Raw genomic sequence first — 57,671 nt, 5'->3', positions numbered from 1 at the left:
AGACCCGACTTCGGGAAACCAACCTACAGTTGATGGAAGCACAGAGCCGTTTAGAATCAGCACAGGGGCAACTTTCTAAGGAAGATGTATCGGGGCAGTCACTATCGGAAAACATTCTTGATAATGATGCGATATCAACGACCTATGATGAACGCATCCAAGGATTAAAAACTAATCTGGATACCGCTCTGATCAGTTACACCGAAAAACATCCGGATGTCATAGAAATTCGCCGTCGTCTGGATGAGCTTAGCCGTCTGCGTAAAGAAGAAATTGAAGCTTACTATCTGGCTCTTACTGCTGAAAGCGAGGGTGGGGAAAGTGTCAATCTCAGCGCTGCAAACGCTAGCCCTGTCTATCAGGAAATGCGTATTCTGGTGAACCAGATCGAAAATGAAATCGCATCTTTACAGGTTCGCGCAAACAATTATCAATCTCAGGTCGATGATTTAACCGAAAAGATCCGCACATTACCGGATATCGAAGCTGAAATGGTCGCACTGAATCGTGGTTATGAGATCAACAAGAGCAAATACGAAGAACTGTTATCTCGTAAAGAAACCGCGTTGATGGCCAAACAACATGATGAAACTTCCGATAAAATTCAGTTTCGTGTCATCGATCCACCACAAGTGCCGTCAGAACCGAGTGGTCCCTATCGCATCCTATTCTATCTCGGTGTTCTTTTGTTAGGGTTGGGTTCAGGTATCGGTGCGGCATTTATGATGACTCAAGCAAATCCAGTGGTCGTATCTTCTAGTCAACTTTCACGGGCCCTGAACATGCCAGTTATGGGGGTTGTGACAGCAGCAAGCGCCATTGGTCTAATGGATAAAGAAAAACGCAAAACCCGAATGTTTATTATTTCAAATATTTTGCTCCTGGTATTGCTTGCTGGATTTATCGGTTACTCAACCTCCAGCCAAGCTCCGCAAACTCAACAAACCAAGGTGTATTGATATGTCTACGATTGAACAAGCACTAGCAAAAAAGCAAGCCGACTTAGCCAATAAAGCTAAAGAAGAACGTGTAGACACTAAGCAGCCAGCGAGAAAAAAAGCCGTTAAAAAACGAGCAAAAGCGCCAGCAACTTCGGTTAGTGAAAACGCAGCGACTGCCGCAAAATCCAAAGAAACGGATGCGGTATCCGCCAGCAAAGCGCAGGCGCAACCGCTAGAGGTTAATGAAACGGTCGCAGCAACCGCTGCAGACACAGAAGTCAGTGAACCCGTGCTGGTAGATAATGCTGCCGTTGAAATCGATGATGTCGAGCCGATAAGCGCCCCGACTGAAGATCCCGTATTGGACAACGATGTTTTACAGCTTGATCTGGAAATGCTGGATAATCTGGGCTTTTTAACAGCGCAAGACAGCACTCAGAATCATCGTATCCAGGAAGAGTTCCGGGAAATAAAACGTAACCTGTTAGGCAATGCATTAAAATCGAAGGCGAATCACGTTAAACATCGTAACCTGGTTATGGTGTCCAGCGCTCTTGCCGACGAAGGCAAGACATTTATTGCGATCAATCTCGCGCTAAGTATTGCCGCTGAGCAGGATAAAACCGTGTTACTGGTAGATGCCGATATCTACAAACCAAGTGTTTTGCGTCATTGTGGCATTAAGCCCCGAAAAGGACTCATTGAATACTTGCTGGGAAATATTGAAGAGCCAGGCGATATCATATACTCCACCAATGTCGAAAAGCTGAAAATCATGCCGACCGGTACTCCGCATTATCTGGCTAACGAATTACTGGCCAGTGCAAAAATGACATCCCTTATCGAAGAATTAGCAAACCGCTATCCCGATCGCATCGTTATTTTTGATTGCCCACCGATCCTGGGGTTAACTGAAACTGCCGCGTTGTCGCAATTAATGGGACAGGCCATTATTGCAGTAGAAGAAAATAAAACATCAATACAAAAAGTAAATAGAGCCTGTGCCATGTTAAATGAAGATTTAGCTAAAGGACTGGTGTTGAATAAAGTGTTGCAAACGCATAAGGAATTATATGGCAACAATAGTTACGGATACGATAATAAGACTATTCAATAAGTTATCTGTACTCGCTGTATGCACTGTTTTAACCTTTTCATCCTACGCAGAACCTTGGATTATTACCCCCAGGGTTTCTGTTGAAGAGGTCGTTACGGATAACGTTGAACTGTCTCCTGATGATGAGACAATAAGTTTTGTTACGCTAATCTCGCCCGGTATCAATGCCCAATATGTGTCAGGTGGGGCCATTGCCAATGTTGATTACGAGTTTATCCAAGTTTTATATAGCCATGATTTAGGCGCACGGGATAACTTTAATCAAATGGAGGCTTTTGGCCGCATCGAACTATTGCCAGAAGGCTTGGCTGCGTTCGCCTCATATTCCATTGATAATGTTGCAGAAAATAGTGCTAGGAATGCGCTAGCAGATCTGGTCGCCGGTAATACGGTGCAATTCCAGCGCTTTCGTGCAGGCCTCGAGTATAGTGTGACATCTTCGTCCGTGATCACGTCTGCGCAACTGGCCTATCTGTACGATACGGCTCAGGATGCTATCGGCGATCGAGAAGGCTACAGTGGGTTTTTCAACACCCAAAGTGGCAGTGCTGCCCGTAATGTTTTTTGGGATGCCAGTGGCCAAATCCTCGACACCTCAAATAATCGCCGCAGTGGCCAGTATTGGAATGCGGATATCGTTATTGGCTGGATTACGCCATTCAAATTAAACCCCTTTGTACGCTTTTATGATGAAGATACCGATGGCAACTTACTCGATACCCAGATACAGGGGACGTCGTCGATCGGTGTAGGGGTGCGCTGGAAAGTGACAAACAGTCTGGACATCGATGTAGCCTGGAACCAGGTTGATGAAGATTCCGCGGAAATCCCTGAACAGGACTTTTTGGATCCGCCTGAAGATTATGTCAGTGGCTCAATTAACTGGCAACCGTCGGCTCGAACACAATTGAAGGCCAAATATTTTCAACGTTTTTATGGCGATGCCTATCAAGCGTCTTTTCGTCACAGAATGCGTAAATTAAGTACAACGCTGAGCTATAACGAAGCCGTTGAGCTGTTTGATCGATACAATTTTGTTGATCAGGAGTTAGAAGTTTGGTGTTTAGGTTTGACACCGGACGATTTTTCCAGTTGTATCGTCGGCCCGGATGAATCGTTTGACCTGACAGGTTATACCTTTGTGGGCTTTGCATCCGACGTTGGCTTGCGTCAGTCAGAGACCTACAGCCTTAACAAAACATTAAATTTTAGCACCACATTATCCCTTAAAAGAACCAGCTACCGGATAGGGTTAAGAAAAACAAAACGTACCGAGCTGGAATTTGGTGACGACGATAATTACAACTACATCAATATTGGTGCTTCGCGAGAAATCAATCGCAACGTCACGCTCGATGCAAGCTTTACATTCTTCAAAAATGAATTTGATCGCGATTTTGATGAAGCAGAAGAGCAGATTGACCATTACCGCATCTGGTCGGCTGAATGGGTAGAGGATTTAAATTCTTCTCTGACAATGACAATCTACGGTCAACATTTAAACCGAAGTTCTAACCGATTCTTGTTGAACTACAACGAAAATCGCATTGGCATTAAACTGGTTAAAGAGTTCTGATATGTACGAAAATTTTTATGGCTTTAAATCCAAACCATTTCAGTTGAATCCAGATCCTAAATTCTTCTTTGGTTCGGCAAAACACACTCAAGCTCTTTCCTATCTCCAATATGGTTTGGAGCAAGGCGAAGGCTTTATTGTAATCACAGGTCCCATTGGTACCGGTAAAACCATGCTGGCGCAAAGTTTGTTGCATCGCATCAAAGATTCTTCCATAGAAGCAATTCAAATCGTAACCAGCAAATTGTCCCCGGACGATTTGCTTCGGGCCATTGTCCGTAAGTTTAAAATGCCGGTAGAAAATCGCAGCAAGGCAAGCCTGTTACAAGCGATTGAACAACACCTTTTGGCGCTAAATAGCCAGGGAAAACGCGCACTACTGCTGGTAGATGAAGCACAAAACCTGCCGGCGGAAACGGTTGAAGAATTGCGGATGTTGTCTAACTTTCAAAGAAATAATAAACCCTTATTACAAAGCTTTTTGCTTGGTCAGGAAGAGCTAAAGCCAATCATCCAAAGTCAGGGAATGGAGCAGTTTCGACAACGCATAATTGCGTCTTGCCACCTCCAGCCATTAACGACGGAAGAAATATCTCAATACATTAAACATCGTCTGGAGTTGGTCAGTGAAAAGCCACTACAAATATTCCATGATGACTGTTATGAATACATCAAACAAAAAACCCTTGGTATCCCACGAAAGATAAACCTGTTTGTCGATAGAGTGTTACTTTACGGTTTCTTAAATAATAAACGGTTTTTAATTCGCGAAGATTTAGAGGCGGTAAGTGAAGAGTTCGCCGAGGAACTGAGTACCTCTCAGCCAGCGGCGGAAAATAACACGGTACCAACCGAAGCGCCCGACCATTCAAAAAACAATCACAAAACGAAATCTCTTGGCAAAGATGCGCGTTTGACCGACAAACGCATACTTAAGTCGTTGAAAAAAATCGCCGATTATTTGCAAGAAAGCATCGATCATAAAATGAGCATCAGTCGGGATTTGGACAAGTTAATCGAACAAAAAGTGGCGTTAGCGACAGAGCGAGAACCGCAACCTCGGCAGGAAACCATTAAAAAAGCTATCGACCCTGTCACTGAACGCGCCGTGATCGAGTATGCCATTTCACATCCGGACGATGGCCAATATAAAGCCAGTGATGCGTTGCGGGATGAAGGCGTGTTTATATCCGGTTCGGCCGTACGCTCCATCTGGCTGAAACACAATCTGGAAAACTACTCTAAACGCGTAAAAGCTTTAGAAAATAAAGTGAATGAAGAGGAAATTGTGTTGAATGAAGAGCAACTTAGTATTCTTGAAAAGCACATGGACGACAATGGCAAGCGTCTCGGACTGTAGCCGCCTGATTGTCAGGCATTAAGTCCCTGACATTCGATATAGCCTTGCCAACGCTAAGGCTAAAATTCGCGCTTATTCAGCATCAACAACAGCAATAAAAAAACCGGGCCCTGGATGCAGGCCCGGTTTTGTTTTAACCAAAACTCCGATAGTTCTATCAGGCTTCCTGTGATTTTAACTGCATCGAATACTTTTCAACCAACGCATAAAGTGTTGGCCTCGTTACACCTAGTAGTTCCGCCGTCCGGCTCATATTACCATCGGCAAGTGCATAGGCTTTGCTAACGGCACCAGATTCTGCCCGCTCCCTGACAACACGGAGATTTAAATCTAGCGGCGAAGATGTCTCATCAATATCCTCAAACCCTAAATCTGCCGCGGTTACCTGCCCTGAGGTTGCGAGTATCACCGCCGATTTAATCTTGTTCTGCAACTCACGAATATTGCCCGGCCAATGGTAGCTTTTCAACGCATTTACCGCGGAATCTGAAAAGCCCTGCACTTTGACATTGTAGTCTTTGGCATATTGCAATAAAAAGTACTGAGCCAAAATCAACACATCAAACTCTCTGTCTTTAAGAGGCGGTATCGCAAAGACCATTTCACTAACACGGTAATACAGGTCTTCACGAAAGGTTTTATCTGCCACCATCGCCTGCAGATTTTGATTAGTTGCGCAAACTACGCGCACATCCACAGGAATTTCAGCGCGTCCGCCGATCCGTTCAATGACTCGCTCCTGCAAAAAACGTAACAGTTTAGCTTGCAAATTGAAGGGCATATCGCCGATTTCATCAAGAAACAAGGTTCCACCCTGGGCCATTTCTATCTTGCCTTTGGTGGTTCGATGAGCGCCGGTAAAGGCACCTTTTTCAAAACCAAACAATTCACTTTCAAGCAAGGTGTCGGGGATCGATGCACAGTTTATAGCGACGAATGGTTTCTTTTTTCGATTGCTTAATTTGTGGATGGCATTTGCGACAACTTCCTTCCCCGTACCACTCTCACCAAGCAATAATGCGGTAATTTCTGTCGGCGCAATCCGCTTAATGCGCATGCGAAGATTCTCCATCACATCGCTGCTACCAATGATTCCAGAATCAACGCCGGCCAGCTCGCGGATCACGCGATTTTCTTTCTCAATGGTAGATACATTGTTCGCGCGATCAACAATCACATTAATCACATCGGCATCGAGCGGTTTTTGATAAAAATCATACGCACCATTTGCTATGGCTTGGAGCGCCACCTGGTGATCGTCATTGCCAGTGATGACGACAACCTTAGTGAAAGGGGCCAAAGCGATAATTTCTTCCAGGGTTTTTAATCCCTCACTGGCATTGGCGGTATCGGGGGGCAAACCCAAGTCTAAGAGGACGACCTTAGGTTCATGCAACCTTAGTGCATTGATGGCTGCCTGACGGTTAGTGGCAAAAATGGTTTGATAATTTGAAAGGCTCCACTTTAACTGCTTTTGGATGCCTTCATCGTCATCAACAATTAATAATTTTTCCATGGTTGTTATATCCAATTTCCTGATATTCGCTAAGCGACATTTCGATGGTAAAAGTCGTACCCTTGCCCACTTCGCTGTGTACTGACATGAGTCCAGAATTTTCTTCAAAGAATTGACGTGCTTCGTAAACGCCAATTCCCATTCCCGCATTGCCTTTTGTGGTTGAAAAAGGCGTGAAAAGCTTGTCCCGTATAAACGATTGAGTCATCCCACAACCCGTGTCACGTATACTTAGTATTAGTCTATTTTCCTGTTTTATACCAATGAGTTGCACCTGTTCCTCGGGGTTACTTGCCTGCTGTGCATTTTCAATTAGGTGCATCATGACACCGGCAAAGCGTTCTTTGTCAGCATACACATAAAGTCCTGATGGGCAGTCAAGAGTCACTTTAGGTTGGTGCATATTGGCCAACGTAATCGTCGCTTCTAGCAATGATTTGATCTCAACTTGCTGCTTGGGTTCTTTGATTTTCTCCATCGACTTCGTCGCCAATTGCCGCACCACCTTTTGCAATCGCATGCTAGCCGAGTCCACCGTTGCAAACACGTCTTCGATAAATTCCGGATTGTCTTTGTGGTGCTCAGCATTGGCATTAATCAGGCTAAGCTGCGCCTGAATGTTTTTCAGATCATGAAGCACAAAGGCAGACATACGATGAAATACAGCAAATTGCTGGGTCTGGGCGAGCTGCTTCTGGGTTTCCTGCAACGACAGGTAATTGCCAAGTTGCTTGGTCAGTGCAAATAGAAAATCGCGATCTTCCCAGTTTAACAACCCTTTATTGGCCGGTCGGGTCATCGCAAAAACCCCGGTCAACTGCTGCTGAAAAAATACCGGCACCAAGATCTCAATGTTATCATTCAACAGGGCCGCTTCATCAAGCTGCAAATCCTTGTATATATCCGGTGAAGACTGCAATTCAGCCAAATCAATGATCCAATTTTGGCTCTGAAAATAACTGACCAGACCGTCCAACTGCGCCAACGCGCTGGCGTCTGGTTTAAGTTGCCCAAAATTCATAATTTCAAGACGATTTACATTGTTCAGTTGCAGGTAAATACACCCGTCCAACTGCAAAACTTCACTTAATGCATTACAGGCACTTTCATAAATATCCTGACTATTGCTGCGTTCTATGGCGGCAATCAGGTTGAGCCACTCCAACCGATAGTCATAGCGATTGGCAAAAAAATGTTTGGAGATAAATACCCGAATTCGATTACGAAAATTCTGAGTCAATAGAACCGCAAACAACACCAGTATCCCAAGGCACATAAACGCAATGCTTAACAGCTCACTCCACTGCCCTTCCAGAAAGCGAATAACATAACCAGTGAAGGCCAAAAGCAGCAAGTAGATACCACTGAGCACCAAGATCGAACTATAAAAGACTACGTCCCGGGAAATGAATAAATCAGAAGACCAGTTTTTAATGCGTTTTGAGCTTAACAGGATAAACGGCATCATTGCCGCACTCAGAAACCCTCGCAAATACCAGAAATTGAAATCCAGTTGATTAATCAGGGCGCCCTGCGCAAAAATAACAAAGTCGAACACCAGCATACTGCCAAGGCCAAAAACAAAAGGCCACACCGCCCAACGAGCGCGTTTTTGCGCATTGCGAAATACTTGCTCTAGCAGCACCAGCGGCCACAGATTTAGCGCCATAAAGCCTATAAATACCCAGACAAAATTTTGCCTGGTGATAATACTGAACACCGAAATCGTGACCAAAACGATTATCGCCATCAGATATTGGTGGGTTTCCCGGTGGCTTAACAATTCCTTCAATGACGCGGAACGGAGTTTTACCCCAAGAATGAGCAGCGTTACCAGAACGTTTTTTAAGGCTTCAAAATACAAAACGTATAATAAGCTAAAGCCCTGATACAGTTGCCAACAGCTGATAAGCGAAGAAATGCAGAGAACAGCCCCTAACACACGTGTCAGAGTACCACTGAGAGATTGCTGGCGGGATGCCAGTAATAACAAGAAAAAAATAAGATAAGCCAGACAGCTGAGTCCGTAACCTATCAAGCCTAACAATTCCATGTAAACTCGAGCTTATTATTATCGGTATTAAACTAACTTTAATACTAGTCGATAATTACCAATTTGCTCATCAGGCGGACAATTGCTCAATGCTGACTTAAGGTTTATCGGTTGCAAGTCTCACGGTATTATAACTCTTGCAATTCAATCGATTTGAACTGCACCCTACTGTTTTCTGCTTGTATGGCGATATAGCCGGATTTCATTGCGCCGCCGTCGTAAAATTTACTTAGATGTTGTGATTCTTCATCCAGTACCGGCTCATGGTATTCCATCACTAATTCACCATTGATCCAGTGCTTGATCATTTCATGACCTTTAACTTCAATTTCAATGGTTACCCATTGTTCGCCTCGGTACGTTTTTGAGTTAGATTTGATGCAGTGCTTGGTGATTAATGCTCCAGCTATTTTAACATGAGAATTTGGCGTACAGATATTCGCCGTTGGTCGGAATTCGGTATCGGCATCGGCGCCTAGTAACTGAACCTCAATACTTGCAGGAAACCGCTGTTCTAGAGTCATCGATTCTGGCGGTTGCGCATGGATCATAAAACCATTATTTTTCCAGGCATTGCGATAACCCGGTAGCTGTTGAGGTAAAAATCGGTATGTCGCCCGTAAGCGGTAATGAGAGTACGGTTTCTGGTAATACAAATGGCCAAACTCAAAGTTAAAGCTGTCATACTGGTCGTAGTTTGTTGTTAAATAGCCATCTTCGACTCGAAATGTATTTTTATAGTTAGTCCCTAACGCATACCCTGCAAATTTTGGGGTCCAGCCATTTAGAGAATGACCGTCAAAAATAGCCTTCCACGGTTTCGGTGATTGGTTTTCCTGAGCATAGCCAGATACCGCCACGGCCGAGAGCAAGAGGGAAATCGTAAAAAATTTGCCACATATTTTCATTGTTAACGTCCTGGCAGAATACCTCAATTACGCTTTGAGTTGATTAAGGTATGATAAATATATTCACCTGAAACACAGTACGCTCACCGTCGCATCAACACCACGAGTGATGTGAGCGCGAGAGTGAGCCTGCGATCTCCATGCCTATCGTTGCACGAACGATTGCACGTATGATTGTGTAAGTTACTGGGTTAAAATTTCAAATTCATTGATATTCGGCCAGTTACCGATCACCATAAGTTTAATCAATCGTCCCTGCGCAACAAATTCGGTTAATGTCGGTTGAACATCGCTGTGTTTATTTTGATGTTTCGCCACCTTCACAAACTCGAATCCTGGGCCGTCTGATACATAAACCTGATAGTTAATCTGCTCGCCAGCAGTGGTCCATAGTTTCGTCCCAGTGATTAACTTTGACTCGCCTAAGTCGATGATGACTTCCTTGGTACCGTTTTCGGTAGCGCCCCAACTTGATTCATCACTGACATCGCCGTCAAGTAAGTTACTGGCTAAATGAAGTTGCTGTTCCGAATCGACAAACACGACCGATGGCCTGACTAGCATTGTCATTTGTGCCTCGGATGTATTTCCATAGCTATCCGTAGCAAGCGCTTTGATGGTATGGATTCCTGCCGGGAGGCCTAACAACTCAGCCGGATAGCTTTCTCCACCCCAAGTGAATGGCGCATCATAAATATCGCGAATGAGTATGTCATTTAAGTATAAGTCGACATGTTCAATATCCACCCAACTCAACTCAGACAAAGCATTCACAGATAATGATAACGACTCATAACCAACACGTAACTCAATATCGGACTCAACAAAGCTTATGCTTGGTGGTGGCACGGCCTTAACAATCAGCGTCATCGTTGCCTCTCCCTGCAAACCAGCACTATCCGTTGCGATTGCTGTAAACGTATGGGTACCAACCGTAAGTGGAGATGGGTTTGGCTCATGTCGTTCTAACCACCCCATTGCGCCAAATTCATAAGGAGCAAAGGAATGACCAAAGTTCCAGACAGGTCGAGTATCTACGCGCACAAGTTGCTCATTCCGATATAAGGTAACAGATTTAATCGTTCGCCCTTCTACAGAGGTATCGGCTTGCAACGTCATGCCCAGCTTTTCATACCCCTCATATACGGTGACCACATCATTCGGAAACGTAACCGTTGGAGGTTTTGGCTCGCCTTTAACGGTGAGCACCATGCTCGCTTCACCTACGTCCCCTGCACTATCGGTGACAATTGCTGAGAACGTATAGACACCAGGACCCAATGGCGCAGGGTTTTCACCGTGGGTGTCCAACCAACCCATGGCACCTGTTTCGTGAGGCTTTGAGCCATGGCCAAACAGGTACGGAAGCGACGTATCAACGCGCACCAAATGTTCATCAATATATAGCGCAACCGATTCAATCTCACGACCGTCAACGGCAGTTGCTGCGTCTAACATAATAGATAATTTTTCATAGCCTTCATCAACCGTCATTGTCGGAGCCGGAAACGCAACCGTCGGGCCATTTGACTTCACGGTCAGGGTCATTGTTGCAATACCCGTTTCACCTTCACTGTCCGTTGCTATCGCCTTAAATACATGCGTGCCAACCGTTAATGGCGTTGGGTTAAGTGAATGGGTTGCTAACCAGCCCATCGCCCCTGTTTCATGTGGCTTTGAACCATGCCCAAATAAGTATGGAAGTGACGTATCGGTGCGAACTTCTGCATCGTTCAGGTATAAGGTGACAGATTCAATGTTACGACCTGCAACCGGACTTTCAGCATTAATCGTCAAGGTTAATTTTTCAAAGCCCTCTTCAACGGACATCGCCGATGACGGGAACGCTACCCGTGGTGCATTTGCCTCACCCTCTAGGTCCAAATCAATGATTTGCAAATACAGTGGCATCGCATTGCCAGACGCCTGCTCCATTAAGTAGAAGTAGACCTTACCGTCATTGATGTATATGGTTCCATGATCGAACTTAGTACCCTGTGTTTGTTCGTATACACGAACAAAGTCATTGGTCCCACCCTTGGCTTTTTCCACATACGGGTAACCATTATCTAATCCGATAATGTAAATATTATCGCCAGAGGTGTATATCGATGAAGCGCCCGCAAAATCAGACGATACAATAAAGTCTTGAGCGCCAGAGGGTTTGTATGAATGCAGATAGATTTCCTGATAGTCTGGTCGACTCCTATCGGAAGAACGAACTTTACTGATGATATGAATATCTTCGTTTTTCGTTACGGTCCAGTCAAAACTGCCAACGATATACACCGAGTTTGCTTCGGTATGGTCAATATAGTCACCGGGTTCAAACACCTTGATTTCATCTGAATTGACCAATGGCCAGGTCATCGGTTCGCCTTTGTGGTTTTTCCAATCGCCAAAGCCTTCCGGGTGTTCTGAATACGCATAATAAACACCATTTTGGTAGGTATACCTATCGGCATTATCACTACTACGTTGCTGGAAGCCAACTCGAAGCTTGCCATTGACATACTTCATATTGCCATACAAGCCCCAGTTATATTCGTTGTCGTGGCTTGTTTTCTGATTGTTATGGTTAAATTTGGTAAATGTCGACCACTTTTCATTTTCGGCGTCATATCGATTAAATACATAGGCGCCGTTGTTGTTACCGCCTAAGCGCATGTATAGCAACAACGTACCGTCGGTATTGGTGAAAAATTTGGGATAGGTTAAACGCGCAAAATTACCTTTGTCCGCTAAATTTCCTGTCATGGTGAGATGCTTATAATCATCGTCGCCCTGACTAACAGCACTCGTATCTTTGACAAATTTGTCCAGAGTAAACTCTGCATCTGGCAGGTCTGCCGCACCGGCTAAACTGAATGAGTAGCGAAAAAAGTCATTAACAAATTTGCCGCCGTGATTATTATCATCATAGGCGTGCATATCATACACCATATGGATGGTGCCATTGATTGGGCTAACCGCTAAGCCTATGGTGTTATGAGATTCACCGACTAATGGGTCACCTCGAAAACCAGTATGACGATGGGGAAATTCAATGGTTGCCAATGTACCTGTCTGAGAATTATATCGACTCAGCATGACATTGCGCTCATTTTTACCACCTTTATACCAGGTCATAAAAACATAGTGTTTGTAGGTTTTTACGGCATCGCCATGAGCTGAAATGTTACGACCAAAGAAGAAATCATATTTATCACCGGTATCGGGATTATTAACGTTGCCATGATCAAGATCTTTGCCATCAAAATGCAGACCGAAATCGGTAATTTTTACTTGTTCTTCAAGCGTTACCTGAGCATTTACTTGCATCGCTATCCCCAGACATGCAATCGCAAGCAACACAGGTTTAGCCATACAGGCTATTTTATTATTCGTGAGTATCATATTGACCTTATTGTTATCTTGTTTTTATTTTTGTTATCTATTCTTATGTCATGCCTTATGGTTGTTTACACCGGCATTGATTCGCTTTTTGGCTAACAGCGGCAATTATCGCTTCGATCAGCGCACAAAACTTAGACAACTATACTAAAAAACCATAACAGATCAAGATCGCTCATAAAATATCAAATAGAATCAACAAGGCTCAAATTAGAGATTCAAGGTACGGAAACGGTCACGATATCACTTTCCAGAAAACCGATGCGATGGGCGACAACCTCAATCTTCATCCCCGATTGCGCTTTGATGGGCGTTTGGTACATCAACCAGGCACTTTCTCTGGCCGCCTCACCCAGTATTCGATAAGAAATACTCGCACCAGGTGTTTGGCTGCTGATTATAGCTCTGCCCTTTAAAAAGCTCACCTCAGGCGGTGCTGTTTTCGGCTGAACATCAGCCCCCTGCCATAATTTGTCGATTAGTGCCCTCTCAGGTAAATTAGGCGTATCCTTAATGGCGGTTAGCCAACGATCCATTTCCCGCCGTAATCGCAATAATGGTTGTTTATACTCTTCATTTTCAGCGAGATTGTGGAGTTCATGCGGATCGGTTAACGTATCAAATAACTCTTCTTTAGGTTTTCGGCTTCGAAACCATTGCCGCTGAAATTCATCAAGAGCGCCGTCATCCCGAAGCCGGAGTAATTCTTGCATCGTCGGAATTTTTTCACGGTAACTGACCGGCAAATAATAGCCTTGCTCGGGCCGATAGTTACGAATGTATTTAAAGCGCTTATCTTTAACCGCTCGTATGGCATCGGTAAAACCATCAAACCGGTCTGCTGCTGCGTGGATATACTCCCTTGGCATTGAAGCAACGCTGCCATTTCTCTTGCCAATAAAATTCTGACCGTGCATATGACCAGGTATAGGTGCCCCGACAAGCGCCAGAGTGGTAGGGGCAAAATCCACAAAACTAATTAAGCGCTGATCCGAAGTTCCGCCCTGCTGGGCGTTTGGAAACCGGATAATGAGTGGTACTTTCAATCCGCTGTCATAAATTAAACGCTTTTGCCTTGGCAACGGGCCACCATGGTCGGAATAAAAGAGGATAACGGTTTGATCATATAGGTCATCGTCCTTGAGCTGCTGAATAATCGCCGCTATTTGCCTGTCTGTTTCCGCAAGATTGTTATACATCTTCCACATATCTCGTCTGACCAACGGAGTATCTGGAAGGTAAGGAGGAATATCGAATACGGTATTTTTCGGCACATGCATGGCAGTATTCGCTGGTTCCGACTTGGCCGATGGATGCTGAGGTAATCTGGCGATTTTGGCTACATCATCGGAAAAGTAATGCCGCGATTCAATCTTCCTGAAACCATAAGGCTCAAACAATCCGGATTCATGGGTCGTAGTAAAATTAAAAACCGCAAAGAAAGGTTTGTCAGCGGGACGTTTTCGCCAGTGTGCATATGGTCCGCTTTCATTCCAGGCCGACTTCGGGGCTTTAAATTGATAATCGGTTTTCAAATTATTGGCAGTGTAATATCCGTGCTGTTGCAGATATTGGCTCAGCATTCGAGCGTCAGCCGCAGGTATCGCTTCATAAGCGGGAAGTCCGGTTATCTCTGTATCGGAATGGGTGCGCATGTGATTAGCACCAAACGCTGACGGGTACATGCCAGTAGCGAGTGCTGCACGACTTGGGGCACAGACACCGGAAGTGGAATATACATTGGTGTAGGTTACGCCTTCCTTCGCTAACTGGCTTATGGTCGGTGTCGCAATCGTATGATCACCATACGGCGCAATAATCGGGCTCATATCTTCTACCACTAACCAGAGAATATTAGGTTGGGAAACTTCGTCTGCCCCGTATGCAGCGCTTGGTTTTGCTTCTGCGACGACACCTAATTGCAGAAAAGAAACAATCATCACCACAAGGTTGATGTACATTCGTTTAGATAGCTTATGCATGGTTACTCGTTTTGTTGGTCAGTCAGAATAAATGCACAAACCACATTCCAACCTTGATTAACATCTCCCCACAAATTATCATCTTCAATCAAATTCAACAATAATAAATCAGTAATGTTTTTTAGATCTGGAAACCACTCCGTAAATACCAGACGGTTTATCGCGTATCTGGTCATCGCCCTGTGTGCTACAAGCAATTTGGTTTTCGCAGCAGGTTCTCAACAAGCCCCTAGGCCTTATTTCAATCCCGATAAAGACATCTTAATTTCTCAATTTGACGTTAAACCAGATGCTGATGATGTCCATTCCGTAGCTGCGCTGGGCTCCTTATTAGCTGACCCAGATTTCAACAATATCTCTCACCTGGCCGTTACCGGCACGATTGGTAGCCAACAAGGTAAATACATCGATGCTAGTGGCTTGTTTTCCCTAGCCTTTGGGCCCGCAGGCAAAGGCTGGACTGATGCGAACACCCATTGGCAAGGCTCGGTAGAGCTCGTGCAAAAAACCGCTAAAGACATACTGGATAGTGGCGGGCGTGTTTGGGTGCAGGAAGCTGGTCAGTCCGACTTTACCGCACAATGGCTTGCCGGTTTGATCGCACAAGGCGTAAACAAGTCCTCGCTAAAAAGTAACGTAATTGTCGTTCAGCACAGCGCCTGGAACGAACAACAAACGAGTGATGAGGCGCTTGCTTTCGTTAAACAATCCACACACTACATCGCCATCGGTGATGGTAATAAACCAAAACGTTTGTACATTCGCAAAAATCGTCGCGGCCCGGCCACTCCTATCTATGTAGAAAATGGCGATAAATGGCTCAAGGCTGCCATCGACAAACGCAACACCAACCAACATGCAAGAACCCTTTGGCAGCTAGCTGATGCGATTATTGCAGACAGCAATTTTACTGCCGACTATTCCGTGATCCCCAATGGCGGCGTGGACTTTTCAGATACCGTTGCTGTTTGGTGGATACTAAATCTTGGTCAGGATGCCGTATCTGTAAACGCGTTCTGGCAGCGCTATGTTACTGATGTGCCATTAGACCATGTCAATCCTCCAGAAGGTCGCCTGGCCATTGTGATCGACGGCAATTCTCCAGATCCTGATGATATTGGTGCAACGCCGGTAATCTTTGGACTATTACACCACTCAGGGCTTGAGCAGAGGTTGGTGCACGTTTCTCATTCTTGTGATCTCGATCCATTCACCAACAAAGCCAGATACCAAATTGATAAAGACAATGAACAAAGACGCCAACGCATACTCAATGAGCTGACGGATAAAAGTATTGCTCTATTTGGGCCATTTGAACATTTACATGACCATTATAACTGTCGCGAAAAACAAGCCGCTGCCAGCCAGGATCTAGTGAATGCGATCAATGATTCCACGGCTGAGAGTCCGCTTTGGATAATTGAGGCTGGTGAACCGGATCTGATTGGTTTCGCACTTGCGGCGGCAAACCCGCAAGCCCTTAAATTTGTGCATATTGTTTCTCATCATCCGGCAAACGATAACAGCGGTGACTTTTTTACCTGGCAGCAGATTTTAGACTTTGGCATTACCGAACATCAAATAGGCGACCAAAATGTTGGCTTGCAAACTTCCATTCATCAATGGGACTGGGCTAAACATCACGATAATCCTGGCTATAAGTTTATCTGGGAAATGCTTGCCTATGCCGAACAGGACGGAATCGTCCCGTTTCAAACCAATAAATTTGATTGTTCAGATGCAGGCATGGTTTATTGGTGGATTACCGGAGCCGATCAGGGGGGTAATAATTTCGCAACCGCCAATGATATACAGAAGATGTTGCATCTCAAAGAGAACAACTAGATAGGAGCTAGATAGATAAAGGCAAATCACTAGCGCTTGATTTGCCTTATTGGTTATTGTCCTGATGTGTAATACCAATCACACTGAGAGAGCAATAATTTAATGTGATTGGTATAAGTCATAAATTGATTTTCCTGCGCATCACCACAGTGCAAAATAGCAGCATCAACAGGCTAAAATGGATACTGGCGCCAGAGCCACTCCCATCTTTGACCGAAGATTCCTGAGTGCTTGTATCGGTATTACTACCATCGGTTGCAACGTCACTATCGTTTTGCGAACTACTATCGGTATCAATATCCAAATCGATAATCAGCAGGTACAGAGGCAATGCATTGCCTGCCCCTCTTTCCATCAAGTAGTAGTAAAGCTTACCCGCTTCGATATATACCGAACCATGATGAAACGATGGACCATCTTTGAGTTCAAACACCCGGGTAAAATCGTTTGTTCCGCCTGCCGCTTTCTCAACATAGGGATAACCGCTGGATGTAAGACCAATGATATACAGATTATCTCCGGCAGTATAAAGCTTATCGGCTCCGGCAAAGTCGGTTGCCGTAATAAACTCTTCGGCGCCAGCCGGTTTGTAGGTATGCATGTACACCGTTTGATTCGCGGCGGTATCTTTCACTTTACCAATGAAATGGACATCGCCTTGTGCCGTTACATTCCAGTCAAACCCATGGACAATGTAAACCTGATCTTTGCCCCTTGCAGACACTAAATCTCCGGGTTCAGATATCTTAATATCATCAGCATTTTGCAACGGAAAAGTCATAGGCTGGCCATCATGCGTTTGCCAGTCACTTGCTCCTTCAGGGTGATCCGAATAAGCATAATAGAATCCATTTTGATATTGATATTTATCTTCTTTATTGCCCGAACGTCGCTGAAAGCCGACCCGTAGTTTGCCATTAACGTACTTCATATTGCCGTACAATCCCCAATTGTATGGCTGACCGTAATTTTTCGCATTGATGACATTAAATTGGTTAAATTCAGACCAGCTTTTGGTACCAGCATCATAGCGAGAAAATACATAGCCCCCGTTATCGTTGCCGCCTTTGCGCATATACATCAACAGGGTACCATCGGTATTGGTAAAAAATTTAGGATACGTCAATCCGGAATATTGGCTATGATCCTCGTCACCGGTTAATGCTAAATGTTTATAGTCATTAACCCCTTCACTAACGATACTTGTATCTTTGACGAATTGACTAAGCTTAAACTCGCTATCGACCACAGTCGCAGCACCGGCCACCGAAAAAGAGTACCGAAAATAGTCATTTGATAAACTACCGTCTGCAGGTCTGTGATTACCATAGGCATGCATGTCGTATAAAAGGTGAATGGACTCATCTACAGGACTGATCCCAACCGCAATCGTATTATGAGATTCACCGATCCACCAGATATTATTAAACCCCGTATGTTGATGGGGAAACTCGATAGTTTGCAAGCTTCCCGTATTCAGATTGTATCGGCTTAGCATCACCCTACGATCAAATTTTCCACCACGATACCAGGTCATAAACACATAGTTTTTATAAGCTTTTACGCTGTCTCCATGGGCTGAAATGTTAGGACCAAAGAAATAATCATAGGTTGGTGTATCGCTGGTTTGTGCCGAGCTTGTGACTTTTTCACCATCAAAATGCAATCCTAAATCGGTGATTTTTACCTGTTGTTCCAAGGTGATTTCAGCGCGGGTCTCCGCCATGAAAAAAAACACCGCCGATAATAATAGCAGCCATACGGTGCAACTTTTGCAATACTGGGCCAGTCGACGGTCATTGGCCCGATAAATGATTGTGCGATTCATGGAAGCTATCCTCTTATTTTTGGTTTTACCCGCCACCCCCGGGTGGTTAACGTCTTAAGCCACCCAGGACGATCTCATGGGCCAGGCTAATTAGTGCGGCAATATTTTCCGGTTTTTAATGGGATACCATTGCGACAATTTTTCTCCAAGCTGGTCAACGATATGCGGATACTGGTCAGCCAGATTGTTGGTTTCATGCTCATCTTCCAACAAATTATAAAGACGCGGGCCGGCCAGTACGCCATCGTGATACTTCTGATAGCTGACATTCTTGCCATCATAACTGAGAATGAGTTTCCACTTACCATCGATCACCCAGCGATATAACAATGTGGATTCTGGTTCGTTTATGTCATGCATATCATGCGCAAATCCTTCGCCAAAAATAGCCTCGCGAGCAATTGGCGTCTGTTGTTGCATTGCGGTAAATAAATTCAATCCTGGTAAGTGTTTAGGCACCTCAATATCCGCAGTCGCTAATATCGTTGGTACGATGTCGATACTACTGACAAATTCATCACGCATCTGTGGCACGAATTGATTTGGTAGTGAAAACATAATCGGGGTGCGGACGCCGCTTTCGCCAGGACTTTGCTTGGATCTGGGGAGAAATCGTCCTGTTTGAGTAGGATTTGATACCCAGCCATTATCGGAAACATAAACGATTAAGGTATTATCTTTTAAACCTGTCTTTTCAAGATGAGTCAGTAATTGCTGGTTTGTCTCATCAAACCATTCAATCATGGCATAATATTTAGCAATTGAAATTGGCAAAGCATTACTACGATATTTCTGCAATAAGCGTTCTGGAGGGTTGTGCGGCGTGTGTGGCATATATGGCGCGTACCAAACGAAGAATGGCTGATTCACCGCTTTGGCTCTGTCCATAAAGTCGGTGATTTTCACAATACCTTCCCTACCAATCTTTAAACCATCGTCACCATGTCGGCCACCTTTTTCAGGGAAACCCCGGGTCATTCCTTCATCAAACCCACCCCGTTGAAAACTTCCTTCCCACCATTTTCCAGTTTGCAATGACAGATATCCTTGCTGTTTCAGTAATTCAGGAAGCGTATCTAACGCATCTATTTTTTTGATAATTTCGGCGCGCTGTCGCTGATATTCCAGGCCGGCTTTGCCACCGGGCAATGTGCGAGAAGGATCATTGCCTGTAATACCATGTTGGTGTGCATACAAACCGGTGGCAATGGTCGCCAATGACGGACGACACAATGATGTAGGCACATAGCCGTGTTTGAATGTGACCGATTCGCTGGCTAATTGATCCAACGCTGGCGTCTGTACAATCGGATGTCCCATAAAACCATAATCATTCCAGGCATGATCATCCGATAGGATCAGCAAAATATTAGGCGGGGTATTGCCGACACTTTCTGAGCTTTGCTTGTCTTGTTGCTCTGTGGCAGGCATCGCACAACCGGCAACAAACACCAAAGCCGCAGCGCTGCTGATTACGCAGCGCTGATAAAGGTTGAAAAGGCCCAAGGCCTGGCATACTTTATGGACTAACACCTTACTTCCCCTTACGATATTTTTAACTATGATGGCGTTATTGATTAAGCCTTGTGTTTTACTTAGTCGAAGATTAGTTTTAGTTGCCAACCTTCTGGGTGATCAAATCCGAGTTAACGGCATTTAAACGCGCCATTGAATTTGTAAATTCCGGCTTCAAAGTACCTTCGATAACATACTGGCCCGGGCTTAATGTTGATAAATCAACGTTATTTACCGCACCATCCTCTGCGGACACATTGGAGAGCGTAACCGTCGGCAATTTCACCTCGGCCTGAGTATTTTTGGGGACCTTCAGTACCAGGGTGAAACGCTCTTCATTCACCGACCATTGCACCGAAACTTTACCTTGAGGGGTATGATAGGAGCCACTGGCCGACGTCAATTTTTCGTTAAGCTGCGGCTCAATAAGGATACGTTTGAAGCCTGGAGCCGCAGGTTTTATTCCTAAAATCCCTTCATAAAACCATCGCGAGATGCTGCCATAGGCATAATGGTTTAACGAATTCATCCCTTCGGGATTAAAGCCATCAGCCAAAGAATATGAATTCCATCGTTCCCAGGTGGTTGTCGCACCATTGTTAATGGAATAAAACCAGGACGGGTAACTTTCCTTAAACAGCAACTGGTAAACCAAATCACTGCGACCGGCGTTTTGCAGTACCTCAGCTAATAGCGGTGTACCCAGAAAGCCGGTTCGCAAATGAACATCGGCCTCATCAATTAACGCGATGAGTTTATTCTCTGCCGTGCCACGTTGCGACTCAGCAAACAGGTCAAATGCCAGCCCCAGCAGGTATGCGGTTTGAGTCGCTTGCGAGTCGGTTAAATTTAAATGTTCGTCAAAAAAATGAGATTGAAAACTAGATTTCAGATTCCCGAGCAGCGCCTGCAATCGTTCAGCATCTTTATTTTTATCCAGTACTTGCGCAGCCTTCAGGGTTAAAGCTACGGAATGGGCATAAAAAGCCGTAGAAATTAACTGAAAATCAGTATCACCTCTGTTGGCATTTTTATTTGTTGCCTCGGGATATGGCTGTAACCAATCACCAAATGTTTTCATGTGTGAAACATAATCACGACTTTGACTCTCATGGTAATCGAGCCAACTCAGCATCATCGGATAGTTATCCGCCAACACAGACGCATCGCCAGTCGCAACATAAAGATCCCAGGGAATGATTGTCACCGCATCGCCCCAACCGGACGAAGCCCAGTTTATCCACTCAACGAAGGGGATATAAAGCGGGATCATGCCGTCCTCAGACTGCTCTTCGCGCACACTTCGAAGCCAGGCCGACCAAAAACCATAAACATCCGCCATATACATAGAAGACATTGCAAATACCTGAGCATCTCCGGTCCATCCCAGGCGTTCATCTCGTTGTGGACAATCCAGCGGAATATCAAAGAAATTGCTGCGTAGCCCCCAGACAATATTTTCCGCCAGTTTATTTAATTTCGGTTGAGACGTGGCAAAATCGGCATTAATGGTCACATCAGAATGCTGTACCAAAGCCGACAACCAGTCCTCACTCGGGATAAATTCCGGATCATAACCAGTGATTTCAATATATCGATAGCCAAAATAGGTAAACCTTGGACGATAGCTCACTATCCCATCTTTATTAGGGTGATAAAAAACGGTGGATTCCGCACTGCGATAATTATCCGTATAAAATTCCCCCTTATGGAGCGCTTCAGCAAATCTTAATTGCACGGTCTGGCCAGCTTTTACGGGAAGCTGGATCTGCGGCACGCCGACCATGTTCTGACCAAAGTCATAAATGACTTTGCCATTTTCAACCGCAACAATTGCAGGCTTGGTTAAGCTTTCAATTACCCGTACTGGAGCATGTTGCTTGGGGACCAGTTTCACCTCATCACGAATCGCTGCAGTCACGACTTGTTGCCAGCCATCCGGCGTAAAAGAAGGCTGCGTCCAACCATCTATTTCCCGCGCCTGGTAATAGTGTTCACCATCGTAAATACTGGCGAACTGTATGGGTCCATCGACGAAGCTGAGCCAGTTCTGATCCGACGCAATTATCTTGGTTTGTCCGGACTCAAACTCAATTTCTAATTGCGCAATAAAGCGCGCTGGCAAACGGTGTTCTTTGTCTTTAAATTTGTACACTCGTCCTGCATACCAACCGCCTGCGATATTCCCTGCGATCACATTGCGGCCCTTCGCGAGCATGTCAGTAACATCGTATGTCAGGGTTTCGATACGTTTTTGATAAGGTGTCCAGCCTGGGGTCATGACATCTTCGGGCGCAATTTCACTACCATTGAGATATGCCTTGAACAGCCCTTTCGCAGAGACATATAAACGGGCCTTTTTGACGTTTTCACTCAAATTAAACTCGGTACGAAGATATTGCGCTTTGGCCAGTAATGCTTGTTCAGGCTGTTTTTCTATTGCCGTATCCGGGTGGCCAATCCACTGTGCCTGCCAATCGGAATTATTTAGCAGCCCAAGCTCCATCGATTGTACCTGACTCCAGTTCGAGACTCGTTGTTTGTCATCCCAAATCCTGACCCGCCAAAAGACCTTATCTCTTGACCGTAATATGCTGCCTGAATAGCGAACCCAGCTATTTCGTTCTGAATCCACCTTGCCAGAATCCCAGTAAACATTTGCCTTGCTGAATTCAGGATTTTGTGTGCTTAACTGTATTTGATAGGCGGATTGAAAATTGCCTATCGCATCGTTGGCTAATTGCCAGGAAAATCTAGGTTCAGACTCATAATAGCCAAGGGGATTCGTCACCCCCTCTCCGACACTTAGCTCAACAGGAGCTTTACCTAATAAGGGAGCATCGTCTGACTGACAACCCTGTAAGAGCATCGTAACGTTCAACAGGGCAAGCAATAATAGTACTGAGGGTAATCGGGTCAAGTTCATAATCTTTGATACTTTTATTAATTATTATGGGTTGATGTATCGATGATAAATGGTCGGCGGGACGAAGCATTTTCGCTAGGAAAATCCTGTGGTTTTGCCAGTGTCACTTCGCCCGTAGCGGCCCATTGCACGCCTCGGGTAAAGGTGACAATAAAGCCGACACTCTCAAAGGATTCTTGTTGGTGCCCTAACGTAGTATGGAATATACGCCCCTGCTTATACGTAATCGTCATCAGTGCGGGTTCATGGCGTCCCGTTCCCTGCTTTTCTGCAGGGCAATAAGCGGTAGCGATAATGTTCATATTTACTGCAGGGCCTCTAAGCTTGCCATAACACTCGTCTTTGCTATGCATCCAGACTTGCGGCAGATCTGCGGTAATTGGATGAACATTCCGTTGACGGATTTGGAATTCATGTTTGTTGCCATGCGCACCCGCAGGACCTTTTGAATGATCAATAACCTTTTGACCCTGCTCATCAAAATACACATAAGGTCCTGCATGCTCATCACGATCGCCCCAGCCGCCAAGCCCTGTTAACAGGTTATATTCGGGCCAGTCTGGAAACGCATTATTGGCGGCATGTACCGAAACAAAGCCACCACCATTGGCAACAAACGCTGTAAATGCCTGTTGCGTCGCTTCTGGCCACGGTGCAGCCTTGTAGCCAAAATTTGAAACGACCACATCATAGCGTTCAAAATCAGGCCTGAATGACGGATCAGAGATTGGTTCATCAACTTTAAAATGGGATTTATGAGCGTGTTGGCGAAAAGCGTTATCCGATAGTTCAAAATCAAAGCGCCAGACTGGCTCCGTGCGATAAACATCGACGGAGAACAATCCGGTTTGCAGCAGATATTGTCTCATCATTACCGTACTGACTGGCCATACTTTATGGTTATTCTGACCATCGACAATCAACACGTTAAGTTTATTGGCTTCCGCTTCCAGCGCAGCCGATGGACTTAGTCCGGTCAAACTATACACAAGGGCAGACAAACCGACGATGTTTAGCAAAGCGCGTACTTTCATTATGTTTCTCGCTTTTCGATATCAAGCGGGTAACGGCTATCAATGCCGATGACCGGGAAATCTAAATAAAAAAATGGCTAGTGAATACTAGCCATCAATAGGTTTTATCTGCTTATTCTTGCCACTTAGACATTTCGGAGGCCGCTAACAGCACCGCACCTACGCCATATAATTGTGAGTCTGTTTTCTTTACAGGATCCGGTGATTTACCGACATGCTGAACCCAATTTACACGTCCACTTGGCTCTACCGCTTTGGTCAACGCCGCCCAACCTTTCTCAACCACCGCTTTGGCATCAGGTTCGGTTAAGATACCGTTGTTAACACCCCAGGCAAGGCCATAGGTGATAAACCCAGTACCACTAACTTCAGGTGTTTTGACTTTCTCGGGATCCATCAAGGATGCCGGCCAATAGCCCTCTGCCGTTTGCAACTTCAACAGGCTCGCGGCATTTTTCTTGTAAAGGGCCAAATAACGCTCTTTCGATGGATGACCTTGCGGTAAATCATCAATGATCAATGGTAGCGCTGCAAATACCCAACCATTTCCTCGTCCCCAGAAAACCGGTTCGCCATTGTCACTTTTCATATCGAAGTAACGGCTATCGCGAAAAAACAAACCATAATGATCAGAAAACAAATAGTCTGCCGCCGCCCAGAATTCGGCATCGGCATACTCAAAATATTTGGGATCACCCGTTACATTTGACAGTTTAAGCCAGGTTCTCGGCGCCATAAACAGGGCATCAGCCCAACACCAACGAAGTTGACAATTGCCTTCCTGGTGTACGTTTCCAGAACCGCTTGCTGTACTGTCTAACATGGTCAGTCCAACGTCCGGTTTGTTCGCCAAAATCCAGTCAAAATGCGCTTGTGTTGGCTTATAGGCCTGTTGATTATTGGTTTGCTCGGTTAACCAAAGATATGTTTGTCCAATCGTATGGTCATCGGCATGGTAGGGTCTGTCGATTAACAATTCATAGTTCTGCTCTGCTGCCATTTTTTCCATATAGGCCAGAAATTCTTTATCCTGGGATATTTCGGTCCACTTTGTCAGGCCAATATAAAAGGCTGCCTGAATCCAGAATTTCGGATTCTCCGATTTTTCACGGTGAGACTCGGGGATATACGACAAATTACCAAACTGTTCAATCTGCCAATGCCCTGCGCGCTTAGCGATGTCATAGGCCGATTGACGTATGGATTCGGCCGAGGTTGTAGTGACTTGTGCAACGGGCTGCGATAATTCATTTGCCGGTTGATTGGCTTCACCACACCCAGTTAAGCCGAATGTTATAGCGAATGGCAACATTGCCATCTTAGTTATTTTATTAAGCATGAATACACCCTAAATACTTTCATTTATCATCGATTTGTTAATCATTTTCTTGTTGTTGGATCATTGTTTAAAAGTGGATTTATCTTTTTCTAATGTTGCTTCTTGCCGTGCTCTTGGCACCGGCCCATTCTCGCCCAGCAGATAGATTTTTCGATCCGCGTTGTCCTGGATTTTTTCAGCAACCAAAACCAAAGCGTCGGGATGGGCATTTTTGATTATTGAAGTGATCGCAAAACTCGAGTTTTTGCGCGTTAAAAGCGTTTTTCCCTGGGTAAAGGTGTCGCCACCATTTTTGCTGTGCCACCAGGCGATTACCCCAGCGTTGTCATAATCACTGGCTAGTATATAGTTGACTTCGTTAGTTGCTGACAACATAAAGTCGCCTCGTGACTGACCACTTTCCCTGCCATTAACCGTCTCCCCGCCAAGCCATTGCTTGCCGTCCCAACGAAAATGTCGGGTTAGCTTAGGGCCGCCGGATTTCGCACCTTTATCTTCACCAGCATTAACCGCAATATGCGGGTAGCCCTGAGAGTCGAGATGAACAGAGCCATTGAATGTCCACAGATCGTCGATGCGTTTGACCAAAGTCTTTTGCTCTGCATCCTCGCGAGTCAGAGGTATCGATAGCGATTCGCCCTCGACATTAGTCCAGTCTCCAGACTCTGTGTCAAAGCTCATATAATAGATATCATGGCGTTCTGCGGTATGGCCCCGGCCTTGATTATGTTCGCTTGAATCGCGGCACAAGTGATAATCAAAGCTGACGATAATGTCATTGCCCTGACCATGACCCACCCAGGGGTACCAGCTATCAACGGCGTTTACATCATCGCGTCGTTTATGTTTCAAAAAAGAAACCGGTGGTGTGAAGGTTCGGCCATTATCTGTCGATTTTTGATAAACCCAGTCACTGCGATGCGCGCCATGGCGATAAAACAGATAGATATCGCCATTGTCCATTTTTAAAGCCTGATTATAGGTACCAAACACAGAAATATTATCAATTTCTTCCCACTCACTAATGTCCAGAGGCTTTTTAGAGATGGAATGTTTATTGGCGCCATGATGAACATTGCCTAAGGGGTTGTCGCCGTGATGTTTGTCACCGCCATGGCCGCCATAAAAAATATGAATATAGCCCGCATCATCAATCAATAATGTGGGTTTGCCATGATTATCAAACTTCGTGCGCTCTGCACGTCGCCCTAGTTCACTCGTACCGGCTCGGAAAGGTCCGAGCCATTCTTTTGTCTGATGATTGTATGCTGCAACATAAGGATCTTCGAAAGGCCCCTGATAAGATACATAAGTAACACCATTGTGGTGCTCACCCGCAGGGTGCTGGACTATGGCTAATGGGTTGCCGGTACCATTGTCCGCGAAATAATCCACTAATTGCACCGCAGCATTGTCCGGTTCAGGCGCTTGATCGTTAGCGCAACCGCTACAAAGTGAAATCAGGATCAAGGCACTGCTTAAGAACCACCCATTTTTACGGAATAATTTATTAACGTTTATTGATTGCATGACTACCTCTGTGCCGTTATTTGTACTGTTCAAATAACTGCAAAAATTGTTCTGCTAATTCACTGTGATCTTTGGCAAGATTCTTAGACTCGTTGGGATCAGCGATGATATTGTAGAGTTCAAGTGGCGCATCAAAGCCATATCGAACGGCTTTCCAATCACCTTTTCGGGCAGCCTGATAGGTATCGCCAATAATGCCTGAGTTGGGATCGCCAACCTGTTTAGAAAACTCCCAATATAGAATCCGTTCTTGCATGGGCGTTGGTTTATCACTTAACAAGCCCTTAATGGATACACCATTAGTGCTGACTCTTGGCACCATATTCAGATTAACATCGGCAATATCCGCTAACGTCGGCAATACATCCGCAAATGCCCAAGGCGTATTGTCGATTCGCCCTTGTTTAATTTTTTCTGGCCATTGCAAAATCATAGGTACATGAATACCGCCATCGTACAAATCTCGTTTTTGACCTTTATACGGTGCAGAGGCTTGGAAAAATTCCGGATCCGCACCACCTTCATCATGTGGCCCATTGTCAGATGTGAAAATGATAATCGTATTATCGAGTTGACCTTGTTGCTCCAGGGTGTCGAGGATTTCCCCAACATAATGATCCAATGCCGAGACCATGCCCGCAAGTACGGCATTCGGTTGTTCTACAGGCTCAGGGTAATAGGCCGCATACTTGTCCGCTGGCGTTCCTCCAGTCATGCCATGATACGGTTTCTCTGACAACTGATATTGCTCACTGAACTGCTCAGGAACGCCGAGTTCCGCATGCGGAGAGGAATAAGTCAGCATCATGAAAAAGGGGTTTTCTCGTGCTTGTTTGATGTAGCTAATCGCTTCATCGGTGAATAGCCTTTGTGCATAAGCACCTTTGCGACCACCTTCATTTTCCTTAATACGGATCTTCTGTCCGTCTCGCCACAAAATCTGTGGGTATTGTCTATGCCCTTCGAGAATGGAATACATGCCATACCAGGTATCAAACCCCATCGCTAAAGGATCGGTTACGCCCATTTGTTGGCCGATAGAATATTTGCCAATTAAGGTCGTATCGTAATCGGCATATTTCAGGACATGTGCAAGCGTAATGTCTTTATGATTAAGCTCGACAGTATTGGAGTTGTTTGCCATGTAACGGCCGTCACGACCGGTGAACAATGACACTCGGGATGGCGAACAGACGGTGTTGCCCGAATAGGCTTGATCAAAACGAATACCGTTGCTAGCCATTTGATCTAAGTTTGGTGTTTTAATCGGTGTATTACCGTAGGCTCCAACCTGGTTAAAACCTAGATCATCGGTGAGAATAAAGATGATATTTGGTTTGTCTGCTGCCAGGGCACTCGTTGACACCCCTGCAAACAAAGCAATATTTAAAAAATTCCTAAGCAAATGACTTATTCTTGCTTTCATATGTTTCCCCAAAACTCAATGTACCTGTCTAACCAGGTACGCATTTCCAGTAGACTGAAAATATTGTTTAATTATTTTCGATTTATATTACATCAACACCAATCGATCCCAAAGACATATAATGACCCTTTATGATTGTTTTTGATGCGATGTATTTCTAAATGATTGATTAAATCCCGTCAGAATCACTGTTCACTATTTGTAGCGCGATAGACAATTAAGTTCGGCAAAAGCCTGTTGCAGGCGCGCAGCCATTGATTGCTCGAGCTCTCGTAACCAGACTCGCGGATCATAATGCTTCTTATTGGGCGCATTTTCATCGTCCGGATTACCAATTTGGCTTTGCAGGTAACCTTTATTATTCTGATAATAGCGGTGTACTCCCGACCAGGATGCCCATTGCGTATCGGTATCAATATTCATCTTTATAACGCCATAACCGATCGCCTCTTTGATTTCTGCGGCGCTAGATCCAGAGCCACCATGAAATACAAAGTTTAACGATTTTTGCGCAAGTTCAAATGCCTCACTGACAAACGCCTGAGAGTTTTTCAATATCTCGGGTGTCAATCTGACATTTCCCGGCTTGTAAACTCCGTGCACATTGCCAAAGGAGGCTGCTATCGTAAACGCATTGCTGACGGTAGATAATTGCTCATGGGCATACGCGACATCTTGAGGTTGGGTATACAGCAAGGCATTGTCTATCTCGGTATTATCCACACCGTCCTCTTCACCACCGGTGCAACCAAGTTCAATTTCAATCGCCATTTCCAAAGGCGCCATACGTTCAAGGTAGCGTCGGCAAATCTCAATATTTTCTTCGAGGGGTTGTTCCGACAAGTCGAGCATGTGCGAGCTAAATAATGGCTTGCCATGTTCCTGAAAATACGCGTCACCAGCATCCAACAGGCCATCAATCCAGGGCAGTAGTTTTTTTGCGGCGTGATCGGTGTGCAATATGACCGGCACACCATAAAATTTCGCCACGCGATGAATATAATGTGCGGCCGCAATAGCGCCAAGAATACTCGGTTGGTGTCCTGTTAAATCTGCGCCTTTGCCGACGAAAAATGCGGCACCACTATAAGAGAGTTGAATAATGACAGGAGAACCGGCTAACTTTGCAGCTTCCAATGCCGCGTTAATAGAGTTCGTGCCGATGACATTGACGGCTGGGTATGCAAATTCATTTTCTCTTGCTACCCGATAAAGCGTTTCGAGGTGCTCACCACTGACCACTCCAGCGGGCACGATATCGGAAAGATTCATATTAATTCCTAATAAAATGTGATGGGGCAATGACTTAAAAAAAAACACGAAGGAATACTCCTTCGTGTAAAAACAACAACAGGGATAGTAAAATTCGTTACACGATGCCTGAACCGTTACCGCCACTATTAGGACGTTCACGGCCAGCCTGAGCCCGGTAGCCCGATGCTCGATACACAGCGATGGGATCAATCGCCCCACCTCGGTTAAAACGTGCCATCTCAAGAATTGGTGACACATCCGTCGTAAAGGCTTTCTTTAACGTGTTACTCGCCATCAACGCATCATTGTCCTGTTGATAGCCGCTAAGCTTCTTACGATCTACAATCAATGCCGCAACGTAAGAGCGCTGAACACTCGCCGCTGAATTCATCAGACTTTCGATTGGGTCGGTTACGTTGTGCGATTGATCTAACATATAGTTCGGTCCGAAACCTTCCTGGTTACGGTATTGTGCATCGACAAGCTCATTGAAAATAAGAAACTGTTGATACGGATGTAAACTGCCGCTATCTAAATCATCATCACCATATTTCGAATCATTAAAGTGGAAACCACCCAACTTTTTAAACTGGATCAAACGAGATACGATCATTTCAATATTAACGTTCGGCGCATGGTGCCCTAAATCCACCAGAGATTTGGCCTGTGGTCCTAACTCCATCGCCGCAAGAATGTTACTGCCCCAATCCTGAATAATGGTTGAGTAAAACGCAGGTTCAAACATCTTGTGTTCAATGTGCAATTCCCAATCACTCGGCAGACCTGCATAAATCTGCTTCATGCTGTCAAGATAACGCTCAAACGCACTTTGAAAATGTTGTTGACCCGGATGGTTAGAACCATCACCAACCCAAACCGTTAACGTTTTGGAACCCAAGGCTTTACCCCATTCAATACAATCTAAGTTGTGTTGAATCGCCAAATCCCGTGATTCCGCGCGGGTGTTGCTTAAACTGCCGTATTTAAAACTATGCGCTTGGCCCGATTGATCCTGAAACGTGTTGGAGTTAATCGAATCCCATTTCAGGTTTAAGCTGTCCGAGGTTTGCTTTAATTCCGTAAAGTCATCCACTTTATCCCAGGGAAAATGTGGCGATACTCGCTCGGTACACTGTGATAAGTCATTGATAACCGCGCTATCTTCCAGCTTTTCCCAGATATTGCGAGGCTCACCTTCGCCAGGAAAGCGTGCAAAACGGGTACCACCGGTACCAGTCCCCCAGGAAGGCACCGCAATTTGAAATTGCTCGGCTTTAGCGGTGATATCTTCAATATTGATATCGTCACGGGCTAATTGATTGCCCAGTGCCTCATAATCTTCTTTTAAAAAGCCTGCTAATTTTGCATTTTCTTCTGCAATAAATGCTTTATCGATACGTTGAGTCATGCTCTTTCCTACTCTTATTCTTCGATTTAGCGTAAGAACGCTTCGTGTAAACCACCGTCTACACTGATAATTTGTCCGGTCGTTTTACTCAACTGTCCAGACACTAACAAATACGCGGCTTCGGCTTGATCCGCAGGCGTAATTGGCTTTTTGGTCAAGGTGCGTTGGGCATAAAATCCTGCAAGTTTATCCCGTAATTCATCGTCAGAATCAGATTCGGAAAACTCAACATTATATTTGCTTAACGATGCGATAACTCGATCCCTTGGGAACATGGTACTGCCTTTAACGACCGTGGCCGGTGCCAATCCATTTACGTTCACCAACGGAGACAATTCGACCGCTAACTCACGCACCAGGTGGTTGGCCGCTGCTTTACTCGTGTCGTAGGCAAGCGAACCTTTTTTCGAAACCGCGGCATTTACACTGGTGGTTAATACCATAGCCCCTGTCAATCCCTGAGCTTTCCAGATTTCATTCGCTTCGGTACCGACGATATAGCCGCCTTTAACGTTGACAGAAAAACTAATATCAAACATCTGGTCATTGCTCATACCCGCTTGACCCGGTGCTAAAAAGACACCAGCGGTAACGATCACTTTATCAATACCACCGTACGCCAGCGTAATCTGTTCAAACATTTTGGCAACGCTTTCACGGTTGGTAATATCAACGTCCTGTGCAATCGCCGGTCCACAACCTGAAATCCCCGTACCAGCAACGCCAATACCCTGGCCGTAAATTGCGGTAAGTTCGTCGGCGGTTTTTTGCGCCGCTTCAAATCGAAGGTCTGCACATACAACATGGGCACCTTCTTTCGCTACGCGAAATGCCGTTTCTTTGCCAATGCCGTCTCCGGCACCGATCACCACCACGACGTCACGTGCGAGTGGCGCTTCTTTTGGCATGCGCTGTAATTTCGCTTCTTCCAATGCCCAGTATTCAATATCAAAGGCTTCTTGCTGTGGCAAAGCGGTGTATTCACTGATCGCTTCCGCGCCACGCATGACTTCAATAGCACAGTTATAAAACTCGGTAGTAACTCGAGATTCACTTTTATTTTTCCCCCAACCGATAATGCCGACACCAGGGATCAGGATTACCGTTGGGCTAGGATCACGCATGGCAGGGGAATCATCACGTTTACAATTGTTGTAATATTCGGTGTAGTCAATGCGATATTGTTCGATACCCGCCTTTAACTTAGTCACCAAAGTATCAAAATCATCTTGCTGAGGATCAAAGTCAACGTACAGTGGTTGAATTTTGGTTCTTAAGAAATGATCTGGGCAAGAAGTCCCAAGTTTCGCTAAACGCGGAGCATCAACGCTATTGACAAAACGCAAGGCGTTTTCATCGCTTTGCACTGTGGCAATGAATTTGACTTTGTTTGACAGCAAACCACGGGCAACAGGTAGAAACTTAGCCAATAACTCCGTGCGTTCTGCGTCCGCTAAACTGCTTACCTTTGGGCCACCAAAAGTCATTTCACCCTTGTCATGCTGTTCAATATAGCGCGCTGCGGTTTCAATCACCCAAAGTGATGTTTCATAACAGCTTTTACTTTCACTATTCCAGTTTGTATGGCCATGCTGCCCCAGCAAGATACCGACACTATCCGGTTTGTCTGCATAGGCTTGCTCACAAACCTTTGCCGCTTCCCATCCTGGACGCATCCATGGCACGTATGCCATTTTGCCACCCCAGATCGTTTCGGTTAATGATTCCTGATCTTTACACGAGGCAACCGCGATTACGGCATTGGGATGCAAGTGATCGACATGTTTATCAGCAATCATTGAATGTAATGGTGTATCGATCGAAGAAGCACGTGGATTAAGACAAAAATTACAGTGCTTATACATGCCAATCATGGCATCTTCGCCTGCCGATTTATAACCCGTTTCAGGCTGCTTCTGGTAGGTTTCGTCGAGCGCTTCCAGCTTGCCCTGATATAAAGAAGAAAAGTTTTCCGCCTTTGCCGTGCGTAAATCACCACCAGAACCTTTTACCCATAACACTTCAACATCTTCACCGGTCAAAGGATCAATTTCCATTAACTTAGCTGAGGTGTTACCACCACCGGTATTGGTAATACGTTGGTCAGCACCGAGTATGTTGGAACGATAGACCAAACTTTCTAATTCTGTTAACTCATCGGCAACGGCATCATCCCAACTGTAGTTAACGTGTCTAAAATCATTTTTCTGGCTTTGCATCAGTTTTGTCTCTCCATTTTGACAGACTTAAGCGAGTTATTATTAATAAATGCCATACTACCGACCTAACGAACACAGTCAAGCATTAATAATCAAATTCAATCATTAAGTGTCAGAAGCATCCTATCTGAATGATATTTGCACGAAACTTCCAGCAAAAAAAAGCACCGCTAAGCGGTGCTTTTTGAATGAATTAACCATCTGAATCGTTAATCCGCAAACTGTCTGACCAGATTTCCTAACGTTTCTTTCGCGTCCCCAAAAATCATTCGACAATTAGGTTTAAAGAAAAGTGGGTTATCGACTCCGGCAAAACCGGTAGCCATGCCTCTTTTTAATACAAACACATTTTTTGCAAGATCGGCATTAATCACAGGCATGCCGTAAATAGGGCTGCCTTTTAGCTCTCTGGCTGCCGGGTTAACAACGTCATTGGCGCCAATAACGATTGCCACGTCATAACCTTCGATTCTTGGGTTTACCTCATCCATTTCGAACAATTGCTCATAGGAGACATCCGCCTCAGCCAATAATACATTCATATGACCAGGCATACGCCCGGCAACAGGATGAATCGCATAAGACACTTCGGCACCATTACTCTCAAGTAACTCCTGCAGTTCCTTCATCGTGTGTTGGGCCTGCGCCACCGCCATTCCATAGCCGGGAATTACCAATACCGATTGGGCTGCTTCCAGAACATAGTAAGCATCATCAGCGGAAAGAGGCTTTATTTCCCCTTCAATTTTCATATCGCTGGTTTGTACCGCTTGAAAACCTGACGTCATTACATTCATGAGGGAACGATTCATCGCTTTACACATGATATTGGTCAGGATAATGCCACTCGCGCCTACCAGCGCACCAGCGACAATCAGCAGGTTATTTTCTAATGCGAATCCCGCGGCACAAGCTGCAAGGCCGGAGTAACTATTTAGGAGTGAAATAACCACTGGCATGTCAGCACCACCAATTGGCAAAACCAGCATAACCCCCATCAACAACGCAAGTCCGATGGCTAAATAATGCCAGGTCGCAACTTCTGGCTGCACACAAATTAAAACCGCACTAAGCAAAATACCTAACAATAGTGCGATGTTGGCAAAGATCTGGCCCTTAAAAACGATAGGTCGTCCAATCATGCGCTCACTCAGTTTAGCCCAGGCAACAATACTTCCTGAAAATGTAATTGCACCGATAAGCAATGCAACAAAACTGACTAAAATGATAAATACGGACAGGTTTTCACCTCCCACCAGCGTCGCATAAGCAACCGCAAGACTAGCCAAACCACCGATACCATTAAATAACGATACCAATTCTGGCATCGAGGTCATGGCCACTTTCCGGGCAGCAATCACCCCAAGAATGGAACCAATAACAAAACAAACCAGAATCAATTCAAAGGAAATAATCTGCTGATCAAGCAAGGTTACGATAACCGCGACAAACATTGCTAATGCCGACAATAAATTGCCTTTTCTGGCCGTCGACGGATGGCTGAGAAGCTTTAATCCAAAAATAAATAAAGTGGCACTGAGAACATAAACAAAATTTATTATTATTGAGTAATCGGTCATGATGATCCCTTAACGCTTTTTGAACATGGCTAGCATGCGGTCGGTTACCATGTAACCACCAACGACATTAATGGTGGCTAACAATACGGCGGCAGCACCAAGCCAGGTTGCCCATTCTTCATAGCCTTTACCAGCGATAGTGATAGCACCCAGCACTGTAATTCCGGAAATCGCATTGGCGCCAGACATTAGCGGCGTATGTAACGTCGCAGGGACTTTACGGATTAATTCAAAGCCAACAAATATTGCTAACATTAAGATAAATAAAAGGTATATAGCTGTCATGACATACTCCCTACAGGTTCAGCTTTCGCGGTAATGTTTTCTCCCGACGTAGTAATTGATGGCTTGGGAGGAATCGATTCTTGAGCCATGTTAAGTTCAAGGTAATGATTTTGAATCAACGTATTTACAATATTTCCAGCATGCGTGATCACGGCGTTGGCCTGAATATCATCTTCCAGTTCAACGGCAAACAAATGCTGTTCTGCAGACCAAAACTCATTGACTAAATTAAACAGGTTATTGGCATACATTTGCGAAGCATTGTAAGCAACATCATTGGTCCAGTTTCCAGTGCCGATGATAGTTACGCCATTGATCAATGTATAATCGCCAGGGATGGAACCTTCAACATTACCACCACTTTTTGCTGCCATATCAACGACCACCGATCCTGGTTTCATTCGCTCAATGGTTTGCTTATTAATTAATCTAGGCGGTTTTCTTCCAAATAATTGCGCCGTGGTGATTACAATATCAGAGTCGATAATGCATTTTTCCTGCTCTGCCTGTTGCCGGGCCAACTGCTCCGCTGTCAATGCTGTCGCATAGCCTTGATTGGTCTGGCCGGTTTCGCCCAGATCAATTTCCAAAAATTTAGCGCCTAAAGAACGTACCTGCTCGGCCACCACACTGCGGGTATCAAAAGCCGTAACGGTAGCTCCCAGCCGTTTTGCCGTAGCTATCGCTTGTAAACCCGCAACACCGGCACCAATAATAAAAACTTTCGCCGGTTTAATCGTGCCGGCAGCGGTCATCATCATAGGCAGAATACGGTTTAACTCTGACACCGCTTTCGCGACCATAACATACCCTGCCAGACTCGCTTGTGAACTTAAGGCATCCATTTTCTGACAACGAGTCGAACGCGGGATCATCTCCATACTGATGCTGGTAACATTATGTTTTTTTAAACATTGCACGTAACTCACATCATTAAATGGGTCTAAGAAGCTCACCACAACTTTACCATTGAGATAGCGCAGTTGCGATTCTGGTAGCTTATCAACGGTCAATACAAGATCGGCGTTTGTTAATAGCTCCTGTCTACTTTGTACGACCGTCGCACCGGCATCGGAATATTCCTGATCGCTGATGTTCAGTCTTGCACCAAATCCTTGCTCAATGTGAACTTGTGCCCCCATTAGACAATAGGCTTTGACGTTTGCAGGTAACAAAGAGCAACGCTTTTCGGTAATTAATGTCTCGCAGGGAAACGCTATTATTGACATAACAATTCCTAAATTTAAGGTGTAACATTCCTGGTTACTGATTTGAGCACCAGCGCAAAAATAAAGTTTAAAACCAGTTGACCGCGATAATGGGACAGATGCATATCAATGATCAGTCCCTATCCATCCACAGCAGATTTATTTCAGGTCAGCAACGGTAAGGTGATCCATGTCGTCGAATTCCTGATTTTCGCCACCCATAGCCCAGATAAAGGTATAGTTGGTGGTACCAACGCCACTATGAATCGACCAGCTTGGTGACGCGATTGCAACTTCTGGTTCCAATGACAGTGAGCGCACTTCTTTAGGCTCACCCATCAAATGGAAAACACGTTCATCGACAGGAAGGTCAAAGTACATATATATTTCGGTACGACGAAAATGCGTATGCGGTGGTTTGGTGTTCCAAACACTACCCGGTTTCAATTCCGTTATCCCCATTACCAATTGGCAACTGTCGACCAACCCTGGACGGATTGATTGAAAGATGGTGCGCTCATTGGATGTCTGTTGCGACCCTAACTCAATTGACTGGGCCGCTTCCTTTGGCACATGCACGGTTTTGGTTACTCGATGTGCGGGATAAGACACCAAATAAAACTTTGCAGGTGCATTTTCATCTGCGGAGAAAAACTCAACATCTTTGCTTTCTTTGGCGATATATAAACTATCTTTGTTGGCCATTGGGTAGGAAACACCATCTACCGTAATCGTACCATTGCCACCAATATTGATGACGCCAGCCTCGCGTCGTTGGCAAAAATAATCGGCGGCAAGTTCTTTGTGAGTGGGTAAGACAATGCTCTGGCTGGTAGGCATAATCCCGGCAACAACACCACGATCCACATCGGTATAAGTCAGATTGATCGCACCTGCGCTAAATAAAGGTTTGGTCACAAACGCTTCACGTAACTCGTCATTACGCATATTTTTGTAGCTTCTGATATCTGCAGAAAACATAAAGTCCATAAGAACTCCTTAACTCTGATTGTTAAATTGAATTTGAGCTAGCGTTAGCGAGCCATCCAGCCGCCATCAACTAGCATGATGTGGCCATTCATATAATTAGACGCATTACTGGCCAAAAAGACCGTTGCTGGGCCTAAATCATCCGGCTTGCCCCATCTGCCCGCTGGGATTCGAGCCGATATGCTGTCAAATCGCTCTTGATCCTGACGCAGATTGAAGGTGTTATCGGTTTCAAAATATCCTGGGGCAATGGCGTTCACCTGAATACCAGACTGAGCCCACTCATTCGCGAGCGCCTTGGTGATTTGTGCCACTCCACCCTTGCTCGCGGCATAAGCTGGAACGGTAATACCACCGGAAAAACTCAATAACGACGCGATATTGATAATTTTTCCTGATCCTTGTTTAAGCATGTGTTTACCGGCTTCGCGGCAAAATCGAAAAACGCCATTGAGGTTAACGTTAATCACCTCTTCCCAATCTTCATCACTGAATTCATGAGCAGGAGATCGCTTGATTGTCCCCGCGTTATTAACAAGAATGTCAATTTTTCCGAATTCGGCGACGGTGTCATTAATGACTTTCTGGATTTGCGCACCATCGCCCTGATCGCAACCAAGCCCGATATGCTTGATTCCTTTGGCACTTAACATATCGGCCGTTGCCTGAACATTTTCCGGCTTTGAGCCTACGGCAACCACCGTAGCACCTGCTTCACCTAAGGCTATCGCCATCGCCTGCCCGAGGCCTCTGCTGGCACCAGTTACGATTGCAACTTTGCCTTCCAAGCCAAACTGAGATTGTAAATATTCTTGCATAAAATTGATTCCTGAATGTTATTCAACTGAACTAAATAAGGCCCAGCAATTTCGGTAAAAATTCGCTGATTGCCGGGAACATGGTCACCAACACAAGCGCTAAAATCATTGCCACATACAACGGCAAAATTGGTTTAATAATCTCACTGATACCCACCTTACCGACGCTACAGCCAACAAATAGAACACTGCCCACAGGTGGCGTACATAAACCTATCGATAGGTTTAAAATCATCATAATGCCAAAGTGCAGCGGCGAAATTCCTAACGACTCAGCGACCGGCAAAAAGATAGGCGTGAAAATTAAGACAGCTGGTGTCATATCCATAAACGTGCCAATGATCAACAACGTCAAATTTATGATCAGCAGAATCAACAACGGATTCTGTGACAAGGTCAACAACACGTTACTGATAGATTGCGGGATAGTTTCATAGGACATCAGCCACGACATTGCAGAGGAAGCGCCGATTAACAACATTACAATTGCTGTTGTTAATACCGATTTTATTAATATCGGGTATAAATCTTTGAGCTGCAGTTCTTTGTAGAACACCAAGGATAAACACAGTGAATATAAAACCGCTATTGCACCGGCTTCGGTAGGGGTAAACACACCTGCGATGATGCCGCCAATAATCAGCACTATCAAGAACAGACTCGGAATTGCTCCAAATAGCGACGGCCAAAAGGGCTCAATGGTTTGTGCTGACACAGGCGAAATGTTATGTCGCTTCACATAAATCACCGCACCTACGATGAGCAACAAGGTAACCAAAAGTCCTGGCAGATATCCGGCAATAAATAGCGCGGCAATCGACACACCACCACTTGCCAGAGAATAAATAATCAAAATATTGCTGGGCGGGATCAACATCCCGGTAGTCGCCGCAGTAACGGTTACGGCGGTGCTGAATGACTTTTTATACCCTTCTTTTTCCATCGCCGGGATCATAAATCCGCCAATCGCCGACGTTGCAGCGACCGCTGAACCAGAAATGGAACCAAACAGCGCACAAGAGATAACGTTGACTATCGCCAGACCGCCGGGTAATCGCCCCACTAACACCTTAGCAAAGACGATCAGCCGATGTGCGATCCCACCCTGGCCCATTAAAAACCCCGATAAGATAAAATACGGGATTGCTAACAGTGCAAAGCTATCGATACCCGCAACCAGTCGCTGAGCTATGGTGGTCAGCGCCGGTAGCGAATCAATGGTCGCCACCATAGTGACCAGCGTCGCAAAGATGATTGCCAAAGCAATCGGTAAATTAATCAGTAGTAACAGTGCAAATACACCAAATAGAAGCAAACTAGTCATTGGCGTTACCCTCACGGTGATCAACGCTCACTTCCCGCCTCAAAGAAGGCGCGTGATGGTCAGCATAAATAAAGAAAAACAGGCTATAGATAAGAAACAACACTCCACTTAACGGCAGCACTGAGTAGATTGCCGCCATCGGTACATTAAGTACCGGTGAGTTTTGTCCCAACGACCAGGTCAGAGAAACTAAATTGCTGCCACCGACAATAAGAACCAATATTGCGAATATCGCGACTAGAAGACAACAAAATCGATACAAGGTAATGGCTTTTTTCGGCGGTAAATTTCTGACCAACAAATCGAACCCGAGATGACTATGCAGGCGATAGGCATAAGCACCCCCGAGTAAACTGACCCAGATAAGTAAAAACCGTGCCATTTCTTCTGTAAACGAACTCGGTTGTGGCAAAATAAATCGGGTTAACACCTGCCAGGTTACGACAAGAACGAGCAGTGTCATCATCACCGCAAGTAGTCCCCTTAATAAGGTATTAATCGCCTCTATACTGAGGTCTAACCATTTCATTGCAATGCTCCCAACGCTTTAATGTCATTCACAAGCTCGCCGAGCGGCTGCCCCTGTAACTGTTGATAGATGGGTTGTACGCTGTTCTGAAACAGGGTTTTATCCGCGATAAGTACTTCAACGCCAGCTTCCTGGATTTTTTGCAATGACATTTTTGTCGATTCGGCCCACAGTTCTTTTTGGTAATGAGTCGCCCTTGTCATTGCCTCATTAAGCCAGTGACGTTGCTGCTCTGAAAGTTTGTTCCACAAATGTGTACCGATAATGATAATGTCTGGAATCGAGGTATGTTCATCAAGAAGAAAGTACTTACTTACTTCGTAATGCTTAGAATAAAAGAAGCTTGGCGGATTATTTTCCGCACCTTCGACAATGCCCTGTTGTAATGCGGTATAAAGTTCCCCCCAACTTACCGGCGTTGCTGCACCACCGATCGTATTCACCATGTCGACAGCAGACTGACTGTTCATAACCCGTATTTTTAAACCATTTAAGTCGGCTGGCTGTTCTACTTTTTTCGCCGTTGTATAAAAACTACGACTGCCTGCATCAAAATAACCCAGGCCTTTGACCCGATATTCCAATCCCGCATCTAATAACGCTTTACCAATATCACTGTCTAAGGTTTTCCAATAATGTGCTTGGTCATTAAACAGGTACGGCACACTAAACACTTTCATCTCAGGTACAAAAGCTTCAAGAGAACTAGCGGATACCTTGGTCATCCCGAGCGTGCCAATCTGCAAAAGTTCGATAATTTCCCGCTCCGAACCCAACTGACCGGAAGGATAGATCTCTAAACGCATTTGACCAGATGATATCGTTTGAAGTTGCTGATCCATGTACTGCAGGGATTTGTGCACGGGATGTTGAATGTCCAGACCATGAGCCAGGCGAATCGACACATTGGCTTGATGATCTTGTCCGCAGCCACTCAAAACCAGCGCCAAAGCCAAAATCAGGTGAGATATTATATTTTTAATCATCACGCCAGGTCTCCGGGCTGTAAGGGGATGCCTTTATCAATAATTGCCCCTTTATGCATGATCACCACCCCGGCGCAATGTTGCGCATCGGTTATGCAACGTTCAAGCGGTTTACCCTGCATTCGCGCTGCCAGATATGCGCCATTAAAGGAATCGCCTGCCGCGGTCGTATCCAGCGGTTTAACGACGTTTGGTAGCGGTACAAACACGTATTGTTGCTGGTGATACGCCGTACAGCCTTGTTCGCCATTCTTGACGACCAGCTCACAAACACCCTTACTAATCCAGCGCTCCATACAAGCTTCAACCTGGTGTTCACCATATAAAGCGATTTCATCTTCAAGACTGATTAGCCCGATATCGGTATTTTCCATCATCGATTGATAGGCGTGGATTGCATCGGCCTGAGAATGCCAATTACGTGGACGATAGTTGTTATCAAACACCACCCGGCCACCATTTAAGCGATAGCGTTTAAGAAACGCAAACAAGGTTTCCCGATCCGCATCTGAATATATCGAAAGCGTAATGCCGGTAAGGAACAGCAGCGGGTAATCCATCAATATGGTGAAAATATCCGGGGCAATGGTAAGTAATTCCCGCGCTGGCGCAGTGTCACGCCAGTAATGAAAGTGACGTTCTCCGTGGTCATCATTTTCGATAATGTATAAACCTGAATTTGCTCCAGCACGTGTGATAACGTGATTAACGCCGACACCTTCCTTTTGCCACTCCGCCTTCATTTGTGCACTGTATAGGTCATCTCCGATGGCGGTAAAATAATCGCAACGTCCACCGCAGCGACTCAAATAAATAGCGGTGTTTAGCGTGTCTCCGCCAAAGCCCATTTTATAATGACCATCCGGTTGCTGACTCAGCTCCACCATGCATTCACCCAGGATTGCTACTTCCACTCTACATCCTTAATCTTTCTTTTTATTTTCTGACAATCGTCAATGCGAGCTTTGCTCAACCGTATCTATGTCCAAACCTACGTTGCGTAACCTTGACTGTTGCTTAACCCAACTAAGGCACGTGAGTATAAGATGAAAAAATATCACCTTGAGGCATTTTAACCACGGACGACATGATTGTAAATGAGCGAAATAGATTATTTATGAGCGTTAGTTATCTAATTAGCGAAAAGCCTTAGGCTGAAAGCGCGCCAGATACAGATGTTTATTCTTCATCAATTCAGGTTGTTAACAATCGGTTGATTTTATCTCACGTTAATGGCGCCCAAAGCCAAGCCGTCACGCCATTTTCAAAAACGCAGAAAGCAATCAATAACTGTCTTTAACAATCAAATAATGTTATATTGACGGGTAATTGCTCACAATGGATTTTGCCGATAGAATATGACTAGACAAAAAGCAACTAGCGACACCTCAGGACAGGGTTTACCAATGTTAGAAAAGCATAGGCAGCAACTTATTAAGGACATCTTGGATCAAGAGCAATTTGCCAGTGTCCGCAGTTTGACCGAAAAGCTAAATGCGTCGGAAGCAACTATCAGGCGTGACATTACCAAAATGTCCCAACGTGGTGAAATCAATAAAATTCGCGGTGGCGCGGAATCCATAAATGGTGAGCCGAAAAAGAAACACCTTTCCAGCTCGGCGTTCATTGTCGATAAAACCAAGCGCGCGCAGACGAAAAAGTTAATTGCCAAAAGGGCTGTGGAGCTGTGTGCGGACGGTGATTCGATCATCATAAACGGTGGTAGTTCCACATATATGATGGGTGAATTTTTGTCAGACATGCACCTCAACATTTTGACAAACTCATTCGTGCTGGCCAGTTACATTACCGAAAATAGTGATAGCCAGGTTACCCTGCCCGGCGGTGAAATTTACCGTGAGCAAGGTATCATTCTTAGCTCCTATGAAAAAGACAGTACCGAGAATTACCATGGTACCATGATGTTTATGGGTACCCCTGGTATCGGCAAATTTGGTGTGATGGAGTCCGATCCTCTACTGATAAGATCAGAACAAAAACTGAAAAAACAAACTGAGAAACTGGTGATTCTTGCGGATAGCTCAAAAGTAGGCAAACGTAGCAATTTTATTCTGTGCCCATTGCAAGAAGTTGATATTTTGATCACCGACTCTAAAGCGGATCCGGAATCGGTCCGTTATTTTGAAGAGCAAGGGATTGAAGTTATTTTGGTTGAAGCGGCTGATGATGAGTAGTTATAAGGCACGATTACATCTGTGATGTCAACGCGCCTTTCTTGGCAAAACGCCAACGCTTGAAAAACAAGAGTTACATTAGTTGAAAAAATTTCCACTAAAGTAACTCTTTTTTATTGCCCTAAGCACGCAAGGGCTGATGACCAAGCTCTATCTGTTGTAACCACTGGCGCTTGTATTCATTCAAACCCGCAACCTTTGTATGTCCGGCATCCTGGATATCAATCTGTCCCTCGGCATTTTGCCAATCCGTAAGATATGCGGCGCCAAGTACAGTGCCGGTTGAATCAGAAGAAAGATAAACGTTTTGCTCACGTCGGAGTTGGTTTAATAGACTGCACAATAATGGGTTTTTAAGGAAAGCCCCCTCAATATAGACGTTTCCCCTGGCTTGTAGCATCGTTAATTGGTAATCAATCATCAACGCACTATACAAGGTAGCCAGAGCAATGCCGCTAATTTTTTCTAATGGCCCTGAAAACCCTGCAGGATGGCCACCAAAAGGTCCACTGCCCTGACTAAAGTCCGGTAAAGCAAACACCTGCTCAGTGATAATCTGTTGAATATCCGCTTCCGTAAATTGCTCACCCAGCCATGATCCGGCTTGCTCACAAATCCGTTCAAATTCACGACCTCCCATAAACCTGGCACAAGCCACGGGCGTTCCTAATGCGTCAATATTTGCCAACATATCCTTGTCATGGCGCAACGAATTCAATGGCACGTTAGAAGCCATCAGAATTGTCCAGGTACCGGTGGAAACCACGGTAAAAGGCGCATCTTTTTGCGTCATTCGATAGCGTAAAAAGCTCGCATTGCTGTCATGCAGGCCATTAAACACCTGACACCCGGGTTGTACCCCTAAGTGCTCGGTTAGTTCCGGCGTTACCTGACCGCAATTGAACCAGGCATGATGCAATGGTGGAAAAAGATCTCTGATTTGCAACGTATCGACCAGACTGGAAAAGTCATCATCTTTTAAAGACCATAAGTCAGTATGACAACCCAATGATGTTATCTCCGAACTCAAATGTCCGGTAAGTCGCCAAACCCAGTATTGGGGATACATCAGTATATCGGTGGCGGTTGCAAATGGCTGTGGAAACTGCCGCTGCAACCAATATAACTGTCGCCCTAAGTTTAATCCTGCTGGCAACATCGGTGAATAGGTAGTATCAAAGTCAGGCCTGAGGTTTTCATAGTCAGGAGTCTGCTCATAGATGCTGTCATATTCATAGTCCAAAATCGGCAACACCAAACCACTGTCCCCCGAGTTTTCTCGGTTTACTAATGCGGCGGTCGCACCATGGGTGGTAATCGTCATTTTCTCGATAGAATATTGCGCCGATGCCGCGCGGATTGTTTCGCACAGCCATTGCCAGATAGCGTCCGTATCTAAGCTAGGATATTCGCCATCGGTATTGACTTTATTGGTCATTTGCCTCGCAAATTCAGGTTCAAAGCGCTTGTTAAGAACATGAATCTTTACATGGGTTTTACCGATATCGATGATCAGTGTATGGTGATTATTGTCATTATTCATAATTAGTAAATTTCAGCTGCGCCTTATCATTGCTCGGCAGAATTGCGCCAGGAAGATTCAACTCCCGGAACGGTTAAATCAGATCGTTCACCAGTAATACAATTAGCTCTTTAGGGCCATGAGCACCAAACGCCAATGTTTGTTGGATATCCGCGGTCTTCGACGGTCCGGAAATCAACAATACATTCGTGGGCATCTGTGCTTGCCACTGATTGTTGTGGATCAACGTCGCGAAGTTTGCATGTAAGGTGCTCGCATAGGCAACCACAATATGAACCGGTGGAATTAAAGATAGCGTCCGTGGTTCGCTCGCTGAAGGCCAGAGCACAAGCGTGCCTGTTTCGGCAATGAGCCAACGACTGCTACTAATACTGGCCGGCATGTCATAGAACATCTCTTGCTTACAATCCGCCAGATGCGAGTCATAGATACTGAGTTTTAGCGTTTGCTCCGGTGCAGAGTCCAGTGTGGCCTGCAATGGCTCGGCTAACACAGAGCCTTTCCCGCACAGCAGTTTTTCAATACCGCGTTCACGTAGCTGATTGATTGCTACCTGATACACATTCTCTGCAGTAACGGAAATCACCTGGGCATGATTGGCCTGCAGATGTGCGACAAAATTTTCTAACATGTCAGCAACCGGCAATTGCGGGTAACAAAAGCCTTTTTCAGCAGGCAACTTACTATAGTCCGCACCCTCTACCTGTTGTTTTAGCTTATTTAAAATCGACGTTCTCGCGGCCTGGGAGCGTTCAAAAATATCCATTACCATCTTTAGCCTCTTGGTTGTCGCGCTTGTATGCGTTCGTGCAATGTTTTGGGTGCAAGTTGCGGGGCGCTGCGAACCTGAGTCCAAACACCTAACTTAGATGGCAGCAAGCCTCTCAACCGTGTCGCAACCCACATCGAAAAACGATACATACCCTGATGTTTGTGAATAAAAGACCAGATCTTCCAAATCGTTGCTTCCATAGGTTTACGGTTGCTACCGGCACCTTTAAGCTCATCAGGCGAGCCGGAATGCACCTTAACGCTTTCAGTTCTTAGTCGCTGTAAAATTTTAGGGATAGGTATTTTTACCGGACAGACCTCGCCACAAGCTCCGCAAAGTGAAGAGGCGGTAGGTAAATCTTTGGTCGCTTCTAAACCAAGCATATGTGGCGATATGATTTTTCCTATAGGTCCCGGGTAAACCGTGCCATAAGCGTGCCCGCCGATTCGGGTATACACAGGACAATGATTCATACAAGCACCGCAACGAATACATTGTAGGGTTTGACGTAACTCTTCGTCAGCGAATGCTTGACTGCGGCCATTATCAAGAAGTACCAAATGCACCTCTTCAGGCCCATCCTTTTCATCAGATTGGCGCGGTTTGGTGATCATATTAAAATAGGTGGTGATGGCCTGACCCGTTGCGCTGCGAGTGAGCAAGCTAAGTAATGGCGGCACATCCTCTAACAACTCAACGACTTTCTCGATGCCGGTTAAGGCGATATGCACATTGGGCACAGCACTGGACATTTGCCCGTTACCTTCGTTTTCAACCAGACACAGGGTTCCGGTCTCCGCAACAGCGAAATTCACACCAGTGATACCCACATCTGCATGACAGAATTTATCGCGAAGAATACGACGACCTTCACCAATGAGCGCATCAACATCTGTGGTGTAATCAAAACCATCAATATGCTTATCGAACAGATCTGCTACTTGCTTTTTATTCTGGTGGATGGCTGGCATGATGATATGTGATGGGTGCTCATGTGCTAACTGCACAATATACTCTCCCATATCCGACTCCAGAATTTCCATATCCCTTGCGTGTAGGTAGTCATTTAATGCCGTTTCTTCGGACACCATCGACTTGCCTTTAACAATGTGTTTACCGTTTTTGCTGGTGATGACTTGCGCAATAATTTCATTAGCATCAGTAATGGTTTCCGCCCAATGCACATGAATACCATTGGCCTGTAAATTACTTTCAAGCTTTTCCAATAAATACGGCAACTTAAGCAAAGCGCGTTGTTTGATTAGCTTACATTGATTACGCAATGTCTCCAGTTCGTCGTCACTGGGAAAAGACGCGGCTCGTTTTGCCATTAAGTAATTCATCGCGCCATGAAAATTTTCTCTTAACTCGGCGTTAGCTAAATCTTTTTTTACATTTTGGCGAAACGCACGGGCGGTTTCGGCATATTTACTTTCTGACTGCTCAGGTTCCTGAATTTTAACTGTCATTATCCGTTTCCCCGGCTTTTTTCCCTGCGGTTCTTGCTAATAAATAGCTGGCAATATGTTCACCACGCAATGGTTGCTTTTGATACTCCAGAGCACCATTGATGTTCATTAAACAGCCCCAGTCGGCACTGACAAACCTTACGACATCGGCATCCACTAAGCTGGCAGACTTATCAGCCACCATCGCCGCGGAAATATCGCCATGCTTCACAGCGAAGGTACCGCCAAAACCACAGCACTCTTTTTCCTGTTTGTGGATGACAAGTTCGACATTATCGAGTTGGTTGATTAGACTGGCTCCGGTGATATGAACCCCCATTTCGCGGCGTGCTGCACAGGAGGTGTGCATCGCGACTTTTTCCGGTTCGCCGTTATCCGTCAATTTTATTTTCAGTACATGAACTAAAAATTCGGTAAATTCAAAAATTCGCTCACAAAACGCCTCGATGTCCGGCTCGCCTTTTAATAGCTCCGGATAATGATGACGCATCATGCCACCGCAGGAACCTGAAATAATGACGATGGGAATATCCAAAGGGAATTGCGCGATTTGCTGTAACGCGACCGACTTGGCTTGTTGCTGATAGCCTGAGTTATAGGCTGGTTGCCCACAACATGTCTGACCTTGTGGAAAGATCACGTCAATACCTTGCTGCTCAAGAAATTCAATCGCATCAATACCAGAATCTGGAAAGAGGACGTCAGCCAAACAGGTTCCGTATAAATATACTTGTTTTGGTTTGTTAGGATAATGTCGAAGATGCTGGCTATTAAGTTCAATCATGATGTTCTCAAGCAAGGCGTTAATTAATTGAGCAAGCATAAATCATCAATTCATGCCTGCTCTGACTCGTACCCCAAAGGGTCACAATACCAATGTGAATCGTTTATTTTAAAGCTGGCTTTATCGTAGCTTCACAGTCGGAGTGAACAGTTTCCTGTTGCTGCTTTGATTGTGCCAGATACGCATAAGTAGCCGTAATAAAATAGATCAGTGTTGGCGCGATTAACCAAGTCCGAATTGTTTCAATATCTTGATTTACATAAGACATTACACCCAGATATACACAACTCGCCAGCGCCGCCCAGGCAAGGTATTTTGCAAACTGAACTAACGAAGATTGCTTATTTTTAGCGACGTTTTGAGCAGAAAACGGCGAGCTTAAATATGCGGCTTCTTTTTCTTTTCGCTCTAATTCTGCTTGTTCGGCAACCCTGGCTTCAGGGTACGTCTCTTTCGCCCCCATTGCTGATGCTAACCCAACGTAAAGCACCGTTGAAAAAATCCATAATGGGATCAAAATGAAAAACAAGTGTAATAACCCTGTCTGTTCGACAGCGATACCCGCAACCATTGATACAACCCAGGTGATGACAGCCGCGAGATTGGTTGTATTGCCCTTATAGGATGACCAATAACGGGTTAAACCCATTTTGGGGAAGAGCCAATGCTCGGCGACAATAATTGCGCCAACAGGTGCCAATAGAAGCCCCATATACCCGACAAAGCCTAACAAGCCAGAAAAGACAAACGGTGAACAGGCGATAATGGTGGTTATAATACCAACGACAATTGTTACTCGCGTCCGGCCCCACGCATGATTTAGTGAGCTAAAGGCTAATCCGGCACGATAAATCGTCGGGTTAGAGGTTGTCCATCCTGCGATAATCACCGCTAAAATACCGGTTGCACCCAAGGCTTGATATGCGACTGAACCCGGGTCTATCGCGGTAATGCTGGTTTTCAATAAAATTGCAGCACCGGCCCCCATGATACCGGCACAAATCCATGCCATGTAATGACCAATAAACATCCCCAGAGCCGAGAAGTAACCATATTTCGCTTTCTTGGCAAAGCGTAATAAGGTCATGTCACCTAAACTACCATGCATCGCTAAATTCGCGACCCAGGCAAAAGCGACGACATGCCAGATGCCAATGTCGCCGTCAGTATCTTTCCAGATAGATTCACTGGCAACGGTAAGAAAATCAGAAAAACTATTAATGCTGTCAACACTCGCTGTAGCAGCAACCGTAGTGGGCAACATTACAAAAGCCCCCACCAAAAACATTAATATCATCCAAGGCGCACACACTTCGGCAAAAGCCGCGAGTTTTTCAAAGCCTTTTACTGCCATATAAACGACAACGGCGCCAACGCCGAGTACGACCAGGACGAAACGTAAGTCTGTTGGAAAGTAGCCTACCTGATCCGGTATGCCAAAGAGTATTCGTACCGCCGAAGCCGATACCGTAATCATTGCCCCTGCGAGCACACAAAATAAAATCCCGTTGACTACACTATACAATTTTATCGTGCCTGGACCGGCGATTTTTTCAAGGTAAGCGTATAAAGTGAGTCGGGTATCCGTAGCAATAGGTGCCGTCACTAATCCCCATGTGAGTACCGCCAATAAGTTTCCTAATAACAAACCCAATAAGACATCTATTGCGCCGACGCCCCAAGATACAAACAAAGCACCAATAACAAATTCAGTACCGGCAACATGCTCCCCTGCATAACTTGCCGCGAATGTTTTCCCACCCTGTAACTTGTCTGGTGTAATTGGCTGAGTTTCGAATTCTTCTGCTGTTGACATTTAACTTCCTCAATGTTCGACAGTTTTATTGTCTGTCGTATTTTTATAATTATTTTTCTGGTGTGTATCACTAGATACACATAAAGATGCCGAAGCACCTTTATGATGTGAGTTTATGACTTAACGCGTACCTTAAACGATGCCTGAACCGTTACCGCCACTATTAGGACGTTCACGGCCAGCCTGAGCCCGGTAGCCCGATGCTCGATACACAGCGATGGGATCAATCGCCCCACCTCGGTTAAAACGTGCCATCTCAAGAATTGGTGACACATCCGTCGTAAAGGCTTTCTTTAACGTGTTACTCGCCATCAACGCATCATTGTCCTGTTGATAGCCGCTAAGCTTCTTACGATCTACAATCAATGCCGCAACGTAAGAGCGCTGAACACTCGCCGCTGAATTCATCAGACTTTCGATTGGGTCGGTTACGTTGTGCGATTGATCTAACATATAGTTCGGTCCGAAACCTTCCTGGTTACGGTATTGTGCATCGACAAGCTCATTGAAAATAAGAAACTGTTGATACGGATGTAAACTGCCGCTATCTAAATCATCATCACCATATTTCGAATCATTAAAGTGGAAACCACCCAACTTTTTAAACTGGATCAAACGAGATACGATCATTTCAATATTAACGTTCGGCGCATGGTGCCCTAAATCCACCAGAGATTTGGCCTGTGGTCCTAACTCCATCGCCGCAAGAATGTTACTGCCCCAATCCTGAATAATGGTTGAGTAAAACGCAGGTTCAAACATCTTGTGTTCAATGTGCAATTCCCAATCACTCGGCAGACCTGCATAAATCTGCTTCATGCTGTCAAGATAACGCTCAAACGCACTTTGAAAATGTTGTTGACCCGGATGGTTAGAACCATCACCAACCCAAACCGTTAACGTTTTGGAACCCAAGGCTTTACCCCATTCAATACAATCTAAGTTGTGTTGAATCGCCAAATCCCGTGATTCCGCGCGGGTGTTGCTTAAACTGCCGTATTTAAAACTATGCGCTTGGCCCGATTGATCCTGAAACGTGTTGGAGTTAATCGAATCCCATTTCAGGTTTAAGCTGTCCGAGGTTTGCTTTAATTCCGTAAAGTCATCCACTTTATCCCAGGGAAAATGTGGCGATACTCGCTCGGTACACTGTGATAAGTCATTGATAACCGCGCTATCTTCCAGCTTTTCCCAGATATTGCGAGGCTCACCTTCGCCAGGAAAGCGTGCAAAACGGGTACCACCGGTACCAGTCCCCCAGGAAGGCACCGCAATTTGAAATTGCTCGGCTTTAGCGGTGATATCTTCAATATTGATATCGTCACGGGCTAATTGATTGCCCAGTGCCTCATAATCTTCTTTTAAAAAGCCTGCTAATTTTGCATTTTCTTCTGCAATAAATGCTTTATCGATACGTTGAGTCATGCTCTTTCCTACTCTTATTCTGCAATTTAGCGTTACAACGCTTCGTGTAAGCTAGGTTTACACGGATAACTTATCTGGTCGTTTTACTTAATTTTTTAGCAATTAACAAGTGTGCCGCTGCACTGTAACCCATGGTATTAAAGACTTTGGGTCATTCACTTGAGTTTATCCAAGCGATACGCATCTAGGTATTAGCAATCAGATTTCGCTCTCTGCTCGTCCCTGACACCTTGTCAAAACAGCCTTTGCGTTATTAATCAGACCGTTATCAATGTCCTCCGGAGGCTATGTAACGACACTCTCGGAACAAAACATGACGAAGTATCACCCCACAAATAAACACAGTCAAGCATTTTTGGTCAAATTCAATCACGAGATAACAGGGATGTCGCTGACGTCGCCTGTTCGTGGTGTGTCACCTTATCCGTTGGCAGCTTATTTAGAGCCTTATTTGGCGGCATTAATGTAACGTCACAATATTTCACTCCGGCGCGACAGCAAGTGAATCTGTTATCTGAGCTATCTGCCGGATGATATCCTTACTCGACGCTCATAACTCACCTCGTGCAAGAGTAAAACGCTTGGCAGAGAAATAGAATCATGGGCTCGGTCGCGATTGCCGGATTGACTATGCCAAGATAAGTAAAACTTACTGTCCGTAGATGACGTGTCGCCAGCGCCAATAAAAACATTGTGCTCTAACGGTTTTAAGGCTTTATCAATTAATAAGGCATTCGCCTTTTCGGTAAGCGATTCTATTTCTGGAGGGTAGATATTAACGTCTTCGACCCGAATCGGCGCTAATGTATCAGGGTCTAACACGAACTGCATAACCTGCTCATGTTTTCTGACGATCACCCCTATATTACCGTCGTTACGCAGCGTCGGTGACTGGGGTTTGATTGGAAATTTGCCTAGCGATCCAGGGCCACTAAAATCCCAGCGAAAATCCTGCCAATCACTGATTTGCACTGACTTCCAGTGTTTCCCTTCCTGACGGGCAACATACATCTGAGTATTGCCTGACGCATCGTATTTGTGATAGCTAATAATTGGTCGGCGATCGCGGTCAAAGCCGAGTTTGACATTGCCATTTATCATTCCAGCAAAAGGCGGAACCGGATCAACAACTTCAGTCGCTTTTAAAGTAATGGGTAGCGCTAATGGCTTGCCTTGTGAGTCACTCCAGTGGATTAAATCGGGGCTTTTAGCATAAGAAAGGCTGTGATTGGTTGCGGCATTTGGTGTATTCCGCCATACCCAGATCAAATGAAAATGACCATCTGGGCCTTTAATCGGGCCCTCAAAGTAACCACTCATCTTGCCTTCACCATCAAGAAATGTATTGCCATGAAGGCGCGACCATTTTTGCGCTTGGGAATCATAAATATTATAGATTTCGTTACCGTTGCCACTACCGCCATCGCGATATTTTAAAATCAGCTGATTGTCTTTATTCAATAGAAATACCGGATAAGTCATCCGTTGTTCCTGAGATAAATTAACCATGGAGGCAACCCGTTTAAGGCTTCTGACCTGCATTGGCACCGTGGTACGAAAATATTCAATCGCATCGCCATGCATATTTCCCATAACATGCAGGTGCCCGGCAGAATCAAGTTCCATCGTCACATAGTTGTGACTATCCCAGCCTAACCAACTATCAACCTTGTAGTACCGCCAAGGTTTTCCAAGCAGACGGTGAGCAACGGTCATTTGCCGATTGCTGTCGAAATAAGCGACAAACTGATTTTTACCGCGCGTCAGTAAATAAGGTTTGATTCGGTGTCCGGACCAAACATTGTCGATAGCTAGTGATGATAATTGTGATTGACTGTCGCTGGCAGCGTTAGTGGTAACCGTTGCATCGGTGTTCGCTGTACAACCCGCCAGGTTACCAAGCGACAACAACAAGAAAAATGCCAAAACACATTGGTTTGAGGCGGTTATATGGAAGGTGATTTTTGTCATGAATATGTACTTATTGATTAATTTTTCCAAAAAAAATGCGACCAGTAAGTACTGGCCGCATTTAGACTTGTTCTATTTACCCATTGACTGAATAAATACCAATTTATCGAGCAATCTTAATAATTACTCTCTATTGGAACGTATAACTAATATTGGCCGAATAAGTACGACCATCGTAATTAATACGACTTACATTGCGAGCATCTTCACCGACGTATTCATAACGTAATTCATCGGTTAGGTTATAACCTCTAAAGGCCACTTTCAAATTCTTAGTGATTTCATAGGACGCGGACAAATCAAGCTGTCCTCGAGCCTTAACATTCTTTTGGTCTGGACCACCGAATGATGCACCACCGTCGAGTTTGTATTCGTCCCGGTAATTATAAGCTAAGCGGATACTAAATCCGTCATTCTCATAATAAGTGATCAGGTTATAAGAGTTTGGCGAAATACCGATTAAGCCATCGCCTTTATCTTCCGCGCCTTCGTTAAGGGTTTCATTTTCAACATATGAGTAGTTAAGAACGCCGCCAAAACCATTCCAAGGATACGGTAAAAAGTCGAGTTTTTGCTGTACCGCTAATTCATAACCGGTTACTTCAATAGTGCTGGCACTATTGTAAAAACGCTTGATGTTAGCAGTTCGGTTGATAATATCGCCATCTTCCTGTTCATAAGGCTCTTGCTGGGTACATATGAAGGTTCCATCAGCAAAATCTTCGCGAATCAAATCACCCGTCTGCTGAGTCAACTCTTCAGCATTAGGCTCTCCTGGCATAGGACAAATCTCTTCTTCCTGGAATAATCCAGTAATGTCTTTTTGGAAGAAACCAATTGAAATTGCACTACCTTCGCGGTTATACCATTCCAGCGACAAATCGAAGTTGTCGGAGGTATAAGGTTCAACGTCACTTTTCGGGAAGTCAACACGAACGCTGTTTTCACCTTCCTGTACCGTCAATACTGGCGTTTGCGAGCGAATATTAGGACGAACTAAGCCCTTACTAAGCGCAAAGCGTGCTACCAAATCATCACGTAATTCGAACGCCGCGTTAAACGACGGTAAGACATGATCATAAGAGTTTTCGGTGACCATATTGACAATTCGATATTGATTACCATCGTAATATTCCTGCTGCGCACCATCAATGGTCACATCCGTTGACACGTAACGTACACCAAAATTACCCGAGTAGAATACAGAGCCTAACTCACCGGCGAAATCTGCCATCAAATACGCGGCGGTAATTTCCTCAGTGGCGTCGAAGTTAGTTTCCCAACGATCCAACACATTATCGGTATTTCTTTCCGTCCTGGCGATAAAACCACTGGATGGGATTTCAGTAAATTCATCAGAAATCTCCATACCGTCTTGAAGTTGCTCAACAATATAAGCCGTATCCAGTGTATACCAACCACCTTCAGAGCCGGCGCCACCTGGAATTTTACCGTTAAACCAAGGGTTTTCCGATTCTGCTAAAATTTGATCATTTAAAAAGTCACTACTGATATTTGCGACATTGATACCACCTGATGATGGAGTGTAATCTTCGTTTTCAAGCGTTTCAGAAGAGTAACGGCCACCAAAGTGAACGGTATTTAATACCAATGCATCACCAATAATTTCAAAATCAAATTCTTTATGTAGGTTGAGGTCAATACTCTCCATATCCCGTTTCGGATTGTCGTGTCGACCTAAGACGTAAAAGTCCAGTTTTCTTGGATCTGATACATCACCAACATTGAGATTTAACGGGTTACCCGTCTTGAAAGCCTGGTCATAATTGATGCCTTGCCAACCATCCATAGACACAAACATATCACCAAGATTACCCTGGCCGGTATCAATAACAGTGGTCACACCGGTTGGTTCAATGGAACCACTGGTGCTTCCCTGTAAACGAAAATCAAAGCCCGTCTGGTTAAATTCGTTTTCAGATTTTGATTTAGACACTATCCCGTCGAATGACCAGTCATTGCCAACATATTCGAAATCGAAAAATGCACCTTTGGCTTCTTCAAAAAAACCAAAAATACGGTTAGCAGGAACATAAGCCGCATTTTCCAGTGTAACCCGTGAAACGGCATAAATCGGCGTACCATCGTCGCCATAACCGGTTAGAAATGGAACGGTATTGGGATCAGGGATAATCTGCTGCCCGCGCCAGGTTCTGGTACCACGATTTCGAACCTCAGAGCTAACTTGTTCGAAGTTACCATCTTTCAAGTCTCGCTTAGTGTAAAGAACATCTAAGCCAAGCTCCCAGTTTTTGGTTGGCTTGAATTCAAGATTACCGGCAACGGATATACGGTCACCGCGGCTGACTTCTGCGAGTTGCTGTACGGTGGAAGAAGCTTTGACTACCGCATTTTCAGGTAGTAGGCCTTGAGAAACCATGTCCGCTTTCCAGGTGTCATATTCGTCGTAAGTATTGCTATCAACAAACTCTTTACGAGCGAATAACACCGAGTCACGTCGGAAATTTTGATCTGAGTAACCGACTTTCAGCGCGCCGGCGAATACATCTTCAATGAAATGTTTCGAAGCACTTAATTTAAATTCCGTATCAAAACCGTCTTTTAGATCTTCATAGCGAGTACCGACACTAACCGTATAACGCCCATCAGGTTTGCGCAAAGAACTTGGTAATTTTTTATCAACAATACCCGCTATACCGCCTTCTTGATGTGCCGCGGTCGGGCTTTTAATCACTGTGACACCATCAAATACGCTGGGGTCGAATGATCCGAAAGGGTTCGGGCTACCAACCGGCGAAGCGCTTCGGCTCGGGGTAGTAAATGATTGACCGTTAGCGGTAACCTTAACAAAGCTACCTGGCAGGCCGCGTAAATTGATATCAGAGGTTCTTCGCTCCCCTTCACGGTTCACTTGAATACCAGGAATCGCCTGCAAGGCTTCCCCCATATCCAAAGCCGGTAATCCGTTGATATCTTCAGCGGATATCGCATCAACGATTGAATTTGCTTCGCGTTTTACATTTAACGCGGATTCCAATGCACTTCGTACACCAGTAACTTCAATGACTTCAACTTCTTCAGTATTGGTACCATCACCATTTTGACTGGCAATTGCAGCTTTGACTTCTTGAGCTAATACTGACGGTGCACTAACTGCCATTAGCAATAGTGCGGAACTGCTTAAAGCAGCTCTTCTATAATTGTTATTCTGCCCGTTAAAACTAGACATTGTATCTCCCCATTTATTTTTATTTTTTTTTATTGGTATAGCCTCAATAAAAATAGTGATTCACTCATTGAGTAAAAAAAAATCACTCAACGATATTACCATCAAATAAAATTAAAACAACTCAAAACCAATCATTAACAATCTAAAAGCGTTAAATCACTTTGATAACAATAACTTACCGCACTAATTACTGAGCGTTCCATTTGCATGATACCAGCGTAAGAAATCATACCTAAAAAGGAATACCCCTTTATAAATAGGGTTCACAGAAGATTTTACGGAAATTTCCAGACAAAAAAACCAAACGGCATAAAACTTACAAAAATCAAAATCAATCACTACAAGTCACCAGTGATTGCATAGACAGCTAATACGATTGGCGGCATCTTTTACAGGTGCGGTTCAGCGATTAAATTACCTTGGCAAGCCTTTTGCTGATAAACATTACTGACTAAAAAATAATTAACGCAAGATACATGAATTGCGTTTTAAGATAAATGACCTTCGGCTAAGCTCATCAACATAGGCTTTGGGTTGGAAGTAATTCGGTAGAGAAGGTTAGCTTTGGATGAAATAAGCTCTGACAATGGTCAGAGCTTATTTTGCTTAATCTAAAATGGCTTAAGTCATTATGCCAATATGATTAAAGTTTTACGGTAACACCAAGGGTAACTCTTCGGTCGGTAAGACTTTGCTCACACAAAAGCGTTCCTTCATTAAAACACCACCTTGTGCGATCTTCCTGAGTCAGGTTAACACCCTCAATCCCAACAGAAACATGTTCGTTGATGCTATAACCGACACTCATATTAAGTTGCCCACGCTCACCGATGACCGGAGGCAGGTTAAATCGCATGCGATTCAGTGTTTCTGTAAACGAGTCTCTCCAGGTATAGCGGATTCGAGCACTTAAATCATACTTGTCATAGAACAAAGTAAAGTTATAGGCATTCTCGGACAAATCATCCAGAGTAATTCGCTCTGTGACGACATCATCCGCTAAAGTCGCTGTGCTGTTATCAGTATCGGTTCGCCCTAAGATCTCATTTATGGCACCAGATGCACTGCGAAACTCATCTAAAGCAGCCCCGGATTCCTGATATGTGTAGTTAGCGATGACACCAAAACCTGATGCCCAGCCTAATTGCTCTTCATATTCTGACAGGTCATATTGCGCCGCCAGTTCAATACCACTTTGAGTTTCCGTTCCACTGGCATTGATTTGTGAGCGTTTGGCCACACAAATCCCGGTGGTATCCGTTCTGCTTGAAAATACATTGTAATTTTCAGCAGGAACATTCGGGTTAAAGATCCCCCCTTCTTCACAAGGTGCAGTAACGTCACGCTCAATCTGGCCGGTCGGGCCAATCGGTTCGGCCGGTTCATCCTGGATGGAAGTGATCAAGTCCGTTCTTTCTTTATGGAAAAGACCAATACTGACGAAACTGGATGAAGATAAATAATACTCTAATGACAGGTCATAAGACCAAATTTGCTCAGGTTGCAATGCCGGGTTACCGACATTAACAGTGCCGGATGCGCTACTACCAAACGTTGCTGACGTTGAAAGAGAATCAAAATTAGGTCGGCGAATA

39 protein-coding genes (2 of these 39 cut by a window edge) are annotated in these 57,671 nt (G+C 44.9%); 6 read left to right on the top strand and 33 right to left on the bottom strand.

Annotation, left to right across the window (positions count from 1 at the left end; all coding sequences use genetic code 11):
* The 4 genes in view from ACHUFQ_RS00410 to ACHUFQ_RS00395 are tightly spaced (at most 1 nt apart) and all read left to right on the top strand, a layout consistent with a single transcriptional unit that may run on beyond the window.
* Window positions 1-959, top strand: the 3' portion of a protein-coding gene (locus tag ACHUFQ_RS00410) for an XrtA system polysaccharide chain length determinant (protein ID WP_394171921.1). It extends 643 nt beyond the left edge of the window; 959 of the gene's 1,602 nt are visible here — the last part of the coding sequence; its start codon lies beyond the left edge, outside the window; its stop codon occupies window positions 957-959.
* 1 nt (window position 960) lies between these two features.
* Complete coding sequence (locus ACHUFQ_RS00405) at window positions 961-2,058, top strand: XrtA-associated tyrosine autokinase (protein ID WP_394171919.1); 1,098 nt, start codon at window positions 961-963, stop codon at window positions 2,056-2,058.
* Window positions 2,015-3,634, top strand: a complete 1,620-nt coding sequence (locus ACHUFQ_RS00400; RefSeq protein WP_394171918.1) for a TIGR03016 family PEP-CTERM system-associated outer membrane protein — start codon at window positions 2,015-2,017, stop codon at window positions 3,632-3,634. Before ACHUFQ_RS00405 ends, ACHUFQ_RS00400 begins: the two co-directional genes overlap by 44 nt.
* Window position 3,635: 1 nt before the next feature.
* Window positions 3,636-4,994: an ExeA family protein gene (locus tag ACHUFQ_RS00395; RefSeq protein ID WP_394171916.1), complete on the top strand. Its 1,359-nt coding sequence runs from the start codon at window positions 3,636-3,638 to the stop codon at window positions 4,992-4,994.
* A gap of 157 nt (window positions 4,995-5,151) precedes the next feature.
* On the opposite strand, the gene prsR is transcribed toward ACHUFQ_RS00395, so the two are convergent.
* From prsR to ACHUFQ_RS00370, 5 genes are all read right to left on the bottom strand, one after another.
* Window positions 5,152-6,510: a PEP-CTERM-box response regulator transcription factor gene (prsR, locus tag ACHUFQ_RS00390; protein WP_394171914.1), complete on the bottom strand. Its 1,359-nt coding sequence runs from the start codon at window positions 6,508-6,510 to the stop codon at window positions 5,152-5,154.
* Window positions 6,488-8,563 carry an XrtA/PEP-CTERM system histidine kinase PrsK gene (gene prsK / locus ACHUFQ_RS00385; protein ID WP_394171913.1) on the bottom strand — a complete coding sequence of 692 codons (2,076 nt, stop codon included), beginning with the start codon at window positions 8,561-8,563 and terminating at the stop codon, window positions 6,488-6,490. Before prsK ends, prsR begins: the two co-directional genes overlap by 23 nt.
* Window positions 8,564-8,691: 128 nt before the next feature.
* The gene (locus ACHUFQ_RS00380; protein ID WP_394171912.1) at window positions 8,692-9,471 is read right to left on the bottom strand and encodes a 3-keto-disaccharide hydrolase; all 780 of its coding nucleotides are present in this window, start codon (window positions 9,469-9,471) and stop codon (window positions 8,692-8,694) included.
* A 183-nt stretch (window positions 9,472-9,654) separates the two neighbouring features.
* Window positions 9,655-12,837 (bottom strand): BNR-4 repeat-containing protein, encoded by a 3,183-nt coding sequence (locus ACHUFQ_RS00375; protein ID WP_394171910.1) that lies wholly within the window; start codon window positions 12,835-12,837, stop codon window positions 9,655-9,657.
* 245 nt (window positions 12,838-13,082) lie between these two features.
* Window positions 13,083-14,846 carry a sulfatase family protein gene (locus ACHUFQ_RS00370; protein WP_394171908.1) on the bottom strand — a complete coding sequence of 588 codons (1,764 nt, stop codon included), beginning with the start codon at window positions 14,844-14,846 and terminating at the stop codon, window positions 13,083-13,085.
* 114 nt (window positions 14,847-14,960) lie between these two features.
* Between ACHUFQ_RS00370 and ACHUFQ_RS00365 the strand changes: the two genes are divergently transcribed.
* Window positions 14,961-16,691: a hypothetical protein gene (locus tag ACHUFQ_RS00365; protein ID WP_394171906.1), complete on the top strand. Its 1,731-nt coding sequence runs from the start codon at window positions 14,961-14,963 to the stop codon at window positions 16,689-16,691.
* Window positions 16,692-16,809: 118 nt separating this feature from the next.
* Here ACHUFQ_RS00365 and ACHUFQ_RS00360 read toward each other — a convergent pair whose 3' ends face one another.
* The 19 genes from ACHUFQ_RS00360 to ACHUFQ_RS00270 form a co-directional block, all read right to left on the bottom strand.
* On the bottom strand, window positions 16,810-18,519 hold the full coding sequence (locus ACHUFQ_RS00360) for a BNR-4 repeat-containing protein (protein ID WP_394171904.1): 1,710 nt from the start codon (window positions 18,517-18,519) through the stop codon (window positions 16,810-16,812).
* A gap of 90 nt (window positions 18,520-18,609) precedes the next feature.
* Window positions 18,610-20,052, bottom strand: a complete 1,443-nt coding sequence (locus ACHUFQ_RS00355) for a sulfatase family protein (RefSeq protein ID WP_394171902.1) — start codon at window positions 20,050-20,052, stop codon at window positions 18,610-18,612.
* 79 nt (window positions 20,053-20,131) lie between these two features.
* Complete coding sequence (locus tag ACHUFQ_RS00350) at window positions 20,132-22,960, bottom strand: family 78 glycoside hydrolase catalytic domain (protein ID WP_394171900.1); 2,829 nt, start codon at window positions 22,958-22,960, stop codon at window positions 20,132-20,134.
* 17 nt (window positions 22,961-22,977) lie between these two features.
* Complete coding sequence (locus tag ACHUFQ_RS00345; protein ID WP_394171898.1) at window positions 22,978-23,994, bottom strand: ThuA domain-containing protein; 1,017 nt, start codon at window positions 23,992-23,994, stop codon at window positions 22,978-22,980.
* A gap of 112 nt (window positions 23,995-24,106) precedes the next feature.
* The gene (locus tag ACHUFQ_RS00340) at window positions 24,107-25,333 is read right to left on the bottom strand and encodes a glycoside hydrolase family 88/105 protein (RefSeq protein ID WP_394171896.1); all 1,227 of its coding nucleotides are present in this window, start codon (window positions 25,331-25,333) and stop codon (window positions 24,107-24,109) included.
* Between the two features lie 60 nt (window positions 25,334-25,393).
* A complete protein-coding gene (locus tag ACHUFQ_RS00335) occupies window positions 25,394-26,863 on the bottom strand; it encodes a BNR-4 repeat-containing protein (protein WP_394171894.1) in 1,470 nt (489 codons plus the stop codon).
* Between the two features lie 16 nt (window positions 26,864-26,879).
* Window positions 26,880-28,289, bottom strand: coding sequence for a sulfatase-like hydrolase/transferase (locus tag ACHUFQ_RS00330; protein WP_394171892.1), 1,410 nt, complete (start codon window positions 28,287-28,289; stop codon window positions 26,880-26,882).
* A gap of 195 nt (window positions 28,290-28,484) precedes the next feature.
* The gene (gene fbaA, locus ACHUFQ_RS00325) at window positions 28,485-29,561 is read right to left on the bottom strand and encodes a class II fructose-bisphosphate aldolase (RefSeq protein ID WP_394171890.1); all 1,077 of its coding nucleotides are present in this window, start codon (window positions 29,559-29,561) and stop codon (window positions 28,485-28,487) included.
* A 97-nt stretch (window positions 29,562-29,658) separates the two neighbouring features.
* Window positions 29,659-30,951: an L-rhamnose catabolism isomerase gene (rhaI, locus tag ACHUFQ_RS00320; RefSeq protein WP_394171864.1), complete on the bottom strand. Its 1,293-nt coding sequence runs from the start codon at window positions 30,949-30,951 to the stop codon at window positions 29,659-29,661.
* A 26-nt stretch (window positions 30,952-30,977) separates the two neighbouring features.
* Complete coding sequence (locus tag ACHUFQ_RS00315; protein WP_394171889.1) at window positions 30,978-33,170, bottom strand: bifunctional rhamnulose-1-phosphate aldolase/short-chain dehydrogenase; 2,193 nt, start codon at window positions 33,168-33,170, stop codon at window positions 30,978-30,980.
* Window positions 33,171-33,379: 209 nt separating this feature from the next.
* Entirely contained in the window at window positions 33,380-34,750 is a 1,371-nt protein-coding gene (locus tag ACHUFQ_RS00310) for an NAD(P)(+) transhydrogenase (Re/Si-specific) subunit beta (RefSeq protein WP_394171887.1), read from the bottom strand.
* Window positions 34,751-34,759: 9 nt separating this feature from the next.
* Window positions 34,760-35,035 carry an NAD(P) transhydrogenase subunit alpha gene (locus tag ACHUFQ_RS00305; protein ID WP_394171885.1) on the bottom strand — a complete coding sequence of 92 codons (276 nt, stop codon included), beginning with the start codon at window positions 35,033-35,035 and terminating at the stop codon, window positions 34,760-34,762.
* Window positions 35,032-36,264 (bottom strand): NAD(P) transhydrogenase subunit alpha, encoded by a 1,233-nt coding sequence (locus ACHUFQ_RS00300; protein WP_394171883.1) that lies wholly within the window; start codon window positions 36,262-36,264, stop codon window positions 35,032-35,034. The genes ACHUFQ_RS00305 and ACHUFQ_RS00300 overlap by 4 nt, the downstream gene beginning before the upstream one ends.
* A 138-nt stretch (window positions 36,265-36,402) precedes the next feature.
* Window positions 36,403-37,233, bottom strand: a complete 831-nt coding sequence (kduI, locus tag ACHUFQ_RS00295; RefSeq protein WP_394171881.1) for a 5-dehydro-4-deoxy-D-glucuronate isomerase — start codon at window positions 37,231-37,233, stop codon at window positions 36,403-36,405.
* 44 nt (window positions 37,234-37,277) lie between these two features.
* Complete coding sequence (kduD, locus tag ACHUFQ_RS00290; protein ID WP_394171879.1) at window positions 37,278-38,051, bottom strand: 2-dehydro-3-deoxy-D-gluconate 5-dehydrogenase KduD; 774 nt, start codon at window positions 38,049-38,051, stop codon at window positions 37,278-37,280.
* 31 nt (window positions 38,052-38,082) lie between these two features.
* The gene (locus tag ACHUFQ_RS00285; protein ID WP_138319404.1) at window positions 38,083-39,375 is read right to left on the bottom strand and encodes a TRAP transporter large permease; all 1,293 of its coding nucleotides are present in this window, start codon (window positions 39,373-39,375) and stop codon (window positions 38,083-38,085) included.
* Window positions 39,368-39,904: a TRAP transporter small permease gene (locus ACHUFQ_RS00280; protein WP_394171877.1), complete on the bottom strand. Its 537-nt coding sequence runs from the start codon at window positions 39,902-39,904 to the stop codon at window positions 39,368-39,370. The genes ACHUFQ_RS00285 and ACHUFQ_RS00280 overlap by 8 nt, the downstream gene beginning before the upstream one ends.
* The gene (locus tag ACHUFQ_RS00275; RefSeq protein WP_394171875.1) at window positions 39,901-40,890 is read right to left on the bottom strand and encodes a TRAP transporter substrate-binding protein; all 990 of its coding nucleotides are present in this window, start codon (window positions 40,888-40,890) and stop codon (window positions 39,901-39,903) included. Before ACHUFQ_RS00275 ends, ACHUFQ_RS00280 begins: the two co-directional genes overlap by 4 nt.
* The gene (locus ACHUFQ_RS00270) at window positions 40,890-41,804 is read right to left on the bottom strand and encodes a sugar kinase (protein ID WP_394171873.1); all 915 of its coding nucleotides are present in this window, start codon (window positions 41,802-41,804) and stop codon (window positions 40,890-40,892) included. The genes ACHUFQ_RS00275 and ACHUFQ_RS00270 overlap by 1 nt, the downstream gene beginning before the upstream one ends.
* Window positions 41,805-42,296: 492 nt before the next feature.
* On the opposite strand from ACHUFQ_RS00270, the gene ACHUFQ_RS00265 reads away from it, so the two are divergent.
* A complete protein-coding gene (locus ACHUFQ_RS00265) occupies window positions 42,297-43,085 on the top strand; it encodes a DeoR/GlpR family DNA-binding transcription regulator (protein WP_138319520.1) in 789 nt (262 codons plus the stop codon).
* Window positions 43,086-43,206: 121 nt separating this feature from the next.
* On the opposite strand, the gene ACHUFQ_RS00260 is transcribed toward ACHUFQ_RS00265, so the two are convergent.
* The 9 genes from ACHUFQ_RS00260 to ACHUFQ_RS00220 form a co-directional block, all read right to left on the bottom strand.
* Window positions 43,207-44,628 (bottom strand): FGGY-family carbohydrate kinase, encoded by a 1,422-nt coding sequence (locus ACHUFQ_RS00260; protein WP_394171870.1) that lies wholly within the window; start codon window positions 44,626-44,628, stop codon window positions 43,207-43,209.
* A 73-nt stretch (window positions 44,629-44,701) separates the two neighbouring features.
* Window positions 44,702-45,394 carry a LutC/YkgG family protein gene (locus ACHUFQ_RS00255; protein ID WP_394171868.1) on the bottom strand — a complete coding sequence of 231 codons (693 nt, stop codon included), beginning with the start codon at window positions 45,392-45,394 and terminating at the stop codon, window positions 44,702-44,704.
* Window positions 45,395-45,402: 8 nt separating this feature from the next.
* Window positions 45,403-46,869 (bottom strand): LutB/LldF family L-lactate oxidation iron-sulfur protein, encoded by a 1,467-nt coding sequence (locus tag ACHUFQ_RS00250; protein WP_138319398.1) that lies wholly within the window; start codon window positions 46,867-46,869, stop codon window positions 45,403-45,405.
* Window positions 46,859-47,653: a (Fe-S)-binding protein gene (locus ACHUFQ_RS00245; protein WP_394172183.1), complete on the bottom strand. Its 795-nt coding sequence runs from the start codon at window positions 47,651-47,653 to the stop codon at window positions 46,859-46,861. Before ACHUFQ_RS00245 ends, ACHUFQ_RS00250 begins: the two co-directional genes overlap by 11 nt.
* 103 nt (window positions 47,654-47,756) lie before the next feature.
* The gene (locus ACHUFQ_RS00240; protein WP_394171866.1) at window positions 47,757-49,469 is read right to left on the bottom strand and encodes a nucleoside transporter; all 1,713 of its coding nucleotides are present in this window, start codon (window positions 49,467-49,469) and stop codon (window positions 47,757-47,759) included.
* Between the two features lie 132 nt (window positions 49,470-49,601).
* Entirely contained in the window at window positions 49,602-50,894 is a 1,293-nt protein-coding gene (rhaI, locus tag ACHUFQ_RS00235; RefSeq protein ID WP_394171864.1) for an L-rhamnose catabolism isomerase, read from the bottom strand.
* 519 nt (window positions 50,895-51,413) lie between these two features.
* Window positions 51,414-52,865 (bottom strand): BNR repeat-containing protein, encoded by a 1,452-nt coding sequence (locus tag ACHUFQ_RS00230; RefSeq protein ID WP_394171862.1) that lies wholly within the window; start codon window positions 52,863-52,865, stop codon window positions 51,414-51,416.
* A gap of 130 nt (window positions 52,866-52,995) precedes the next feature.
* Window positions 52,996-56,076, bottom strand: a complete 3,081-nt coding sequence (locus tag ACHUFQ_RS00225; RefSeq protein ID WP_394171861.1) for a TonB-dependent receptor — start codon at window positions 56,074-56,076, stop codon at window positions 52,996-52,998.
* A gap of 643 nt (window positions 56,077-56,719) precedes the next feature.
* A protein-coding gene (locus ACHUFQ_RS00220; RefSeq protein ID WP_394171859.1) for a TonB-dependent receptor crosses the window boundary here: on the bottom strand, window positions 56,720-57,671 show its final stretch. 2,078 nt of this gene lie beyond the right edge of the window; the window shows 952 of its 3,030 coding nt (coding positions 2,079-3,030); its start codon lies beyond the right edge, outside the window; its stop codon occupies window positions 56,720-56,722.

It is taken from the genome of Thalassotalea litorea (genome assembly GCF_043642205.1).
GTDB lineage: Bacteria > Pseudomonadota > Gammaproteobacteria > Enterobacterales > Alteromonadaceae > Thalassotalea_A > Thalassotalea_A litorea.
This window is presented reverse-complemented; position numbering and strand designations above follow the sequence as displayed.

Coding starts and splice junctions, on each gene's coding strand:
- ACHUFQ_RS00300 (WP_394171883.1), bottom strand. CDS start 36,264: ATGTCAATAATAGCGTTTCCCTGCGAGACATTAATTACCGAAAAGCGT.
- ACHUFQ_RS00280 (WP_394171877.1), bottom strand. CDS start 39,904: ATGAAATGGTTAGACCTCAGTATAGAGGCGATTAATACCTTATTAAGG.
- ACHUFQ_RS00315 (WP_394171889.1), bottom strand. CDS start 33,170: ATGCAAAGCCAGAAAAATGATTTTAGACACGTTAACTACAGTTGGGAT.
- ACHUFQ_RS00350 (WP_394171900.1), bottom strand. CDS start 22,960: ATGAACTTGACCCGATTACCCTCAGTACTATTATTGCTTGCCCTGTTG.
- ACHUFQ_RS00375 (WP_394171910.1), bottom strand. CDS start 12,837: ATGGCTAAACCTGTGTTGCTTGCGATTGCATGTCTGGGGATAGCGATG.
- kduI (WP_394171881.1), bottom strand. CDS start 37,233: ATGGACTTTATGTTTTCTGCAGATATCAGAAGCTACAAAAATATGCGT.
- ACHUFQ_RS00330 (WP_394171892.1), bottom strand. CDS start 28,289: ATGAAAGCAAGAATAAGTCATTTGCTTAGGAATTTTTTAAATATTGCT.
- ACHUFQ_RS00250 (WP_138319398.1), bottom strand. CDS start 46,869: ATGACAGTTAAAATTCAGGAACCTGAGCAGTCAGAAAGTAAATATGCC.
- ACHUFQ_RS00240 (WP_394171866.1), bottom strand. CDS start 49,469: ATGTCAACAGCAGAAGAATTCGAAACTCAGCCAATTACACCAGACAAG.
- prsK (WP_394171913.1), bottom strand. CDS start 8,563: ATGGAATTGTTAGGCTTGATAGGTTACGGACTCAGCTGTCTGGCTTAT.
- ACHUFQ_RS00265 (WP_138319520.1), top strand. CDS start 42,297: ATGTTAGAAAAGCATAGGCAGCAACTTATTAAGGACATCTTGGATCAA.
- prsR (WP_394171914.1), bottom strand. CDS start 6,510: ATGGAAAAATTATTAATTGTTGATGACGATGAAGGCATCCAAAAGCAG.
- ACHUFQ_RS00260 (WP_394171870.1), bottom strand. CDS start 44,628: ATGAATAATGACAATAATCACCATACACTGATCATCGATATCGGTAAA.
- ACHUFQ_RS00370 (WP_394171908.1), bottom strand. CDS start 14,846: ATGCATAAGCTATCTAAACGAATGTACATCAACCTTGTGGTGATGATT.
- ACHUFQ_RS00335 (WP_394171894.1), bottom strand. CDS start 26,863: ATGCAATCAATAAACGTTAATAAATTATTCCGTAAAAATGGGTGGTTC.
- fbaA (WP_394171890.1), bottom strand. CDS start 29,561: ATGAATCTTTCCGATATCGTGCCCGCTGGAGTGGTCAGTGGTGAGCAC.
- ACHUFQ_RS00405 (WP_394171919.1), top strand. CDS start 961: ATGTCTACGATTGAACAAGCACTAGCAAAAAAGCAAGCCGACTTAGCC.
- ACHUFQ_RS00285 (WP_138319404.1), bottom strand. CDS start 39,375: ATGACTAGTTTGCTTCTATTTGGTGTATTTGCACTGTTACTACTGATT.
- ACHUFQ_RS00395 (WP_394171916.1), top strand. CDS start 3,636: ATGTACGAAAATTTTTATGGCTTTAAATCCAAACCATTTCAGTTGAAT.
- ACHUFQ_RS00310 (WP_394171887.1), bottom strand. CDS start 34,750: ATGACCGATTACTCAATAATAATAAATTTTGTTTATGTTCTCAGTGCC.
- ACHUFQ_RS00275 (WP_394171875.1), bottom strand. CDS start 40,890: ATGATTAAAAATATAATATCTCACCTGATTTTGGCTTTGGCGCTGGTT.
- ACHUFQ_RS00255 (WP_394171868.1), bottom strand. CDS start 45,394: ATGGATATTTTTGAACGCTCCCAGGCCGCGAGAACGTCGATTTTAAAT.
- ACHUFQ_RS00365 (WP_394171906.1), top strand. CDS start 14,961: ATGTTTTTTAGATCTGGAAACCACTCCGTAAATACCAGACGGTTTATC.
- rhaI (WP_394171864.1), bottom strand. CDS start 50,894: ATGACTCAACGTATCGATAAAGCATTTATTGCAGAAGAAAATGCAAAA.
- ACHUFQ_RS00400 (WP_394171918.1), top strand. CDS start 2,015: ATGGCAACAATAGTTACGGATACGATAATAAGACTATTCAATAAGTTA.
- ACHUFQ_RS00340 (WP_394171896.1), bottom strand. CDS start 25,333: ATGCTTAATAAAATAACTAAGATGGCAATGTTGCCATTCGCTATAACA.
- ACHUFQ_RS00360 (WP_394171904.1), bottom strand. CDS start 18,519: ATGAATCGCACAATCATTTATCGGGCCAATGACCGTCGACTGGCCCAG.
- ACHUFQ_RS00305 (WP_394171885.1), bottom strand. CDS start 35,035: ATGACAGCTATATACCTTTTATTTATCTTAATGTTAGCAATATTTGTT.
- ACHUFQ_RS00230 (WP_394171862.1), bottom strand. CDS start 52,865: ATGACAAAAATCACCTTCCATATAACCGCCTCAAACCAATGTGTTTTG.
- ACHUFQ_RS00345 (WP_394171898.1), bottom strand. CDS start 23,994: ATGAAAGTACGCGCTTTGCTAAACATCGTCGGTTTGTCTGCCCTTGTG.
- ACHUFQ_RS00245 (WP_394172183.1), bottom strand. CDS start 47,653: ATGATTGAACTTAATAGCCAGCATCTTCGACATTATCCTAACAAACCA.
- ACHUFQ_RS00225 (WP_394171861.1), bottom strand. CDS start 56,076: ATGTCTAGTTTTAACGGGCAGAATAACAATTATAGAAGAGCTGCTTTA.
- ACHUFQ_RS00380 (WP_394171912.1), bottom strand. CDS start 9,471: ATGAAAATATGTGGCAAATTTTTTACGATTTCCCTCTTGCTCTCGGCC.
- kduD (WP_394171879.1), bottom strand. CDS start 38,051: ATGCAAGAATATTTACAATCTCAGTTTGGCTTGGAAGGCAAAGTTGCA.
- rhaI (WP_394171864.1), bottom strand. CDS start 30,951: ATGACTCAACGTATCGATAAAGCATTTATTGCAGAAGAAAATGCAAAA.